The 57397-nt window shown below is 71.8% G+C and carries 51 protein-coding genes (2 of these 51 running past the window's edge); 24 read left to right on the forward strand and 27 right to left on the reverse strand.

The window, feature by feature from the left end:
- The 3 genes from ACWGR4_RS27320 to ACWGR4_RS27330 form a co-directional block, all read right to left on the reverse strand.
- A protein-coding gene (locus tag ACWGR4_RS27320) for a hypothetical protein (protein WP_452130069.1) crosses the window boundary here: on the reverse strand, positions 1–1741 show its 5' portion. 47 nt of this gene lie to the left of the window's left edge; the window shows 1741 of its 1788 coding nt (coding positions 1–1741); it begins with the start codon at positions 1739–1741; its stop codon lies beyond the left edge, outside the window.
- Positions 1742–1865: 124 nt separating this feature from the next.
- Positions 1866–3128 carry a formamidase gene (fmdA, locus tag ACWGR4_RS27325; protein WP_452130070.1) on the reverse strand — a complete coding sequence of 421 codons (1263 nt, stop codon included), beginning with the start codon at positions 3126–3128 and terminating at the stop codon, positions 1866–1868.
- Between the two features lie 200 nt (positions 3129–3328).
- Entirely contained in the window at positions 3329–3610 is a 282-nt protein-coding gene (locus ACWGR4_RS27330; protein WP_379994859.1) for an FmdB family zinc ribbon protein, read from the reverse strand.
- A 162-nt stretch (positions 3611–3772) separates the two neighbouring features.
- Between ACWGR4_RS27330 and ACWGR4_RS27335 the strand changes: the two genes are divergently transcribed.
- The 4 genes from ACWGR4_RS27335 (at position 3773) to ACWGR4_RS27350 (ending at position 8063) form a co-directional block, all read left to right on the forward strand.
- The gene (locus tag ACWGR4_RS27335; protein WP_452130071.1) at positions 3773–4516 is read left to right on the forward strand and encodes an SDR family NAD(P)-dependent oxidoreductase; all 744 of its coding nucleotides are present in this window, start codon (positions 3773–3775) and stop codon (positions 4514–4516) included.
- Positions 4513–5268, forward strand: a complete 756-nt coding sequence (locus ACWGR4_RS27340; protein ID WP_379994855.1) for an SDR family NAD(P)-dependent oxidoreductase — start codon at positions 4513–4515, stop codon at positions 5266–5268. Before ACWGR4_RS27335 ends, ACWGR4_RS27340 begins: the two co-directional genes overlap by 4 nt.
- Before the next feature lie 156 nt (positions 5269–5424).
- Positions 5425–6807 carry a hypothetical protein gene (locus tag ACWGR4_RS27345; protein WP_452130072.1) on the forward strand — a complete coding sequence of 461 codons (1383 nt, stop codon included), beginning with the start codon at positions 5425–5427 and terminating at the stop codon, positions 6805–6807.
- The gene (locus ACWGR4_RS27350; RefSeq protein ID WP_452130073.1) at positions 6804–8063 is read left to right on the forward strand and encodes an ABC transporter substrate-binding protein; all 1260 of its coding nucleotides are present in this window, start codon (positions 6804–6806) and stop codon (positions 8061–8063) included. Before ACWGR4_RS27345 ends, ACWGR4_RS27350 begins: the two co-directional genes overlap by 4 nt.
- A gap of 226 nt (positions 8064–8289) precedes the next feature.
- On the opposite strand, the gene ACWGR4_RS27355 is transcribed toward ACWGR4_RS27350, so the two are convergent.
- The 3 genes from ACWGR4_RS27355 to ACWGR4_RS27365 all read right to left on the reverse strand — a co-directional run bounded on the left by ACWGR4_RS27355 (position 8290) and on the right by ACWGR4_RS27365 (position 11185).
- Positions 8290–9360, reverse strand: coding sequence for a phosphotransferase family protein (locus tag ACWGR4_RS27355; protein ID WP_452130074.1), 1071 nt, complete (start codon positions 9358–9360; stop codon positions 8290–8292).
- Positions 9357–10649, reverse strand: coding sequence for an acyl-CoA dehydrogenase family protein (locus tag ACWGR4_RS27360; protein WP_379994847.1), 1293 nt, complete (start codon positions 10647–10649; stop codon positions 9357–9359). Before ACWGR4_RS27360 ends, ACWGR4_RS27355 begins: the two co-directional genes overlap by 4 nt.
- A gap of 77 nt (positions 10650–10726) precedes the next feature.
- The gene (locus ACWGR4_RS27365) at positions 10727–11185 is read right to left on the reverse strand and encodes a MarR family winged helix-turn-helix transcriptional regulator (RefSeq protein WP_379994845.1); all 459 of its coding nucleotides are present in this window, start codon (positions 11183–11185) and stop codon (positions 10727–10729) included.
- A 127-nt stretch (positions 11186–11312) separates the two neighbouring features.
- Here ACWGR4_RS27365 and ACWGR4_RS27370 point away from each other — a divergent pair, with 127 nt between their 5' ends.
- Positions 11313–11885 (forward strand): hypothetical protein, encoded by a 573-nt coding sequence (locus tag ACWGR4_RS27370; protein ID WP_452130075.1) that lies wholly within the window; start codon positions 11313–11315, stop codon positions 11883–11885.
- A gap of 28 nt (positions 11886–11913) precedes the next feature.
- Here ACWGR4_RS27370 and ACWGR4_RS27375 read toward each other — a convergent pair whose 3' ends face one another.
- The 9 genes from ACWGR4_RS27375 to ACWGR4_RS27415 all read right to left on the reverse strand — a co-directional run bounded on the left by ACWGR4_RS27375 (position 11914) and on the right by ACWGR4_RS27415 (position 21883).
- Positions 11914–13176 (reverse strand): ABC transporter substrate-binding protein, encoded by a 1263-nt coding sequence (locus ACWGR4_RS27375; RefSeq protein ID WP_452130076.1) that lies wholly within the window; start codon positions 13174–13176, stop codon positions 11914–11916.
- 4 nt (positions 13177–13180) lie between these two features.
- Positions 13181–14362: a branched-chain amino acid ABC transporter permease gene (locus tag ACWGR4_RS27380; RefSeq protein WP_452130080.1), complete on the reverse strand. Its 1182-nt coding sequence runs from the start codon at positions 14360–14362 to the stop codon at positions 13181–13183.
- 37 nt (positions 14363–14399) lie between these two features.
- Positions 14400–15290, reverse strand: coding sequence for a branched-chain amino acid ABC transporter permease (locus ACWGR4_RS27385; RefSeq protein ID WP_379994839.1), 891 nt, complete (start codon positions 15288–15290; stop codon positions 14400–14402).
- Positions 15287–16141, reverse strand: a complete 855-nt coding sequence (locus tag ACWGR4_RS27390) for an ABC transporter ATP-binding protein (RefSeq protein ID WP_379994837.1) — start codon at positions 16139–16141, stop codon at positions 15287–15289. Before ACWGR4_RS27390 ends, ACWGR4_RS27385 begins: the two co-directional genes overlap by 4 nt.
- A complete protein-coding gene (locus tag ACWGR4_RS27395; RefSeq protein ID WP_379994835.1) occupies positions 16138–16947 on the reverse strand; it encodes an ABC transporter ATP-binding protein in 810 nt (269 codons plus the stop codon). The genes ACWGR4_RS27390 and ACWGR4_RS27395 overlap by 4 nt, the downstream gene beginning before the upstream one ends.
- A 162-nt stretch (positions 16948–17109) precedes the next feature.
- A complete protein-coding gene (locus ACWGR4_RS27400) occupies positions 17110–18309 on the reverse strand; it encodes a PucR family transcriptional regulator (protein ID WP_379994833.1) in 1200 nt (399 codons plus the stop codon).
- 144 nt (positions 18310–18453) lie between these two features.
- Complete coding sequence (locus tag ACWGR4_RS27405) at positions 18454–19272, reverse strand: enoyl-CoA hydratase/isomerase family protein (RefSeq protein WP_379997238.1); 819 nt, start codon at positions 19270–19272, stop codon at positions 18454–18456.
- Between the two features lie 63 nt (positions 19273–19335).
- On the reverse strand, positions 19336–20874 hold the full coding sequence (locus ACWGR4_RS27410; protein WP_379994831.1) for an MFS transporter: 1539 nt from the start codon (positions 20872–20874) through the stop codon (positions 19336–19338).
- 109 nt (positions 20875–20983) lie between these two features.
- Entirely contained in the window at positions 20984–21883 is a 900-nt protein-coding gene (locus ACWGR4_RS27415; protein ID WP_452130077.1) for a phosphatase PAP2 family protein, read from the reverse strand.
- 306 nt (positions 21884–22189) lie between these two features.
- On the opposite strand from ACWGR4_RS27415, the gene ACWGR4_RS27420 reads away from it, so the two are divergent.
- From ACWGR4_RS27420 to ACWGR4_RS27435, 4 genes are all read left to right on the forward strand, one after another.
- Entirely contained in the window at positions 22190–22900 is a 711-nt protein-coding gene (locus ACWGR4_RS27420) for a response regulator transcription factor (RefSeq protein ID WP_379994827.1), read from the forward strand.
- 20 nt (positions 22901–22920) lie between these two features.
- Positions 22921–23958: a HAMP domain-containing sensor histidine kinase gene (locus ACWGR4_RS27425; protein ID WP_452130078.1), complete on the forward strand. Its 1038-nt coding sequence runs from the start codon at positions 22921–22923 to the stop codon at positions 23956–23958.
- Positions 23959–24197: 239 nt separating this feature from the next.
- Complete coding sequence (locus tag ACWGR4_RS27430; RefSeq protein WP_379994823.1) at positions 24198–28016, forward strand: multifunctional oxoglutarate decarboxylase/oxoglutarate dehydrogenase thiamine pyrophosphate-binding subunit/dihydrolipoyllysine-residue succinyltransferase subunit; 3819 nt, start codon at positions 24198–24200, stop codon at positions 28014–28016.
- A gap of 111 nt (positions 28017–28127) precedes the next feature.
- Complete coding sequence (locus tag ACWGR4_RS27435; RefSeq protein ID WP_078979233.1) at positions 28128–28310, forward strand: DUF6104 family protein; 183 nt, start codon at positions 28128–28130, stop codon at positions 28308–28310.
- Between the two features lie 9 nt (positions 28311–28319).
- Here ACWGR4_RS27435 and ACWGR4_RS27440 read toward each other — a convergent pair whose 3' ends face one another.
- Positions 28320–29207, reverse strand: a complete 888-nt coding sequence (locus ACWGR4_RS27440) for a DUF4184 family protein (protein WP_379994821.1) — start codon at positions 29205–29207, stop codon at positions 28320–28322.
- 219 nt (positions 29208–29426) lie between these two features.
- Here ACWGR4_RS27440 and ACWGR4_RS27445 point away from each other — a divergent pair, with 219 nt between their 5' ends.
- Positions 29427–30293: a DUF4097 family beta strand repeat-containing protein gene (locus tag ACWGR4_RS27445; RefSeq protein ID WP_379994819.1), complete on the forward strand. Its 867-nt coding sequence runs from the start codon at positions 29427–29429 to the stop codon at positions 30291–30293.
- Positions 30290–31132: a PadR family transcriptional regulator gene (locus tag ACWGR4_RS27450; RefSeq protein WP_452133995.1), complete on the forward strand. Its 843-nt coding sequence runs from the start codon at positions 30290–30292 to the stop codon at positions 31130–31132. Before ACWGR4_RS27445 ends, ACWGR4_RS27450 begins: the two co-directional genes overlap by 4 nt.
- A 344-nt stretch (positions 31133–31476) precedes the next feature.
- On the opposite strand, the gene ACWGR4_RS27455 is transcribed toward ACWGR4_RS27450, so the two are convergent.
- The 3 genes from ACWGR4_RS27455 to ACWGR4_RS27465 all read right to left on the reverse strand — a co-directional run bounded on the left by ACWGR4_RS27455 (position 31477) and on the right by ACWGR4_RS27465 (position 35437).
- Entirely contained in the window at positions 31477–33075 is a 1599-nt protein-coding gene (locus tag ACWGR4_RS27455) for an ABC transporter substrate-binding protein (RefSeq protein WP_452133994.1), read from the reverse strand.
- Between the two features lie 90 nt (positions 33076–33165).
- The gene (locus ACWGR4_RS27460) at positions 33166–34128 is read right to left on the reverse strand and encodes a zinc-binding dehydrogenase (protein WP_379994813.1); all 963 of its coding nucleotides are present in this window, start codon (positions 34126–34128) and stop codon (positions 33166–33168) included.
- 145 nt (positions 34129–34273) lie between these two features.
- Complete coding sequence (locus ACWGR4_RS27465) at positions 34274–35437, reverse strand: NAD(P)-dependent malic enzyme (RefSeq protein ID WP_452134086.1); 1164 nt, start codon at positions 35435–35437, stop codon at positions 34274–34276.
- A gap of 379 nt (positions 35438–35816) precedes the next feature.
- Here ACWGR4_RS27465 and ACWGR4_RS27470 point away from each other — a divergent pair, with 379 nt between their 5' ends.
- From ACWGR4_RS27470 to ACWGR4_RS27480, 3 genes are all read left to right on the forward strand, one after another.
- Entirely contained in the window at positions 35817–36383 is a 567-nt protein-coding gene (locus ACWGR4_RS27470) for a CGNR zinc finger domain-containing protein (protein ID WP_452134085.1), read from the forward strand.
- Between the two features lie 258 nt (positions 36384–36641).
- A complete protein-coding gene (locus tag ACWGR4_RS27475) occupies positions 36642–37085 on the forward strand; it encodes an ATP-binding protein (protein ID WP_379994809.1) in 444 nt (147 codons plus the stop codon).
- Positions 37086–37177: 92 nt separating this feature from the next.
- Positions 37178–38062 carry an RNA polymerase sigma factor SigF gene (locus ACWGR4_RS27480; RefSeq protein WP_078975490.1) on the forward strand — a complete coding sequence of 295 codons (885 nt, stop codon included), beginning with the start codon at positions 37178–37180 and terminating at the stop codon, positions 38060–38062.
- 108 nt (positions 38063–38170) lie between these two features.
- Here ACWGR4_RS27480 and ACWGR4_RS27485 read toward each other — a convergent pair whose 3' ends face one another.
- The gene (locus ACWGR4_RS27485) at positions 38171–38605 is read right to left on the reverse strand and encodes a hypothetical protein (protein ID WP_379994807.1); all 435 of its coding nucleotides are present in this window, start codon (positions 38603–38605) and stop codon (positions 38171–38173) included.
- Between the two features lie 73 nt (positions 38606–38678).
- Between ACWGR4_RS27485 and ACWGR4_RS27490 the strand changes: the two genes are divergently transcribed.
- Positions 38679–39608: a diacylglycerol/lipid kinase family protein gene (locus ACWGR4_RS27490; protein WP_379994805.1), complete on the forward strand. Its 930-nt coding sequence runs from the start codon at positions 38679–38681 to the stop codon at positions 39606–39608.
- A 315-nt stretch (positions 39609–39923) separates the two neighbouring features.
- A complete protein-coding gene (locus tag ACWGR4_RS27495) occupies positions 39924–40178 on the forward strand; it encodes a WhiB family transcriptional regulator (RefSeq protein WP_020557388.1) in 255 nt (84 codons plus the stop codon).
- A 173-nt stretch (positions 40179–40351) separates the two neighbouring features.
- Here the strand turns inward: ACWGR4_RS27495 and ACWGR4_RS27500 are convergent, their stop codons facing one another.
- The gene (locus ACWGR4_RS27500) at positions 40352–41821 is read right to left on the reverse strand and encodes a histidine kinase N-terminal domain-containing protein (RefSeq protein WP_379994803.1); all 1470 of its coding nucleotides are present in this window, start codon (positions 41819–41821) and stop codon (positions 40352–40354) included.
- Positions 41822–41899: 78 nt separating this feature from the next.
- Here ACWGR4_RS27500 and ACWGR4_RS27505 point away from each other — a divergent pair, with 78 nt between their 5' ends.
- On the forward strand, positions 41900–43078 hold the full coding sequence (locus tag ACWGR4_RS27505) for an 8-amino-7-oxononanoate synthase (RefSeq protein ID WP_452133976.1): 1179 nt from the start codon (positions 41900–41902) through the stop codon (positions 43076–43078).
- 179 nt (positions 43079–43257) lie between these two features.
- Positions 43258–44388, forward strand: a complete 1131-nt coding sequence (gene nagA / locus ACWGR4_RS27510; protein ID WP_452133975.1) for an N-acetylglucosamine-6-phosphate deacetylase — start codon at positions 43258–43260, stop codon at positions 44386–44388.
- Positions 44389–44534: 146 nt separating this feature from the next.
- Here the strand turns inward: nagA and ACWGR4_RS27515 are convergent, their stop codons facing one another.
- The 5 genes from ACWGR4_RS27515 to ACWGR4_RS27535 form a co-directional block, all read right to left on the reverse strand.
- A complete protein-coding gene (locus ACWGR4_RS27515; RefSeq protein WP_379994799.1) occupies positions 44535–45605 on the reverse strand; it encodes an SIS domain-containing protein in 1071 nt (356 codons plus the stop codon).
- A 199-nt stretch (positions 45606–45804) separates the two neighbouring features.
- The gene (locus ACWGR4_RS27520) at positions 45805–47271 is read right to left on the reverse strand and encodes a glycoside hydrolase family 3 protein (protein ID WP_379994797.1); all 1467 of its coding nucleotides are present in this window, start codon (positions 47269–47271) and stop codon (positions 45805–45807) included.
- A 6-nt stretch (positions 47272–47277) separates the two neighbouring features.
- Positions 47278–48111, reverse strand: a complete 834-nt coding sequence (locus tag ACWGR4_RS27525) for a carbohydrate ABC transporter permease (RefSeq protein WP_379994795.1) — start codon at positions 48109–48111, stop codon at positions 47278–47280.
- Positions 48108–49112: a carbohydrate ABC transporter permease gene (locus ACWGR4_RS27530; RefSeq protein WP_452132141.1), complete on the reverse strand. Its 1005-nt coding sequence runs from the start codon at positions 49110–49112 to the stop codon at positions 48108–48110. Before ACWGR4_RS27530 ends, ACWGR4_RS27525 begins: the two co-directional genes overlap by 4 nt.
- A gap of 220 nt (positions 49113–49332) precedes the next feature.
- Complete coding sequence (locus ACWGR4_RS27535; RefSeq protein WP_452132142.1) at positions 49333–50634, reverse strand: extracellular solute-binding protein; 1302 nt, start codon at positions 50632–50634, stop codon at positions 49333–49335.
- A gap of 367 nt (positions 50635–51001) precedes the next feature.
- Between ACWGR4_RS27535 and ACWGR4_RS27540 the strand changes: the two genes are divergently transcribed.
- From ACWGR4_RS27540 to bsaP, 6 genes are all read left to right on the forward strand, one after another.
- Positions 51002–51745 (forward strand): GntR family transcriptional regulator, encoded by a 744-nt coding sequence (locus ACWGR4_RS27540; protein WP_126637595.1) that lies wholly within the window; start codon positions 51002–51004, stop codon positions 51743–51745.
- A gap of 266 nt (positions 51746–52011) precedes the next feature.
- Positions 52012–52737, forward strand: a complete 726-nt coding sequence (gene bioD, locus ACWGR4_RS27545; protein ID WP_379994788.1) for a dethiobiotin synthase — start codon at positions 52012–52014, stop codon at positions 52735–52737.
- A gap of 5 nt (positions 52738–52742) precedes the next feature.
- A complete protein-coding gene (gene bioB, locus ACWGR4_RS27550) occupies positions 52743–53786 on the forward strand; it encodes a biotin synthase BioB (RefSeq protein ID WP_452132143.1) in 1044 nt (347 codons plus the stop codon).
- Between the two features lie 137 nt (positions 53787–53923).
- On the forward strand, positions 53924–55615 hold the full coding sequence (locus tag ACWGR4_RS27555) for an acetolactate synthase (protein ID WP_452132144.1): 1692 nt from the start codon (positions 53924–53926) through the stop codon (positions 55613–55615).
- 23 nt (positions 55616–55638) lie between these two features.
- Complete coding sequence (locus ACWGR4_RS27560) at positions 55639–56202, forward strand: GNAT family N-acetyltransferase (protein WP_452132145.1); 564 nt, start codon at positions 55639–55641, stop codon at positions 56200–56202.
- Between the two features lie 67 nt (positions 56203–56269).
- Complete coding sequence (gene bsaP, locus ACWGR4_RS27565; protein WP_379994780.1) at positions 56270–56464, forward strand: biotin synthase auxiliary protein BsaP; 195 nt, start codon at positions 56270–56272, stop codon at positions 56462–56464.
- A 414-nt stretch (positions 56465–56878) separates the two neighbouring features.
- Here the strand turns inward: bsaP and ACWGR4_RS27570 are convergent, their stop codons facing one another.
- Positions 56879–57397: the 3' end of an HD-GYP domain-containing protein gene (locus ACWGR4_RS27570; RefSeq protein WP_452132146.1), read on the reverse strand. It continues 834 nt past the right edge of the window; the window shows 519 of its 1353 coding nt (coding positions 835–1353); its start codon lies beyond the right edge, outside the window — the gene reads right to left on this strand; it ends in the stop codon at positions 56879–56881.

Here is a 57397-nt window from a genome sequence, read left to right on the forward strand (position 1 = left end):
TGCCCTCGAAGTCCGGCAACAGCCGCAGCGCGACCACGGCGAACGGCACGCGGTCCGCCGGAGCGACCTGACCCGCTATCAGGGCCCGCAAGCGCTCTCGGAGTTCGCGAGCGGCGGGCGCGTCGGGGGCGATCGCCTCGCAGCGGCCGAGGAGTTCGGCGGCGGTCACCGCGCGCGGCCGGGTCAGCACCTCGGCGAGCGGCACCCGCCCGGTCGCCAACGCGGTCGCGGTGGTCTGCTCCTCGGGGGTGCGCCAGTGCACGCCGCGCGGATCGGTCCAGGTCACCGGCGTCGGCCAACGACCGGGGCGCGGGCGGTACGGGGAACGCGGCACCGCCTCGGCGGCGCGGCGCAGTTCGGTCGGGCACCCGTCCTGGTCGAGCAGCAGCGCCAACGCCCGGTCGCCGAACGGGTTGCGCCGGTGCGCCCGGCGGATCTCGGCCCAGTCCACGACGGGTGTCTCGATCATCGGCCAGCCGACCGTCGGCAGGTGGCCGCGCAGCCGCCGCGCGAGTCGGCGGGTGCCGCCGGCGGCGGCGACCTCGGCCCGCAGCCGGTCGAGCGCGTCCGGTTCGGCGAGCAGTTCGCGGCAGCGGGCGGCCAGGGGTTCCGGCAGGCCCAGGTCGGCGACCAGGTCCAGGGCGGCGCGCGGTCCGGATCGTTCGCCCAGTCGCAGCAGGGTGATCAGCAGCACCAGCCGGTAGCGCGGGGCCCGGAACGGCTGCGCCTGCCGCCCGGTCGGCATCGGCGCCACGTGGTGGGTATACGGGCGCAGCCCCTCCACGCCGCGTTCCTGCCAGATCGCCAGGCACTCGGCCAGGGGCAGCCCCAACGCGCCGCGCCGCAGCAGGGCGGAGCGGACCAGGAGCGGGTCGCCGGACCACAGCGCGGGCAGCCGGATCGTGATCGCCCAGTCACGGCAAACCCGTTCCGCCACGGTCGGGTGCAGCGGGGTCGCCGACGCCATGATCCGGGCTCGGATCGCCGGGCCGGTGCGCGGGTTGAGGTAGACCGCCGCGTTCAGCGCCGAATCGCCCAGCTCGATCAGCGCGCCGGCCACCTCGGGGCGGGCCCGCCGGGCCCGGGCCAGCGCGAGCCGCTGGGCCGGCGTCGCCCGGGCGATCAGCTCGGTCAGGACGGCCGGCGGCACCTCGGCGCCGAACCGCAGCAGGTCGCGCACGGTGTGCGGGCGCAGCGCGGGCAAAAGTTCGGCCAACACCTCCGCGGGCGCGAGCAGCAACAACTGGCGGAATTCGGCGCGTAGATCCGCCGGGACGCGCAGGTCGGCCGCCGCCTCGCCGGCCCCCGTCACCGCCTCGCCCGCCCCCGCCGCCTCGATCGCCGCGCCCAGGGAGGTCGTACAGGTCGGCAACGCGGCCAGCAGTCGGTCCCAGGCGGCGGTCGAGCAGCCGAGGTGACGCTCGATCAACTCGCCTAGTCCGCGCGTGACTTCGGTGTAGGCGCGAGGATTCTTCGGGGCCAGTGCCCGCAGCGCGCGCAGCGCCGGCAGGGCCGGTCCGGTGTACAACTCGGCGAGCGCGCCGCGCGGCAGCCCCAGGTTGCCGGCGATCGCGAACAGCGCGGCCTCGTCCGCGCGGCGCAGCGCGTCGCGCACCAGGGCCGGCGGCAGCGTCTCGGTCTCCCGGAGCGCCGCCGGCATCTCCTCCCGCATCCGTGCGAAGATCGTTCCGTCGACATCGTTCAATTCGGCCAGCAGCGCGATGATGGCGGTCTTCGACACTCGTGCACCCTCCGTGGCGTCCTCACCAGGAAGTTACGGGGTCCGGCCGACAACAACTCGGCCGAGGTGCACCCCGGCGCCGAAGCGCGCGGAGTGCCCTCCCCTTCGGTTCGCCGGCCCCGGTTCAGTCGCTCGTCGTGGCGCACTGCCCACGGTCGACGCGCACCGGTCCGGCCGCCGACGGGCGGATGTCGACGTCGAAGATCTCCGTCGGCAGATACAGCGTCGCGCAGGCGTTCGGGATGTCCACCACGCCGGAGAACCGGCCCTCGATCGGCGCCGCGCCCAGGATCAGATACGCCTGCTCGGGGGTGTAGCCGAACTTGGTCAGATAGGTGATCGCGTTCAGGCAGGCCCGCCGATACGCCAACGTCGAGTCCAGGTAGCGCTGTTCGCCGTCCTCGGTGACCGAGAACCCGGTGAAGGTCAGGTATTCGCTGTACTGCGGCGCCGACCTTCCGGGCATGAAGATCGGGTTGGTGGTCACCCCGTAGGTCTCCATGCCGCCCTTGATCACGTCCACGCGCAGGTCGATGAAGCCGCCCATCTCGATCGCGCCGCAGAAGGTGATCTCGCCGTCGCCCTGGCAGAAGTGCAGGTCGCCCACGGAGAGTTTGGCTCCGTCGACGAATACGGGGTAGAAGATCCGAGAGCCCGCGGTGAGGTTTTTGATGTCCTGGTTTCCGCCGTTCTCGCGCGGCGGTGCGGTGCGCGCGGCCTCCCGGACGGCCTCGGCGGCGCGTGCGGCGTCCATCGAGCCGAGCACGGCGGCGATCGGCTCGGGCGGCAGCGCGAGCGGCGGCACCCGGTTCGGGTCGGTTGCGCGCAGCGCGCCCTCACGGGCGTTCCACTCGGCGAGCAGTCGGGCCGAGGGGGCGGTGCCCATCAGGCCGGGGTGGATCATGCCGGTCAGTTCGACCCCGGGGACGTGCCGGGAGGTGGCGCGTTGCCCGTGGAAGTCCCAGACCGCCTTGTACGCGCCGGGGAAGCGGTCGGTGAGGAAGCCGCCACCGTTCTCCTTCGCGAACAGGCCGGTGTAGCCCCAGCCCTGGCCGGCCACCGGGCCGGTCACCGCGAAGGTGTCGTCCTGCGGGCAGGCACCGACGTCGAGGATGTCCACGATCAGCAGGTCGCCCGGCCGCGCGCCCTCGACCCCGATCGGCCCGCTGAGCTGGTGCACCATGGTCAGGTCCGCGTCGCGCACGTCGTCGGCGCTGTCGTTGTTGCCGATCGTGCCGTCGAACCACTCGCGACACTCGATCCGGAACTCGGCGCCGGGCTTGACCACGGTCACCGGCGGCACGTCCGGGTGCCATCGGTTGTGGCCCGGCGTCTTCTGCTCCCGGAAGGGGCGGGACTGGTCGACACCGAACACGATCTCGGGCATGTGACTCCTCGAAGCCTCTTGGTGACGGCGGCCGGTGACGAAGCGTCAGGGCCGGGACGGGTCTTGAACCCCCCGTCGCTCCGCGGCGTCCGGTGCCGTGCATCGGCGTGCCGGCGGAGCACCTGCATAGTGGTTCTATTCGGGTGGTTCGCCGGGGCGGCGAGGTGCGGTGCCGGGCGTCGTGGTGCTCGGCGGGGGGTTCAAGACCCGCCCCGGGGTAGTCGGGCGTGCCGGGGGTCGCCGGGCGCGCGTACTCCGGGTCGCGGTGGTGGGCCCGAGGTCACGGTGGGGGCGTGGGCCGAGCGCTCCTCGGCAGCGGCCGCGCGCATCCGGACGCCGTTGCCGGCCAGTCGCGGTGCGGTCCACACCCGCCGACCGGGCTCCGCACAGGCGGGACATCGTTCGCTCGGGCCGGCCTCGCCCAGCGGTCGGGTCAGCTCGAAGTCACCGCAGTCCGCGCATCGGTACACGTAGGTCGCCACGATCGCCTCCTCACCTGGTCACCGGGTCTGCCGGAAGCACAACACAGCGCCGGGCAAAAGGAAACGGACGACACGCGGATCGCACCTGACGCATGGTCAATTCGCCTGCTCCGTGGTTCCATCGCTGTCGATCACCAGCCGGTCCCCATCTTCGGAGGTCCCGTGGCGGAACAAGTCGCCCTCGTCGTGGGTGCGACCGGCCTCGGCGAGGCCGTCGCGCACCGGCTCGTCGCGGACGGCCGCGACCTGATCCTGTGCGACCGGGAGGTGGCGCGGGCGTCGGGTCGACTCGCCGAGACCGCTGCCGCCACGGGTGCGCGCGTGGTCACCACCGAGGTCTGCCTGGACACCCCGGACGCCTTCCGCGACGCCCTCCCCGACCTGCTGCGGCAGGCCGGCCACGACGCGGTCGACGCGCTCGTGTACACCCTGTTGCCCGACGAAGCGTTCACCCCGCGTCCGCTCGCCGCGCTGACCGACGAGCAGTGGCGGCGGCTGGCCGAGGACCCGGTCCGGCACGGCCTGACCGTGCTCCAGGCGGCCCGCGAACTGCTGGCCCCGCGCCGGGGCCGCCTCGTCCTGGTGGTGCCCGCGGTCGCCCTGGAAGGCGCCGCCGACCTGGTCCCGCTCGCCACCGCCGCCGAGACGCTGCGCGCGTTGGCCAAGTCGGCCGCGCGCCGCTGGGCGGCCGACGGGATCACCGTCAACCTCGTCACCCCCGACGTGTTCGCCTACGGGGCCGAGCACCTGCGCGGCACCGACGTGGACCGGGGCGAGGCGGTACTGCCCGGCCCGACCACGCCGGCCGACGTCGCGGACGCCGTGGCACTGCTGCTCGACCCGGCCGCGGCCCGGCTGACCGGCACCACCCTGATCGTCGACGGAGGAGCGCTGATGACGCCGTGACCGAACACGTGGCCCTGGTGACGGGTGCGGCGGCGGGCCTCGGCAGGGGCATTGCCCTGGCCCTGGCGGCGGCCGGCTCCACCGTCGTGGTGACCGCGCGCCGTCTCGCGGCCGGTGCCGAGGTGGTGGACGAGATCGCCGCGCGCGGCGGCACCGCGTGGGCGACCACGTGCGACGTCACCTCGGCGGAGTCGGTTCGGGCCGCGATCGAGGCGACCGCGGCCCGCTTCGGCCGACTGGACGCGGTGGTGCACAACGCCACGTCGCGGCGCTCCAGCGAACCGGTGGACCTGGAGCACGCGGACCCGGCGCTGTGGCGCGAGCACGCCGACGTCTCGCTTACCGGCTCGTTCACCGTCGCCCGCGCCGCGTACCCGCATCTGCGCGCCACCGAGGGCGCGTTGTTGCTGCTGACCTCCCCGGCCGGGATGCGCGGCAGCGCGAACCTGTCCTTCTACGCGGGGGTCAAGGGCGCCCAGCGGGGCTTCGTCAAGGCGCTGGCCCGCGAGTGGGGTCCCACCGGTGTCCGGGTCAACGGGCTGGCGCCACTGGCCGTGACACCCGCGCTTGCGGCGGCGTTCGAGGCGGATCCGACCATGGAGGGGCGGATCGCGGACAAGGTGCCGATGCGCCGGGTCGGCGATCCGGAGACCGACATCGGGGCACCCGCGGTGTTCCTGTGCGGGCCCGCCTCCCGATACGTGACCGGCCAGACCCTGATCGTCAACGGGGGCCGGGACACGTTCCTGTGAACCGCGCCGGGCGGTGACTCCGACCAAATCCCCTCAAGCAGCCCGTACTTAGCACACGGCACCCTTTTCCGACAAGGGCGAACACCGTGTGGTAACCGGCCGATCACGCGTCTAACCTGACCGGGTTGCCGAGCGGAACGAGGGGGCGCCCGTTCCATGTCCAGCACCACAGCAGGCTCGATCGCACACCGTCCGTCGCGGGTCCGGCCCCGGCCGCCCGCCTCCACGCCGAGCCGATTGGTCGCGCTGGCAGTGCTGTTGGTGCTCGCGCTGATCCCGGTATGCACGCTGTCCGTACTGATAGCGGACCGCTCCCGGGCGACCACGGCGGAGTTGCGCGACCGGCGCATCCCGGCGGCGCTGGCCCTCGACCAGGCCGCCGCCGCGCTGACCGAGGCCGACCGGGCGACGGCGACGAGCCTGGTGTCGGGCGCGTTCTCGTTGACCGGCCCGGGGCAGGACTACCAGGACGCGGTCAAGCGGGCCAACCAGTACCTCACCGTGGCCGCCGACCTGCACCGCGACGATCCTGGCGCCCGCGCGCGGCTGACCGGGGTCAACGCGCTGATGGTCGAGTACACGATCATGGTCGGCCTGGCCCAGACCGGCGGCGACGGGCCGCTGTCCCTGGCCAACGTGTTCTACGCGTCCGATCTGCGGCGGTCGATCGTCACCGGGCTCTACGACCAGCGGCGGGCCGACCTGGAGGACATCCGGGCGGTCCGCTCGACCTGGTGGGTCGGTACATACGTGGCGGTGCCGTTCGGCGCGACCGCGTTCCTGGCCCTGCTGCTCCTGCTGTTCGCGCACAGGTACCTGCGCCGCCGCTTCCGCCGCCGCACCAGTCCGCCGCTGCTGCTGGGCGCCGCCGCGCTGGCCGCGCTGATCGCCTGGACCGTGCTGCACGCGCAGACCACCCACGATCGGCTGGCCGAGGCGGCCGGGCGCGGGCTCACCGGCCAGTCCGCGCTGTGGCAGGCGCGTACCGCGGTCCACGAGGTGGTCGGCAGCACCGCCCTGGACCTCGCCTCGGGCGGGGTGCCGCGCACGAGCGACGTCAAGGCCGGACTCACCCTGCGGGACCTGGCCGAACCGCTGCCGTCGGTGGACGACATCGACGCGGTGCGCACCGGCGCCGACCCCAGGTTCGGCGGCCTGATCGCCACCGCGCTGGCCCAGGACCGATCGGTGCCGCTGCGGGCGGCGGGCGCGCGGGCGCTGACCGCGCTCGGCGCGCTGCGCCAGGCGGGCGAGCGGGCCCGGGCGGAGGCGCCGCGCGGGGGCACCCGGGACGGCGGCGCCGGGGCGGCCACGGTGACCGGCCGGTCCGAGGGGCTCATGTCGGGCGCGGCGGACGACGCCGAGGCGGCGTTGACCGACGCGCTGATCGCCGGCCGCCGGGAGGCCGATGCGGCGCTGGCCGAGGCGGCCGACGACGGCGGGCTGACCGTGGGTGGCCCGGTGGTGTGCACGGCCGTGCTGGTCCTCGCCCTGGCGGGGGTGCTGGTGCGCCGATTCGAATACGGGAGGCTTCGGTGATCACTGTCGGCGGGTCGCGAGCGGCCCTCGGTGCCCTGCTCTTGGTCGGTGCGGCGCTGACCCCGGTGGCGTGCACCACCGTGTCGCCGACGCGGGTCGTGAATGTGCTGGGCACCTGGGAGGAGGCCGAGAAGAAGGCGTTCTACGACGTGGTGGCGCCGTTCGAGCGGGAGACCGGGATCGACGTGCGCTTGGAGGGAACCCGGGACGTGGCGGCGGTGGTGGCCGCTCGGGTGGAGGAGGGGGATCCGCCGGAGATCGCGGTGCTCAGTTCGCCGGGCGATCTGCTGCACTACGACAAAATGAACAAGCTCGTGCCACTGGACGAGATCCACCCGGATTACGCGCCCGAGTGGCTGGCGCCGGGGCGGGTGAACGGCCGTCAGGTGGCGGTGGTGATCAAGGCCGCGCTCAAGAGCACCATCTGGTACAACCGGGCCAAATTGGCTTCGGTCCACGAACCGCCGCCCACCTCCTGGGCGCAACTGAAGGACACCACAGCCAAGTTGCGGGCCGCGGGCACGACTCCGTGGTGCATGGGGCTGGCCTCCAGCACCACCTCGGGCTGGCCCGGCACCGACTGGGTCGAGGATCTGGTGCTGGCCCGCTCCGGGCCGGACATCTACGACTCCTGGGTACGCGGACAACTGTCCTGGGAGGCACCGGAGATCAGGGCGGCCTGGCAGAGCTGGGGAGAGCTGGTGACCAACCAGGACAGCGTCCGGGGCGGGCCGATCAACGTCCTGCTGAGCGGCTTCGACAAGTCGGAGCAGGTGCTCGATGCCCGCGGCGGGTGCGTGTTCGACCACCAGGGCTCGTTCGTGGCCGGCACCTACGCGGCGCGCACCCCGCCCGGCACGGCCCCCGGCTACGACACGTTCGCCTTCCCCGGGTTCGACACACCGCCCGCACGCGAGGTCGCGGGCGACGTCGCGGCGATGTTCCACCCGACGTCGGCGGCCCGAGAGCTGCTCAACTATCTGACGAGTACCCGGGCGCAGGCGTTGTGGGTCAAGACGGGCACCGCGCTGTCCCCGGACCGCAACGTGCCGCCGGACGCTTATCGGGACGAGGTGACCAGGCGGCTCGGCACCGAGCTGGCCGGGGCGCGGTCGATCCGCTTCGACGGGTCGGATCTGATGCCCACCACGATGCGCAGCGCGTTCCAACGGGCGGTATCGGCCTACGTATCGGATCCGTCGGCCCTGGACCGCATCCTCGACGACCTCGAACGGGTGCGGGCCACCGCGTACTGATCGGGTCGGAGATCGTTCGGTTCCGGGAGGGACGCGGCGGGCCCGCCCCGGCCGGGCCCGCCTCGTCTCGAAGTGTTCGCCACGCTCCCTGGCGAACACCTGCAATCTTGGCCCCTCGACCGGCTACTCATGCGTATCCGAGGCGAAGTTCTTGAGAATTTTACTTTTCTCCGCACAACCATCGAGGGATTTGCCCCGATTCTCGGGGTTCGTTCCAGGCGTAACCTCACTCCTCCAGCGTGTCCCGGGCAATGGCCGTCAAACCGGTCACGAGGGACTCGATCCGCTGCCGACGCTCACCCGACGGATCCGCCGCGCGACCGAGCGCACCCGCGCACACGATCGCAAGCTTGATCACCGCGAAGGCTTCCCAGAACAGGATATGACGGATGTTCAGCTCATCCCGGGCGTCGCGGTCGGCGCCGGCGGCAGCGCGCTCGGCGGCAGCGCGCTCGGCGAGGTACGCGGCGAGCAACCCGTCCGCCGTGGGCAACCCAGGATGGGCATCCGGCGCGTGCCCGCCCCGCCCGGCCGCCAACAGCCGTCCCGCCGGCCCCCAGTAGGCGAGCAGTTGACCGACGTCGGCCGCCGCCGGGCCGAGCGCGGCCAGTTCCCAGTCGAGCACCGCGAGCACCCGCTCCGGGCGGTCCCGTTCGTACATCACGTTGGCCAGGTTGTAGTCGCCGTGCACGATCCGGTCCGGGCCCACCTCCGGCACCCGGGCGGCCAGCACGACCAACACCTCGTCGACCGCCGGCACCGACCCGGCGGCGGAGGCCGCCCATTGCCGCCGCCACCGCCGCAACTGGCGTACCGAATAGGGCTCGGGCCGTGCGTAGTCGGCGAGCCCCGCCGTCACCGGATCCACCGCGTGCAACCGGGCCAGGGTGCGCGCCAGTTCGCCGCCGACCGCCGCCGCCGTGTCCGCGGGCAACCCCCGCACCGACTCGGCCCGGCCGTACACGACCCCGTCCAAGCGACCCATCAGGTAGAACGGCACCCCGATCACGGCCGGATCCGGACACAGCGCGACCATCGGCGCGACCGGGACCGCGCCGCCCGCGAGCGCCGCCTGGAACCGGTACTCCCGGTCCATGTCGTGCGCGGTGGGCAGCCCGCCGCGCCGAGGCGGCGTACGCAACACCAGGTCGACACCGCCGCCGCGCACCCGGTAGGTGGGATTGGACGAGCCGCCCGCCAACGCCTGGACCCGCAACTCCGTCCCCCGCGCAAGCAGGCCCCGCCCGGCCATCCAGTCGGCGAGCGCCCGCGCGTCCACCGCCCCCGGCGCGCTCACGGCAGGTCCAGCAGCGTCGCGAAGCGCGCCTCGGCCGCCGCTCGGCGGGTCGGGATGTGCTCGCTCGGCCACCCCTCGACCGCCCGCCGGCCGCGCAGCGCGAGTTTGGCCACCTGCGCGACGTGCACCTCGTCCGCGCCGTCCGACAGCCGGAAGTTGCGGGCCAGCCGGTACATCTCCTCCAGCGGCAGGTCGGCCGAGTAGCCCAGCGCGCCGTGCACCTGGATCGCCCGATCGACCACCTCGTGCAGGATCCGCGCGCCCCGATACTTGACCTCCGACACCGCCTGGCGGGCCGCCGCCGGTCCCTGGTGGTCCCAGATCCAGGCGGCTTCGAGGGTCATCAGCCGCAACGCCCGGATGTCGATCGCGGATTCGGTCACCATCGCCTGCACCAGTTGGTGCTCGGCGAGCGGCCGGCCGTGCGAATGCCGGGACAGGGCCCGCTCGCAGAGCATGTCGAAGGCCCGCCGGCACTGGCCGATCCAGCGCATCGTGTGCTGGATCCGACCGCCGTTCAGCCGCTTCTGGGCCAGTACGAACGCATCCCCGGGCGCGCCGATCAGGTTCTCGTGCGGCACCCGGCAACCCTCGAAGAGCAGTTCCGCGTGGCCGCCGAGGTGATGGGTCGCGGCGCCGTCGTACGGGTGGTGCATGGTGGGCACGTCGCGCACCACGCGCATCCCGGGCGTCCCCCGCTCGACCACGAACATCGAGGCCCGCCGGTGGCGTTCGGCATCGGGGTCGGTGACCGCGAAGACCAGCACGAAGTCGGCCCGGCGCGCGTTCGAGGCGAACCACTTGTGCCCGTCGATCACCCAGTCCGCGCCGTCGCGCACCGCCCGGGTCCGGATCCCGGTCGGATCGGAGCCGGCCGTGTGCGGTTCGGTCAACGAGAACGAACTGGTCAGCCGGCCGTCCAGCAGCGGCCACAACCAGCGCTCCTTCTGCGCCTTCGACGCACCCACGGCGAGCAGTTCGCCGTTGCCCGAGTCGGGCGCCTGATTGCCGAAGACGGCCGGCGCCGACGGCGTACGCCCCAGGATCTCGTGCATCAACGCGAGCCGGACCTGGCCGAACCCGCCGCCGCCCAGGGCCGGGTCCAGGTGCGCGGCCCAGAGCCCCCGGTCCTTGACCGCCTGCTTGAGCGGGTCGGTGGCGGCGCGCCAGTTGTCCGCGCTCATCCGGTGTTTCACCAGGTCGAGCGGCTCGATCTCGTCGACCACCATCCGCCGGATCCACGCCAGTTCGGCGGCGACCTTTGGATCGGTACTGAAATCCCATGCCATGGCGGGACGTTAACTCTGTTAATTAACAGAGTCAATCATCTCGCGCGACGCCGATCACCGGCGCCCGGCCGCACCGCTCACTCCTCGTCCAGCGGCCCGCGCAGGTCGGCCACCAACCGCTGCATACGATCGGCCAGGTCGTTCAGCTCCTCCGCCGTCCACCCGGACAACTGCCGCGCCAACATCGCGTCGTTGGCGGCCACGAACAGCCGGTACGCCTCGCGTCCGCGCGCGGTCGCCTCCAGGAGCGCCACCCGACCGTCCTCGGGAGCGGTGACCCGAACCGAGTAGCCGCCCTCCTCCAGGATGCGGATCTGGCGACTCAACGCGGCCGGTTGGATGTCGGCCCGCTCCGCCAACTCCGTCGGCCGAATCGGCCCGAAGTCGATGATGCGATGCAACACCCCGATCGCGACCAGGCTCAACGGCACCCCGGACCGCTCCATGTGCAGCGCGTCCAGCCGCCGACTGCTCATCAGCCTGCGGACCGAGCTGATCGCCTCGTTGATCCTGCGTCGGCTCGCCTCGTCGGTCATGGCGTCAGCGTACGGGGGCCGACGGGAGCCGCGGCGGCCACCCGGCGGCGGCCCTTCGCCCACTCCTTCGAGCCAATCGGCCCCGTACCCCTGTCCCCACCGACGTTCGTCCCCAAGACTGATCTTCGTGCATGCCGAGGTGGTCGTCGAAGGCCCGAAAAACGATTCCGCAGAACGCGCGTTCGCGCTCGCCACGCCCGAGGCCGGGGTCGTGGTGGCCGCCGCGTCGACCGAGCCCGTGGGCGGGTGCGGGCACGGCATGGGGTGGTTCCTGCGGCGGCTGGGGGTGCACCTGCTCGCCCGGCTGACCGATCGGCCGGAGCGCGGCATCGCCGACTGTCTGGCCGACACGATCGCCGAGACCGCCGCGCTGCACGGGGCCCGCTGCGACCTCGGGCACGAGGCGACCCCGGCCGCCACGGTGGTCGCCTGTCGGGTGCTGGACCACGAGGTGCAATACCTGGTGCTCGGCCCCGGTGTGGTCCACCTGCACCACGACCGGGGCCCGAGCAGCCGGATGACCGGCCCCGACGGCCCGTTGGCCGCCGCCCGGGCCCGCCCGGGCATCGCCGCCTACGCCGGCGTCGGCACCGCCCGCCTGTACAGCCTCAGCGGCGCCTCCCTGGCCGCCGACGGCACCGCCCGACCGCCGGCCGGGATCACCCTGACCTTCGGCTCGCCCGCACCGGCCACCCGGTAGGGCGGGCCGTCGAGTCCCGGGCGAGCCGCTACCCGGCCGCCGGCAACTTGTACTCCCGCGCCGCCGGCACCTCGTACGCGTCCTTGGCCACCACCAGGTTGCCCGGCGCGGTCTTGCTCGGCTTGAGGATGTACGACTTGTAGGTGGCCGGCTTGGTCACGTCGGAGAAGTCCTCGGGCGTGCCGAGGCCGGTGTCCATCTGCTTCTGCTGCCGATGCGCGGCGATGATCCCGGCGTGCGACAGGTCCTTCGCCGCGCACGCCGCCTTCAGGTCCTCGCCGAAGATCTTCATCGCGTTGTACCCGGAGATCACCCCCTGGTCCAGGGTCCCGTCCGGATACTTGGCCTTGTAGTCGGCGGCGAGCTTCTTCACCGCCGGGATGTCCGCGCCGATCGCCGGCGCCGCGCTCACCACGTACAACAGTTGCTCCAGCGCCCCCGCCGCCGCGCTCGCCATCACCTGCGGGTGGAAGCCCGGCGCGCTGGTGAGCACCGGCACCCGCAGCCCGGCCACCGCGCCGAAGCCGACCAGGGTCGCGGTCTGCGTCGGCCCGGCGCTGATCAGGATCGCCTTGACGCCCGCGCCGCGCAGTGCGGCGATCTGCGCGGTCAGGTCGGTGTCGGTGGCCTTGATCTTCTGCTCGACGATCTGCACGCCGAGCTTCCCGGCCGCGAACTTCGCGCCCGCCAGCGCGTTTTCGCCGTACTCGCCCTCGAAGTAGACGTGCCCGACCTTGTCCCCGGACTTCAGCTGCGCCGCCTGGGCCAGGAAGTCCATCCCGTTGATCATGTCGATGTCGTAGGTGGTGCCGACGATCTGGATCTCCGACCGGTTCAGCAGGGTCGCCGGCCACGCCTGCGGGAAGGTCAGGATCCGGTCCTGTTTCAGGCTGTCCTGCAACGCGGTGACCACGGCCGAGCCGATCACCTGTGGAAAGCCCGCGACGCCGCCCTTGATCTCGGTGTAGGCGGCCACCGCCTTCTGCACGTCGTAGCCGTGGTCGCGCACGGTGATCGCCAACTTGCGTCCGCAGATCCCGCCCTGCGCGTTGATCTCGTCCACGTACAACTGCTGGGCGTTGACAATGCTCTTGCCCAACGGCGCGTAGGGACCGGACAGATCGGTCAGTGCGCCGAGCGTGATCGTCGTATCGGTGACCCCGGGGCCGGACTTGACCCCGCCCGACTGCTTGTCCTTCTTGTCGTCGTCGCCCTTGGTGCTGCACGCCGTCGCCGCCAGCACGAGCGCCGCGAGCGCCGCCCCCACACGCACGCCGTTCCGAAGCCTCACGGTGCTACTCCTTGGAGCCGATACGGATGGAGCCCTGGGTACGTCCGAGTCGTCCGAGTCGTCCGAGTCCTTCGCCGCGCCCGCCGGGGCCACCGCCCGCTCGACCGCGCAGCAGGCCGACCAGGCCGCCCGGGGCGAACAGCAGGACCAGCACGATCGCCGCGCCGTACAGGTAGCGCGCGGCCTCGCCCGGCCCCACCCCCGACTCCGGGCTGCCGGGCGCCACCACGAGCGGCAGCGTGTCCGCGTACTTGCTCAGCACCTGCGGCAACATCGTCACGAACGCCGCGCCGACCACGGCGCCGGTGACCGAACCGAGGCCGCCGATCACGATCATCGCGAGGTAGTCGATGGACAGCGCGAGGCCGAAGTAGTCCGGCACCACCCGGTTGAAGATCAGCGCGATCAGCGCGCCCGCGAGACCCGCGTACATCGACGACACCACGAACGCGGCGGAGCGGTACCGGGCCGGCGCGACGCCCATCACCGCGGCCGCGATCTCGCTGTCCCGGACCGCGCCCAGCGCCCGTCCGGGCCGCCCGCGCACCAGGTTGCGCGCGGTCAGCGCGGCGACCAGGACCAGGATCAGCGCGAAGTACCACAGCCGTTCGAGCCGACCGAAAGGAATGCCGAGCACCTCCAGGCCGTCCGGCCGGCCGTCGGTGAGGGTGAAGTCGCCGACCCCCATCGAGGGCACCGAACGCCCGTTGAAGCCGCCGGTCACCGACGTCGCGTTGAGCATCACGTGGTGTCCGATGAACACCAGGGCCAGCGTGGCGACGCCGAGGTACATTCCGCGCAGCCGCCCGGAGATCGGGCTGAACAGGCCGCCCACCACACCGGTCAGCAGCACCGCCAGGACCAGCGCGAGCAGCGGCGGCAGGCCCGCGCCGCTCAGGTGGTGCACCCCCACCCGACCCGAGTCGCCCGCGAGCCAGACGTAGCCGTAGGCGCCGAAGGCCAGGAAAAAGGCGTGCCCGAGGGAGAGTTGGCCGGTGGTGCCGGACAGCAGGTTGAGCCCGATCGCACCGATCGCGGCGGCCATCGCGAACAGGCCGGTCTGCAACCAGAACGCGGTCACGTAGAACGGCAGCACCAGCAGCACCCCGACGACCACGACCACCGCGCCGGGCCGAACCCACCGGCGCGGCCCCGGGCGGGCCGCCGCGGCGTGTCGGGCCGGAATCGATTCTGCGGCCCGGCTCTCCGGCGCGGACAGGCGCTCAGACACGGGCACGCTCCTTCGAGCCGAGCAGGCCGGTCGGCCGCCAGATCAACACGAGCAACATCACGACGTACGGGGCGACATCGCCGAGGTTGGCGCCGAGCCAACTCAGATCGCTCTGGTAGCCCGCGGTCAGCGCCGAGGTCAGCCCCACCAACAGGCTGCCGAGCAGGGCTCCGGCGGCCGAGTCCATGCCGCCCAGGATCGCCGCCGGGAACGCGGCGAGCGCGATCTGCCCGGTGGACCGGTCCAGGCCCGCGGACGGGAACGCGGCCAGGAACACCGCCGCGACCGCAGCCAGCGCCCCCGCCACACACCAGGCGATCAACTGCACGCGACCGAGCCGCACCCCCATCAGCGCCGCCGCCTCCCGGTCCTCGGCCGCCGCGCGCATCGACAACCCCCAGGCGGTGAAGCGGAACGCCGCGAAGAACGCGCCGATCAGCAGCACGGCCACCACGACGCAGGCGATCCGCGCGTCGGCGATGTGCACACCGCCCCAGTCCCGCACGCCCGCCTGCCACGGATCGCCCAGGCTCAGCACGTCGGAGCCGATCCGGCGGGTGAGCTCGGTGGTCAGCAGGATGTCCACGCCGATGGTGAGGATGGTCAGGGTGTGCACCTCGGTGCGGCCCAGGCCGCGGATGAACACCATCTCGACCAGGCCCGCCACCGCGGCCGTCACCACCACCGCGACGAGCAGCGCGAGCGTGAAGCCGAGGTCGTCGTGCAGCTTGGCCACGGTGAACCCGCCGAGCAGCAGCAGCGACGCGTGCGCGAAGTTGATCACGCCCGACGCCTTGAAGATCACCACGAAGCCGAGCGCGATCAGCGCGTAGACCGATCCGAGCGCGAAGCCGTTGAGGACGATCTCGGCGAGTTTGGTCATCGGGACTCCTCGTGACTCTCGCTCCGGCCGCCGTCGCCACTCGGGTCGTGCTCGCCGTCTTCGCCCTCGTCGCCCGCGCCGAGGTAGGCGCGGATCACCGCGGGGTCGCGTCGCACCTCGGCCGGTGTACCGCTCGCGATCCGCCGGCCGAAGTCGAGCACGGTCACCGCGTCGGCGATCCGCATCACCAGCCCCATGTCGTGCTCGACCAGCACGATCGAGATGCCGAGCGAGTCCCGGATCGAGGCGATCGTGTCCGAGGTCTGCGCCCGCTCCTCGGCGTTCATCCCGGCCACCGGTTCGTCGAGCAGCAATACCCCGGGTTCCATGCACAACGCGCGGGCCATCTCCACCCGCTTGCGCATGCCGTACGGCAACAGCGCGACGGAGGTGTCGAAGACCGCGCCCAGCTGCATGAACTCGGCGATCTCCCGGGCCCGTTCGCGATGCCTGCGCTGCTCGCGGACCACCCTCGGCAGGCGCAGTGCGGTGGCCGCGAAGCCGGAGCGGGTCAGCACGTGCCGGCCGAGCATCAGGTTGTCCGCGACCGTGCCCCGGGTGAGCACGATGTTCTGGAACGTACGGGCGAGTCCGAGACCGGCGATCCTGTGCGGGGGCAGCCGGGTCAGGTCGTGCGCGCCGAGCCGCACGCTGCCGCGTTCGGCCCGGTACACGCCGGAAAGCACGTTGAAGCAGGTCGACTTGCCCGCGCCGTTCGGGCCGATGACCGCGTGGATCGTGCCCGGCGCGACGGTGAAGCCGACCGCGTCCAGCGCGAGCAGGCCGGCGAAGCGTACGGTGACCGCGCGCAGCGTCAGCTCGGGCACCTCCGGTGTCGCCGCGCCGCTCATCCGGTCCACCGTCCGAGCGCCCGACGCGAAGTGGTCCGGACCGGCGCGGGTGTGCCCTCCGCTTCGACCGCCTCGCCCAGGTACAACCGGCGCACCTCGTCGGTACGGGCGAGGTCGGCCGACGCACCGGCCAGCCGCACCTCGCCGACGTCGAGCACGTACGCCTTCTCGGCCAGGTCGAGGGCGATCGTCGCGTTCTGCTCGACCAGCAGCACGGCCGTACCCCGGGCGGCGATCTCCCGGATCACCCCTGCGATCCGACCCACCATGCGCGGCGCGAGGCCGAGCGAGGGCTCGTCCAGGAGCAGCAGGCGCGGCGCGGCCATCAGCGCCCGACCGATCGCCAACATCTGCTGTTCGCCGCCGGAGAGCAGGCCGGCGCGCTGCTCGCGCCGCTCGGCGAGGACCGGGAACAGGTCGAGCACCCGGTCGTGTTCGGCGCGGATCTCCGCCGCCCGCCCGCGCCGGCCCAGCGTGCCCGCGCGCAGGTTCTCGGCCACCGTCAGATGGGCGAACACCCGCCGCCCCTCCGGGACCTGCACCACCCCGGCGCGCACGATCGCGGCCGGGTCGCGGCCGCCGAGCCGGACGCCGTCGTAGCGGATGGAGCCGCCGGCGATCGTGCCCCGATGCAGGGACAGCGTGCCCGACACGGCCCGCAGGAGGGTGCTCTTGCCCGCCCCGTTCGCGCCGAGCACGGCCACCACGCCGTTGCCGGGCACGTCGAGGCAGACGCCGCGCAGGGCCCGGACGGACCGGCCGTAGACGACCTCCAGGCCCTCGACGAGGAGCGCTCCCGGTTCCATCGCACCCCTCCCCCGCTGTTGGAGTGACCGCGATCACAGCACGGGGGGTGCACGGAGTCCAGATCCGCCCGCGAGGTCGGGGCAGCCGACCAACGCAGCGGCGTGCGTCTTGTGCAGCGGCACAGCCCGTACCGCGCGGCAGGCCGTGTCTCGGGCCCCTCCTCAGGCGCTCAGTCGATGCGCGTCCAGGGCCAACGCCAACTCCACCAGGTCGCGCGGCAGGCCCAGTTCGCGCCCGGTCAGCTGTTCCATCCGACGCAGCCGGTTGAGCACGGTGTTGCGATGGCAGAACAACCGCCGGCCCGCGCGCACCGCCGAGCCGCCCGAGTCGAGCCAGGCGCCGAACGTACCGAGCAGCAGGTCCCGGTCCACCGCGTCCAAGGCCAGAATCGGCCCGAGCACCCGGGCCGCCAGATCCCGCGCCAGATCGGGCTGCGAGGCCACCAGAGCGGCGGGCAACCGCTCGTCCAAGCGCGCGCATTCACCGTCGGCGGTACACGTGCGCAGCGCGATCTCGGCGAGCCGCCGGGCCCGACCCAGCGCGGCCAACCCGTCCACGATCGGGCTGATCCCGGTCCGCGACCCGGCCACCGGGCCGAACGTTTCGGCAATCTCGTCCAGCCCCGAGGTGCCGAGCAGGACCACCGCGAACTCCCCTTCCGCGCGCGCCCGCCAGACCACCCGCACCCCGTTCGGCGCGGCCCGCCGAGGCGCGTCGTGCACACCGGTACCGGGCAGCGGATGGCGCACCGCGACCACGGCGTAGCGGCCCCGCTCGGGCAGGTCCAACACCCCCGCCGCCGCGGCGAGGTCCGCCTCCGGCGCCCGGCCGTCCAAGAGCGTGTCCAACAGGGCGTGCACCCGCTCGTCGTGACGGTTGGTCAGCTCCGTCTGGACCCGCCGATACTCGTCGGCGATCGCGCTCGCGTGCCGGTCGACGAAGTTCCACACGTCGGTGGCCACGTGCACCAACAGCCGTACCTCGTCCGGCTCCTGCTCCGCCGCGACCTCGACCAACGTCTGCCACAACATCACCCCGCCGAGCCGGTAGGCGTGCAGCAGCGCCTCCAGCGGCACCCCCTGCTCGGCCCGCCGCCGGGCCAGCCGCCCCGACGCCCAGCGGCTGCCTTCCAGTTCGCGCGGCCACACCGCGAGCGCGCCCACCGCGACCCGAAGCGCCTCGTGCGTGCTCTGCCACAACTCGTCCGGCGGCACCCCGCCCGCCACATAGGCGGGTTCGAGATCCTGCAACTCCGCCACGAGCCGATCGGTCAGCTCCGGCAACCGCCCGGGCAGGGCCCGTGCCGCCCGCCGCAGCAGCGCGCTGTGTTTCGGCCCGTCGGACCCCTCCGCATCGACCATGGAACCCCACCCCACAAGGTCAAGGACGCCGTCCGGGGCAACAGTGGCAGATCGAAACGCCCGGCAGGCAGGGGACGAACGGGCCGCCGCCGAGCTGTGATGTGCCGGCGGCGGCCCGGTGCGTGTCGGACGAGGGCCCGGGCCTCAGCCGTTCCAGGCGAAGCGCGGCGCGCGGCGCTCGGTGAAGGCCGCCAACCCCTCGCGGACGTCGGCCGAGCCGCGCGACTCCCGCTCCCACCGCTCGCGCCAGACCTCGACCGGGTCGCCGTCGACCCCCGGATCCGCGCCCGGGACACCGGAAAGGTCCATCGCCAACAGGTCCTTGGCGGCACGTACCGTCAGCTGCGAGCGCGAGGCGATCGTCCGGGCGAGGTCGTACACGCTTCTGTGCGCCTCCTCCGGCCCGAACACCCCGTCCACCAGGCCCACCCGCAGCGCGTGCGCCGCGTCGATCAACTCGGCGGAGAACAACAGGTACTTGGCCGTGGACACGCCCACCAGCCGGGCCAGCCGCGCGGTCGACCCCGCGTCGTAAACAATGCCGAGCTTGGCGGGCGTCACCCCGAACCGGGCCGTGGTGTCCGCGAAGCGCAGGTCGCAGGCGGCGGCAAGCTGGCACCCGCCGCCCACGCACGGGCCCTGGACGAAGGCGATCGTCGGCTTCCCGAAACCGGCCAGCGCCCGCTCGGCGGCCGCGTTCAGCGCGTGGTAGGCGTCCGCCGACTCGGCCGTGGCGTAGTGCCCGCGCAGCTCGCGGATGTCGGCGCCCGCCGAGAACACCCCGCCGCTGCCGGTCAGCACCAGCACACTCACCTCGGGGTCGGCGTCGAGCGCGGCCAGGATGCCCGGCAGCGCCGCCCACATCGCCGCGGTCAGCGCCCCGCGCGCGTGCGGGCGATCGATCCGCAGCGTGGCGATCGGGCCCTCCGCCTCGACCACGAGCCCGTCGACCCCGGTGTCCATGGTGCCCATCCCGCCGCCTCTCCCGCGCCGAACCGCGCCGCCGACCCGCGTCGCGAGGCCACGCTACGGTGCCGGCCGCTCCCGCCCCGGCGCGCCCCCCGGTACCCGCTCGTGCCCCGGATCCAGCGGCGGCCCCGCCATGTCGCAGCCGACCCGCACACACGGCGCGGCGCGCCCGCCCGGGACGTCCGGCTCGGTCGTGGCCAGCGCCCCGCTCGGTACGGTGAACCAGGCCACCGCCGAGCCGACCACAAGGAGCGCCGCGCAGATCCACAACGCGCGATCGAAGCCGGTGTCCACCACACCCGGGTCCCGGTAGCCGTCACCGGACAACCCGACCAGCGCCGGCAGACCGGCCACCGCGAGCAGTCCCGCCGCCCGGGCCGCCGCGTTGTTGACCCCGCTCGCGATGCCCGCCCGAGCGACGTCGACCGAGGCCAGCACGGTCGCGGTCAGCGGCGCGACCAGGATCGCCAGGCCCAGACCGAACACCACCACCCCGGGCAGCACGTCGGTGGCGTAGGACGCGTGCGGACCGACCCGCTGCAGCGTCAGCAGCCCGCCCGCGCACACCAGCGGCCCCACGGACAACTGCCACCGCGGCCCGATCCGCCGGGCCAGATCGCCCGACCTGGCGGACAGGAACAGCATCACCACGGTGACCGGCAACAGCGCCAGACCGGCCTCCTGCGCCGAATAGCCCGCCACCGTCTGCAATTCGAGCACCAGGAGCAGCATGAACGCGCCCAGCGCGCCGTAGACGAACAGCGTCACCACGTTGACCGAGGTGAACAGCCGGATCCGGAAGATGTCCAGCGGCAACATCGGCTCGCGCGAGCGCTTCTCCACCAGGACGAACGCCACACCCGTCACCACCCCGGCCGCGGCCGCGAGCGCCGCCGAGGTCGGGTTGGTCTGCGCCTCCACCAGGGCCCACGTCACCCCCGCCAGGGCCAGCGCGGCGAGCGCCGCACCGGTCACGTCGAACCGGCCGCGCGGTTGCGGATCGAAGGTCTCCGGGACGGTGCGCAGCGCCACCACGATGGTCACCACCGCCAACGGCAGATTGATCAGGAAGACCCATCGCCAACTGACCGCGTCCACCAGCCAGCCGCCCAGAAACGGCCCGATCGCGCTCGCCACGCCGCCGAGCCCCGACCAGGTGCCCACCGCCCGGGCCCGGTCGTCGGCGTGGAACGTGGCCTGGATGATCGCCAGCGAGCCGGGGGTCAGCAGCGCGCCGCCGATGCCCTGGAGCGCGCGGGCGGCGATCAGCGTCTCGACGTTCGGCGCGATCCCGCACAGCAGCGAGGCCAGCGCGAACCAGGCCACCCCGATCACGAACACCCGGCGCCGCCCGTAGCGATCGCCGAGCGCGCCGCCGAGCAGGATCAGCCCGGCCAGGGTGAGGGTGTACGCATTGACCGTCCACTGCAGCGCCGCGAGCGAGGCGTCGAAGGAGCGTCCGATGCTCGGCAGCGCCACATTGACGACGGTCGAGTCGAGCATCGCCATGCCGGAGCCGAGCACGGTGGCGAGCAGCACCCATCGACCGGCGGGAGTCTTGGCGCGGATGCCCCCGGAGGGGAGGGAGACGGACACCCGAGCATCATGCCCCTCGACGCTCCGCCGAAAGCCACCGCACGCGGGTCCTGCGCCGAACGGCCGATCGACCCCCGGCCACCGACGCCGCACCCACGGGCGGTACGAGCTAGCGGGCTATCCGCGGCGCCGGGATCCCGCGCGTCGTTTCGCGCCGCGGCTGACGATCCGGTCCGGGCAGTACGGCCATCGCGAAGATCATCAGCAGCACCGCGACCACCGCGTCCATCCAGTAGTGGTTCGCGGTCACCACGACCACGAGCAGCGTGATCGCCGGATGCAGCCACATCGCCCAGCTCGCGATCTTGCGACCGGTCCCGGCCGCGCGCCAGACCGAGGCCACCCCGAGCGCGACCACCACCGCCCAGCCCACGTGCAGCGACGGCATCGCGGCGAACTGGTTGGCGATCTTGGCGCCGGCGCCGGCGTACGGCGAGTCGCCCGCGTCCATCCCCGTGTCGGTGAAGCCCGGCATCTTCCGCGGCGGCGCCAGCGGCACCAGGATGTGGATGATCAGCGCGGCGCCGGTCATCATCGCCAGGATGTTGCGCACCCACTTGTAGTGCTCGCGATGGCGGATCCACAACCACAGCAGAAACCCGACGGTCGCCGGGAAGTGCACGTAGGCGTAGTACTTGTTGCAGAACGTGATGGCCGCGTGCGACTGCATGAACCAGTGCTGGATCGACGCCTCGTCGGGCAGTCGCAGGTCCTGCTGCATGGTCAGCAGCTGCTTCGCGTTCGAGAAGGCGGTGGACGTCTCGCCCGAGGCCAGCCCGCGACCGAGCTTGTACACCCCGAACAGCAGCGCGACCAGAAGCAGCTCGCGGGCCGCGTCCTTGATCGTGCGCATCCGGCGGGCCTTGGCCGCGGCCGCCTCGTCCGAAGCCCTCGCCGCCTCGCCGGCCTTCGTCACCGACCCCGCCTGCGTGGTCGGCGGCGACTGCTCGCGCCCCTCGACCTCGTGGGAGGGATCCTCCGTGACGTTGCCCTTCACCACGTCCCCCATGCTGTCGGTTGAGCCGTCGGTCGGCCGATTCGATCCGATCCGTCACCACCCGGGTCGTGGACCACTCCCCGGATCCGCGCGGCGGATCGAGGGGTGCGTTGTCCGGCGGCAACGCTTCAGCCAGGGTAGACGGATCAGGTTAGACCGATCCTCCCCCTGAAGTACCAATCGGGGCCGGCTCGCAGGGGGTACCTCGGTACCTTGTTCCGGCCCCTTCTCCTCTGGACGTCGTAGGGGGTCTCCCCGGTTCGGGCGAGCCTGGCCAACTCGCGCACACCGCCCGCCGACGGTACGTAGGCTGCGGGTATGACCGACGCGACGGGGGAAAAGCGGCTCGTACTCGTGGTCGAGGACGAGCCCATGATCGCCGACGCGGTGGCCGCCCGGCTCCGGGCGGAGGGGTTCGGCGCGATCACCGCGCCCGACGGTCCCTCGGCGCTGGCCACGGCCGCCGGCACCCGTCCCGATCTGGTCGTGCTCGACGTGATGTTGCCCGGGCTCGACGGCCTGGAGGTGTGTCGTCGGCTCCAGGCGCTGCACCCGGGGCTGCCGGTGCTCATGCTGACCGCGCGTGACGACGAGACCGATCTGCTCGTCGGCCTGGCGGTGGGCGCCGACGACTACATGACCAAGCCGTTCTCGATGCGCGAGCTGGTGGCCCGGGTGCACGTGCTGCTGCGCCGGCTGGAGCGGGCCGAGGCGGCGGCCCGGGCGGTCTCCCCCGAGGCCGCGCTCCAGTTGGGCGTGTTGCGAATCGACCGCACCCAGCGCCGGGTCCGGCTCGGCGTCGACGAGGTGCACCTGACCCCGACCGAGTTCGACCTGCTGGTCTGCCTCGCCTCGCGACCGCGGGCGGTGCTCTCGCGCGAGCAGTTGTTGGCCGAGGTGTGGGACTGGGTGGACGCGTCCGGGACGCGCACAGTGGACAGCCATGTGAAGGCGTTGCGCCGTAAACTCGGCGCCGAGTGGATCCGCACCGTCCACGGTGTGGGCTACGCGCTGGAGGCACCGTCCTGAACACCGCCGACCTCCGCCCCGTGCGGTCGCGCCGCCTGCGGCTCGGCCGCGGCAACCCGCGCCCGCTGGATCGACTGCGTTCGATCAAGGCCAAGCTGGGCGTGCTGGTGATCGCGTCCGTCTTCGTCTCGACGCTGCTGATCATCCTGGGGCTGCGGGCCGAGGTGCGGTTTCGGTACATGCTCGTGTTCACCTCGCTGGCCTGCCTGGCGGTCACCCTCGTGCTCGCGCACGGGATGACCTCGCCGCTGCGCGAAATGACCGCCGCCGCGCAGGCGATGGCGCGCGGCGACTACTCGCGTCGGGTGCGCGCCACCTCGCGCGACGAGGTGGGCCGCCTCGCCGGTGCGTTCAACCACATGGCGGCCGACCTGGAAGCGGTGGACCGACATCGCCGCGAGCTGGTCGCCAACGTCTCGCACGAGTTGCGCACACCCATCTCCGCGCTGCACGCGGTGCTGGAGAACCTCGTGGACGGCGTGCAGAAACCCGATCCCGACACGCTGGGCCTCGCGCTCACCCAGACCGCGCGATTGGGCCGACTCGTGTCACAACTTCTCGACCTTTCCCGACTGGATTCGGGGGCGATGCCGCTGCAGGCGCGCGAATTCGCCGTACGGCCCTTCCTGGTCGCGCTCACCCAGGAGACCGGGGCACTGGGCGGCGACGTTCGCTTCGAGGTCGACGTCCAGCCCGCGGAGCTGACCGCACGGGCCGACCCCGAGCGGCTGCATCAGGTTGTTACCAATCTGGTGGCCAACGCCTGCCGGCACAGCCCGTTCGGTGGCACGGTGAGTCTGCACGCACGACGCGACGACGGCATCGGCAGCCTGCGCCTGGAAGTCCTGGACGAGGGTCCGGGAATTCCGTCCGCCGAGCGCGGCCGGGTGTTCGAACGTTTCACCCGCGGCGGCGGAAGTTCGTCCACCGACGGGGGAACCGGACTCGGGCTGGCGATCGCCCGCTGGGCCGTGGATCTGCATGGGGGTGATATTTCCGTAGCCGAATCGAGCCATGGGTGCCGAATCCGAGTGCTCCTGCCCGGTGACCCGACGTAATCGGGTGATCGGCCACTAACTGCACGGGACGATCCCGACATGACGTTCCGTGACCACCAATACGGCGGGAAGCAACAAACGCGACTAAACAGTCAACCGTTTGTGATCTACGCGACGCGGAGGCCGAGGGGCCTGCGCGACACCGGTCAAAGGGCGTAGCCTTGTTTCCCGCTGTCCACCACCCCAGGAAGCGGAAGAGGGCGGTTGCCGCCGTGTCGTCACAGTCCCCTAGCAACCCGATGGCCAGCTTCGGCCCCAACGAGTGGCTCGTCGACGAGATTTACCAGCAATATTTGCAAGATCCCAACTCGGTGGATCGTGCTTGGTGGGACTTCTTCGCCGATTACAAGCCCAGCGAGCCGTCGACGCCGTCGACGTCCGCCGGTCCAGCCACCGTGGCAAGCCCGAGCGGCCCCACACCAGTGAGCGGTACCACGAACAACTCTGGAAACATCCCCGCGCCGAGCACGGCGCAACCCCCGGTGTCGGCGGCGATTTCGTCGACCGCGACGGGGACGACGACTCCGGCCCCGGCCCCGAGCCACCCGATGATGACGACCGGTGTACAGGACGCGGCGCCTTCGTCGACTCCGATCCCGGCCGGCACTCCGGCCCCGCCCGCGCCCGCGAAGTCCGCCCCCGCGGCGCCGGCCAAGCCGCCGGCCGCCAAGGCGCCCGCCGCGCCGAAGCAGCCCGCCGCCTCCCCCGACGCCGTCCAGCTCAAGGGCCCGGCGGCACGTGTCGCGATCAACATGGACTCGTCGCTCACTATTCCGACCGCGACCAGCGTGCGGGCCGTACCGGCCAAGCTGCTGATCGACAACCGGATCGTGATCAACAACCACCTCAAGCGTGCTCGCGGTGGCAAGGTCTCGTTCACCCACCTCATCGGCTACGCGCTGGTCCAGGCGGCGAAGTCGATGCCGTCGATGAACCACGCGTACGAAGAGCGTGACGGCAAGCCGTTCCTGGTCAAGCCGGCCCACGTCAACCTCGGTCTCGCGATCGACCTGACGAAGGCCAACGGTGACCGCCAGCTCGTGGTGGCGGCCATCAAGAAGGCCGACGAGATGGACTTCTTCGCCTTCTGGCAGGCGTACGAGGACATCGTCCGGCGGGCCCGGTCGAACAAGCTCACGGTGGACGACTTCGCCGGAGTGACGATCTCGCTGACCAACCCGGGCGGCATCGGCACCGTGCACTCGGTGCCGCGCCTGATGCCCGGTCAGGGCACGATCGTCGGCGTGGGCGCGATGGACTACCCGGCGGAGTTCGCGGGGGCGTCCGCGGACACCCTCTCCCGCCTCGCGGTCAGCAAGACACTCACGCTGACCAGCACCTACGACCACCGCATCATCCAGGGCGCCCAGTCGGGCGAGTTCCTGCGTCGGATGAATCAGCTGCTGCTCGGCGAGGACTGCTTCTTCGAGGAGATCTTCCGTTCGCTGCGCATCCCGTACGAACCCGTGCGCTGGGTGCAGGACATCTCCGCGACACACGAGGACGACGTCAACAAGACGGCACGTGTGCAGGAGCTGATCCACTCCTACCGGGTCCGCGGTCACCTGATGGCCGACACCGACCCGCTGGAATACAAGCAGCGCCGGCACCCGGACCTCGACGTGGTCGAGCACGGGCTGACGTTGTGGGACCTGGAGCGCGAGTTCGCGGTCGGCGGCTTCGCGGGGCAGTCGCTGATGACGCTGCGCGACGTGCTGGGCGTGCTGCGGGACACCTACTGCCGCACCGTCGGCATCGAATACATGCACATCCAGGACCCGGACCAGCGCCGCTGGATCCAGGAGCGGGTGGAGGTGCCGCACGCCAAGCCGGACCGCGAGGACCAGCTGCGCATCCTGCGCCGGCTGAACGCGGCGGAGGCGTTCGAGACCTTCCTGGCCACCAAGTACGTCGGCCAGAAGCGCTTCTCCCTGGAGGGCGGCGAGACCACCATCCCGCTGCTCGACGCGATCATCTCGGCGGCGGCCGAGGACGGCCTGGACGAGGTCGCGATCGGCATGGCGCACCGCGGCCGGCTGAACGTGCTGACCAACATCGTCGGCAAGTCCTACGCGCAGGTCTTCCGCGAGTTCGAGGGCAACATCGACCCCAAGTCGATGCACGGCTCGGGCGACGTGAAGTACCACCTCGGCGCCGAGGGCACGTTCTCCTCCGAGGACGGCGCCCAGGTCAAGGTCTCGCTGGTGGCGAACCCCTCGCACCTGGAGGCGGTCGACCCGGTCCTGGAGGGCGTCGTGCGCGCCAAGCAGGACATCATCGACATGGAGGGCGCCGACTTCCCGGTCCTGCCGCTCCTGCTACACGGCGACGCCGCGTTCGCGGGCCAGGGCGTGGTCGCCGAGACGCTCAACATGTCGCAGCTGCGCGGCTACCGCACCGGCGGCACGATCCACGTGGTGATCAACAACCAGGTCGGCTTCACCGCCTCCCCGGCCGCGTCCCGCTCGTCCATCTACGCGACCGACGTCGCGCGGATGATCGAGGCGCCGATCTTCCACGTCAACGGTGACGACCCCGAGCAGTGCGTGCGGATCGCGCAGCTCGCGTTCGAGTACCGGCAGACGTTCCACAAGGACGTGGTGATCGACCTCATCTGCTACCGGCGCCGGGGTCACAACGAGGCCGACAACCCGTCGTTCACCCAGCCGCTGATGTACGACCTGATCGACAAGAAGCGTTCGGTGCGCAAGCTCTACACCGAGGCCCTGATCGGTCGTGGCGACATCACGGTGGAGGAGGCCGAGCAGGCGCTCAAGGACTACCAGGACCAGCTGGAGAAGGTCTTCTCCGAGGTCCGGCAGGCCACCGCGCCGCAGGCCCCGCAGGTGGCCCCGGCCGCCCCCGCGGCCGACATCGCCTTCCCGCGGATCGACCCGACCGGCATCGCGCACGAGACGGTCAAGCGGATCGTCGAGTCGCAGGTCTCGCTGCCCGAGGACTTCGCCGTACACCCGCGCCTGCAGCCGCAGTTGCAGCGTCGGGCGGCGATGGTCGAGGACGGCACGATCGACTGGGCGATGGGCGAGACGCTGGCGTTCGGTTCGCTCCTGATGGAGGGTCGCCCGGTGCGCCTCGCCGGTCAGGACAGCCGGCGCGGCACCTTCGGCCAGCGGCACTCGGTCCTGGTGGACCGCACCTCGGGCGCCGAGTACACCCCGCTCGCGCACCTGTCCGAGGACCAGGCCAAGTTCACCGTGTACGACTCGCTGCTCAGCGAGTTCGCCGCGATGGGCTTCGAGTACGGCTACTCGCTGGCCCGGCCGCAGTCGCTGGTGTTGTGGGAGGCGCAGTTCGGCGACTTCGCCAACGGCGCGCAGTCGATCATGGACGAGTTCATCTCCTCCGCCGAGCAGAAGTGGCACCAGCACTCCGGTGTGGTCCTGCTGCTTCCGCACGGCTACGAGGGCCAGGGCCCGGACCACTCGTCCGCGCGCATCGAGCGCTACCTGCAGATGTGCGCGCAGAACAACATGACGGTGGCCGCGCCGACCCTGCCGAGCAACTACTTCCACCTGTTGCGCTGGCAGGCGCTCAACCCGCACCACAAGCCGCTCGTGGTGTTCACCCCGAAGTCGATGCTGCGCCTGAAGGCCGCCGCGTCGAAGATCGAGGAGTTCACCACCGGTCAGTTCCGGCCGGTGATCGGGGACACCACGGTGGACCCGGCCAAGGTCAAGCGGGTGGTCATGTCGTCCGGCAAGTTCCACTACGACCTGGCCGCGGGCCGGGCCAAGGCGGGCCGCGACGACGTCGCGCTGGTCCGCGTGGAGCGGCTCTACCCGCTGCCGGTGGCCGAGCTGAAGGCGGAGCTGGAGCGCTACGGCCTCGACCGCTACGGCAAGGACCTGGAGCTGGTCTGGGCCCAGGAGGAGCCGACCAACCAGGGCGCGTGGCCGTTCATCGCGCTCAACCTGGTCGAGTACGGCCTCCCGGCGCCGCGGCGGATCGCGCGTCCGTCGTCCTCGTCGCCGGCGGTCGGTTCGGCCAAGCGGCACGAGGCCGAGCAGCAGGGCCTGGTCGAGGAAGCGATGAGCTGATCCACGGCTCGTAGGTCGATTCACCGGCTCCGCCCCGGCGCACGTACGATGCGCGCCGGGGCGGAGCCGCGTTCGGCGGTGGATCCCACACACATACCGGAGTCGGAGAACATGTACTTCACGGACCGTGGCATCGAGGAGCTGGAGAAGCGGCGCGGCGAGGAGGAGGTGTCCCTGGCCTGGCTCGCCGAGCAGCTGCGCACGTTCGTGGACCTCAACCCCGAGTTCGAGACGCCCGTCGAGCGGTTGGCGACCTGGCTGGCGCGGCTGGACGACGAGGACGACGACGAGTAGCGGGCTCGGTCAGGTCCCGGTGTCGGCTCGGCGCGGCGCGCGGGTGTGCCATACGGCCCAGCCGAGGGCGTAGAGCACCATCCCGACGGCGAGGCCGCGGCCGAATCCGGTCGCGGCGTCGAAGCCGAGCACCTCGAAGGCCGGTACCCGCCCGTCGGGGAACGGCAGCAGCGCCCTGGCCGCCCCGATCGTGCCGACCAGCACCAGGGCGCCCAGCACCGCCCAGCGCCCCGCCACGGGCATGCGCGGGCCCGTGACGGGGCGTTGCGGCAGTCGGCCGATCCAGCGCCACGTCCACACCGAGCAGGCGACGAACCCGACCACCGTGCTGATGTGCTGGAGCAGCACATAGCCCGGACGCAGGCCCAGGAACTCCCGGCGCAGCTCGGGCAGTACGTGTGCCACCCCGGGGTCGTCGTGGTGCGTCCAGGCGTCCCAGGCCAGGTGTGAGAGCCCGCCCAGCACGGCGGAGACCACGAACCACGCGCACACCACGAGCATTTCCCGCAGGAAGGGCCGTCGGGCCCGCGCGGCGGTGTACCACCGGCCCGGCAGGCGCGGGCGCAGCGGCTCCTCCAGGGCCGCCCGGATCCGGTCCGGCAGCAGTACGAGCAGCGGCCTGGCGAGCAGGTGGAACGCGAGCACGAGCAGCGCGGTGAGCACGATGTTCAGGCCCAGCACCCCCGGCCACAGCTCGTGGGTGGCCCGGCGGTCGGCGCGCATCGGCAGGAAGTCCAGGTTCACGAACAGGATCACGTCCGGGGCCATCGCGCCGAAGGCGAGCGCGGAGGCGATCAGCGGGCCGTGTCGGCCCGCCCCGGCGCCGACCGTGGTGCCGGTGCGGGTCGCCCCCTGCAGCGGCAGCACCGCGGCGATGTGGCTGAGCGTGAATGGCATGCGTGGCGCCCCCGGGTGCGATGCGGGCCCGCCGCGCGCGGGCCGCGCGGCGGGGCAAGGTCCGTCGGCATCCAAAAACGCCGGAAGCAGACCGGATGGTTCCCTTGACCTCCGCCACACGCGATATATCGTGAGTAGCAGAGCTTCGCGATATATCGCGTCCGGCACACATCTGCCCGACGCATCGCGTCCGGCACACCGACCCCAAGGGGAGGGTCCATGTCCCGATGGATGATCGAGGGACCGCAAGACCTCACACTCGACACCGTGCGGGTGCTGCGGGTGCGCACCATCGGCGGGCTGGTCGACGTCGTGGGCACCGACGGCCCGCCGCGCCTGGAGGTGCACGCCGTCGAGGGTCCGCCGCTGCAGGTGACCCACGACGAGGTGAGCGGCGAACTCGTCGTCTCCTACCCGGACCTGACGGCCAAGCACCTGATGGACCGGTTCCAGAACGCCGGCAAACGCTCCGACCTGCGCGCGTTCATGGCCGACGGGCGCGCGATCGGGCGGCGGCACGCCGAGGTCTCGCTGGCCGTGCCGTGGGACTGCACGGTCGAGATCGGCGTGGTGTCCGCGCACGCGACCGTGTCCGGGATGCACGGCACCACCACGGTGCGCAGCATCGGCGGCGACGTGACCCTGGTCGGGCTGACCGGCACGGTCGACGCGAACACGATCTCCGGATCGGTCGACGCCGAGTCGCTGGCCGGCGACCTCGGGGTGGTGACGGTGGCCGGCTCGCTCACCGTGATCGAGGGCACCGGCGGCCGGGTGCGGGCCAACTCGGTCTCCGGGTCGATGACCCTGGACCTGGACGAGGTCGGCCGCAGCCACGTGCAACTGACCACGGTATCCGGCGAGTTGACCGTGCGCCTGCCGCACCGCGGGGATATGCGCGTGGACGTGCGCACCGCGGCCGGCTCCGTCGACTCGGTCTTCGACGAGCTGACCACGAGCGCCAAATTCGGCGCGAGCCACGTGACGGGCAAGCTCGGCGAGGGCTCGGGCCGGCTGCGGATCAACTCGGTATCGGGCGACGTGACGCTGCTGCGCCGCGCGCCGGAGGGAAAGGTGAGCGCATGAACCCCGTCTTCGGCCACGGCCGGCTACGGCTCTACCTGCTGAAGCTGCTCGACGAGAGCCCCCGTCACGGCTACGAGGTCATCCGCCTGCTCCACGACCGCTTCCTGGGCCTCTACTCGCCCTCCGCGGGCACCGTCTACCCGCGCCTGGCCAAGCTGGAGCAGGAGGGCCTGGTCGAGCACGACGTCGAGGGCGGCCGGAAGGTGTACCGGATCACCGACGCCGGCCGCGCCGAACTGGCGGCCCGCCAGGAGGAGTTGACCCAGCTGGAGGCGCAGATCCGCGAGTCGGTCTACGAGCGGGCCCGGGAGATCCGGGACGAGGTGCGCACGTCGGCGCAAAACCTGCGGGAGGAACTGGGCCGCGCGGCCCGCGAGGTCCGCAAGTCCCCGCGCCCGGCCGTCGAGGAGGAGCAACGCCCGGACACCGACGACTGGTCCGACCCCAAGGCCGCCGGCCGCCGGTCCTGGGAACCGATGTTCTCCCAGCGCATGGCCGACCTCGCCGAGGGCTTGGCCCACAACCTGGTCGACCTGGCCGCCAAACCCGGCCTGTTCGACCTGGAACGCGAACTCCGCCGCCGCTTCGGCACCGACCCGGAACCCACCTCCGCCCGAGCCCGAGCCACCGACGCCTGGTCAAAGGAAACCGACCGCCCGACCCGCGACCAGGATTCCCTGGACCTGGAGTCGATCATCGACTCCATCCGCACAGAGGTAACCCCCTGGGCCCACCGAGCCGGCGTAACCCAGGACCAACTGACCGAAGCCCGCAACATCATCAAAACGGCGATCAAGGACCTGAAAGCCATCTTCGACCCAAACCCCCCACCCCAATAACCCCCCCGGCACGGGATACGACCACAGCAAGGCCATATCCCGTGCCACCCCCACACCCAGCCCACCACCGACCGGCGAATCCCACCGCCCCAACCCCCAAACAACCAAGCCGAGCCAAATCACCCCAGCCAGGCGCGCGAAGCGAACCACCCCGGCCGGCGCATGAGGCGAACCAACCCCGCCGGCGCAAGGGACCAATTCAGCCCCGCCAGCGCATGAGGCCCGGCGCATGAGGCCACAGGGGCGCCACGTGGCGTCGGCCGCACGGCCAAGGCACGCCAACCCCACCGGCCGCACAGCCAAGTGCACCGCCAACCACACGGGCCGACCCGGCCCGAACCCGCCTACCCCCGTCGATGCAGCCGCGCCAGCGACAACCGTCCCGTCGCCAACGCCCGCGTGTTCACCGACTCGACCCGCCCCGTCCGCCCCACCACGACCTTCGGATACACCGGAGGAAGCACCACCGCGTCCCGCGCGACGATCTCCCCCGCCACCCGCGTGAGCCGCGCCCGCCGCGCGTTGTCCGGCGTCGCAGCCGCCTCCTCGACCAACCGATCCAGCTCCGGGTTCGCATACCCCGTGCTCTCGCCCCCGGTCGACACCGCCGGCGCCAACGCCGCGAAGCCCGTGCGCCCCACCGCGTACCCCGACCCGCGCCGATCCACCAGCGCCGCGTCGAAGTCACCGACCCGCCGCCGCGCCGCCCACGTCGCCGCGTCCACCGGCTCGACCACGACGGTGAACCCGACCCGATTCCACCCCTCGGCCAACACCCGTGCCACGTCCGGCAGTTCCCCGGCCTCTCCGACCACCGCCAGCAGCGTGAACCGCACGCCGCCCCGCGGCAACGGCACCGGCGCCTCGCCCAACATCGCGGTGACCCGCTCCGGCTCCACCGTCGGCCCCGCCGTCGCGCTCGGACTCGGCTTCGGCGACACGGTCGGGCTGACCCCCCGCCCGTACGGGGTGTACTCCGGGTCCCACCCCTCGTTGCCCGGCCCCAGCGGCCCCTGCCCGATCACCGCGTCGCCCCGGTACACGTCCCGCAGCACCCGGGTGCGATCCATCCCGAACCCCAGCGCCCGTCGCACCGCGACGTCGTCGAACGGCGGCCGGCGCAGATTCGGCAGCACCACCAGGTCGGCCGGCCCGCTCGCGGTCTGCACGTACGTGTCGTCCGCCTTGCGCAACCGCCGCACCTGTTCGGGCGTCGGGTGCGGGTACACCGCGAGCCGGTGCGCCTTCAGATCGGCCACCGGATCGGCCGACGCGCGGAACTCCAACGCGTCCGCCGGCGCGGCCTTGTCCCGATACCCCGCGTCCCGGCGCAACACGACCGCACCGCCGTCCGCGCTCGCCAGCCGAAACGGCCCGGTGCCCAGCAGCGCCCGAGGATCCCCCAGGCTCGCCTGATGCGGGATCGGCAGACAGGCCAAGAACGCCCGGAGCGCCCCGAACGCCCGCGGCAGCTCGATCCGTACCGTCCGCGCGTCCGGCGCCTCGATCGCCCCGAACCGCCCCGCCAGCCACGGCGCCCAGTCCCCCGCCGTCGCCGGATCGTTCACCCGACGCAGACATGCCGCCACATGCTCGGCGGTGAACGGATCCCCGTTGTGGAAGCGCACATCCGCCCGCAGCCGTACGGTCCAACTCAGCCCGTCCGGCGCGATCTGCGGATCGGCCGCGGCCAATACCGGCCCGATCGTGGTGTCGTCCCGGTAGGTGTACAGCGCCTCGACCACCGGGTCGGCGATCCACCGGGTCGCCTCGGCCGTCGAATGCACCGGATTGAGCACGTCGGGCAGCCGCGGCAGGCCCACCACGAGCGTGCCCCCCGACCGCGACTCGCGCCCGCCACAGCCGGCGAGCAGGCCCGCGGACACCGCGACCACCCCCGTACCGGCCCCCAGGGCAAGCACACGGCGACGGGACAACGGCATCGAAGGTCCTTCCGAAAACCCACGCAACCAACTACCAACTACCGGCAACCGGCAACCGGCAACCGGCAACCAAAAGCCGAATCAACCGAATCAAACAGCGAAAACGATCTTCCCGAACAACTCACCCTCCGCCAACCGCCGAAACCCCTCCACCGCCTCGCGCAACGGCAGCACGGAGTCGATCACCGGCCGCACCCCACCGTGCGCGCACAGCCGAAGCAGCCCCGCGAGTTCGTCCTTGTCGCCCATCGTCGAACCGACGACGCGCAGTTCGTTGAAGAAGATCCGGGTCAACTCGGCGGCCGGCGGCCGATCGCCCGAGGTGGCACCGGAGATCACGATCGTGCCGCCCGGCTTCAGGCTCTTGATCGAGTGCGACCAGGTGGCCGCGCCGACCGTCTCCATCACCGCGTCCACCCGCTCGGGCAACCGCGCGCCCGAGCCGAACGCCGCGTCCGCGCCCAGCTCCACCGCCCGCGCGCCCTTGGCCTCGTCCCGACTGGTCACCCACACGCGGTACCCGGCCGCCTTCCCGAGCACCACCAGCGCGGTGGCCACCCCGCCGCCGGCGCCCTGGACCAGGATCGTGCCGCCCGGCCGCACCCCCGAGTTGGTGAACAACATCCGATACGCCGTCAGCCACGCCGTAGGCAGGCAGCACGCCTGCTCGAAGCTCAGTTCGGCCGGCTTGGGCAGGAGGTTCCAGCGGGGTACGGCAACCTTCTCGGCGAAGGTGCCGTCGTAGCGCTCGGTCAGGATCGACCGGGGCTCGTCGGTCCCGAGCCCGCCGATCACCGAGTGCACGACGACCTCGTTGCCGTCCTCGTCGATCCCGGCCGCGTCACAGCCCAGGATCATCGGCAACTGCTTCTCGGTGATGCCCACACCCTTGAGGGACCACAGGTCGTGGTGGTTCAGCGAGGCGGCCTTGACCGTGACGGTCGTCCACCCCGGCGGCAGCGCCCCGTCCGCGCCGGGCTCGGGTCGTTCCCCGAGCCGGAGACCGGACAGCGGGTCCTGGGCATCGATGCGCACGGCACTCACGGCAAACATGCAGGCACCCTACTGACGCCGGCGACGAGCCGAGGGCCCCACCCGCCCGGGTGGGGCCCTCGGCTCTCGGCAGCCGTGGCCGCGCGTCGATCGTCGAACGGTCGGCGAGGAGCCGTCGGACGATCACCGATCCACGGACCGCGGCTCAGATGCGCGCCACACCGTCCCGGCGCGCGGCCTCGGCCACCGCCTTGGTCACCGCCGGCGCGACCCGCTCGTCGAACGGCGACGGAATCACCCGGTCGGGCGCCAGCTCGTCGGCGACGACCGCAGCCAGCGCCTCGGCGGCGGCCACCTTCATCCCCTCGGTGATCCGCTTGGCGCGCACCGACAGCGCGCCGGCGAACACCCCCGGGAAGGCCAGCACGTTGTTGATCTGGTTCGGGTAGTCGCTGCGCCCGGTGGCGACCACGGCCGCGTACTTGTGCGCGAGGTCCGGGTCGATCTCCGGGTTCGGGTTGGCCATCGCGAAGATGATCGCCTCGGGCGCCATCGTCGCCACGACCTCCTCGGGCACCTTGCCCGCGGAGACCCCGAGGAAGACGTCGGCGCCCTTCATCGCGACCTCGATGCCGCCGCGCAGCCCGGCCTTGTTGGTCAGCTCGGCGATCATCCGCTTGATCGGCGTCAGGTCGTCGCGTCCCTCGTGCACGATGCCCCGGCTGTCCACCACGCACAGGTCGCCGATGCCCGCCTCGATCAGGATCTTGGCGATCGCGATGCCCGCCGCGCCCGCGCCCGAGATGACCGCGCGCAGGTCGCCGAGGCCGCGCCCGGTCACCGTGGCCGCGTTGCGCAGCGCGGCCAGCGCGACGATCGCGGTGCCGTGCTGGTCGTCGTGGAAGACCGGGATGGACACCCGCTCCTGGAGCCGGCGCTCGACCTCGAAGCAGCGCGGGGCGCTGATGTCCTCCAGGTTGATCCCGCCGAACGAGGGCGCGAGCCGGGCGATGGTGTCCACCAGCTCGTCCACGTCGGTGCAGTCGAGCGCGATCGGCACCGCGTCGACGCCGCCGAACTGCTTGAACAGGATCGCCTTGCCCTCCATCACCGGCAGGGAGGCGGCCGGACCGATGTCGCCCAGGCCGAGCACGGCGGTGCCGTCGGTGACGACGGCAACCGTGTTGGACACCCACGTGTAGTCGTGGACCAGCTCCGGGTTCTGCGCGATGGCCGTGCAGACACGTGCCACACCGGGCGTGTAGGCCAGGGACAGGTCGTCGCGGTTGCGCACCGGGACGGTCGAGCGAACTTCCATTTTCCCGCCCCGGTGCAGGGCGAAGACCGGATCGAGTTCGTCCGTCGCCATGCTGTCCGTCGGGATGATCTCCGCTGCCACAGTGACCCCTCTTATCGACTTCATCGACATTGCTCAGTGGAAGTGCAGCTCTCGGAGCGCGAGCGCCGGCTGCTTACCTCAGCGGCATCGGCGCTTCGTGCAGCGCACATGATCCGGCTGAGGGTACGGGGGTCACCCGTGACGCCGATTTTGGCACACCCCCCGAACGGGGGTACGCCGGGGCGATGAACCGATTACCACCTTTTTGTGATGGACCGTCAGACCCTGGTGCACCCGGCCCAGACGCTAGTGCCACGGGCGGTACGCTGACAGTAACCGCCGCCACATCCGTCAGGTCGTTCCGGGCGAATCGCGCGCCGATCGTCCTCCGTGCGAAGAAGGGCAGCCGTTGGACCTCTCCGCGTATGCCGAGCACGCGGTCCGCCTGGTCAACACCGAACAGCCGGCCCGCGGCGAGGACCTGCTGCGCTGCCCCGACGACGTGCCCGCGCTGATCGCACCCGTTCGGCGGATCCCGTCCCGGGTGACCGACGGTGACGTGGCCCGGTTGCGCTCGGTCCGCACCCGCCTGCGCGCGGTCTTCACGGCCGCCGCGGCCGGACGCGAGGCGGACGCGGTGGCGACGCTGAACGGACTGCTCGCCGAATTCCCCGTACATCCGCGCCTGACCGGCCACGACGCCAGCCCGTGGCATCTACACCTGGCGGGCGACGCGGTCGGCGCGGCCGAGGGCTTCGCCGCCATCGCCGGCATGGGCCTGGCCGTGCAGTTGACTACGCACGGTATCGACCGACTCGGCGTCTGCCAGGCCCTCCCGTGCCGAAACGTGTTCCTGGACCTGTCCGCAAATCGCTCCCGCCGGCACTGTTCGGACCGGTGCGCCTCGCGCGCCAACGTGGCCCTGTACCGGGCCAGACGCCGGGCCCGGGAGCCGCAGCCCGACCGACATACCTGACATTTGCGGGTTGGCGCGCGGTCGACTGTGGCACATGTACATGGACGGCTTGATCTCCCGGTGCGAAATTACCGAAGTCGGGTACACTACGTACTCGTCAAATCACATATCGTGACGTAGCGTCGGGTGGACGGCTCCCCGGTCGTTCCCGCCCACGTTCGCGCATCGATGACGACAGTTGTCGGCCGGCGCGGTAGCGTCGCTGGGGTTCCCCGACATCGGTGGTGACCGCCTCCGGCGGCCACCCACAGCAGCACCTTGGAGGTGAGGGTGTCCCAGCGATCCGCACACACCGCGGACGAAGCCGGCACCGGGCAGCGTGACTTCGTCGAGGTCCGACTGCCTGCCGAAGGTGCCTATCTCTCCGTCCTGCGCACCGCCACGGCGGGCCTCGCGGCCCGCCTCGACTTCACCCTGGACGAGATCGAGGATCTGCGCATCGCGGTGGACGAGGCGTGCGCGATGTTGCTCGATCAGGCGGTGGCCGGCGGGATCCTCTCCTGCGTGTTCAACCTGGTGGGCGACGCGTTGCACGTGACCGTGTCCGCGCCGACCACGGACGGTCGAACACCCGCGCGCGACACGTTCGCCTGGACCGTCCTGTCGGCGCTGGCCGGCGAGGTGGACGCCACGGTGAGCGATGACAAGGTGGTCGCCATCAGCCTGCACAAGAAGCGCGGTGGCGGGCCGGAGCAGACGTGAGCAGTGGTGTTGAAGGCGCGGCCAACGAACCGCAGCCGAGCGCGGCCTCACCCGACGAGGCCGCCGGGCGCGGCCGAGGGGAGGGTGAGGGCATGGTGAGCGACGCGAGCATGACGATGGACGGTGGCGTCGAGGCGACGGGGTCGGCGCAGCCTGCCGGAGCCGCCGGGCCCACGGGTCCCGCGGTGCCGAATCGGCGGCGGGCCGGTTCCGAACGCCACGCCCACGACCGCGAGGTCGCGCGGGGGCTGTTCGCGCGGTTGGCGGAGCTGGAATCGGATCCGCCGGCCCGGGCCGCGGTGCGCGATCGACTGGTGGAGATGCATCTGCCGCTGGTCGAGCACCTGGCCCGCCGGTTCCGCAATCGCGGCGAGCCGCTCGACGACCTGATCCAGGTGGCCACCATCGGCCTGATCAAGTCGGTGGACCGGTTCGACTCGGATCGCGGGGTCGAGTTCTCGACCTACGCGACGCCGACCATCGTCGGCGAGATCAAGCGGCACTTCCGGGACAAGGGCTGGGCGGTGCGGGTGCCGCGCCGACTCCAGGAGCTGCGGCTCGCGCTGACCTCGGCCACCGCCGAGCTGTCCCAGCGCAACGGCAGGTCCCCCACGGTCGCCGAACTCGCCGTGCAGTTGGGGATCTCCGAGGAGGAGGTGCTCGAGGGCCTCGAATCGGCCAACGCCTACAGCACGCTGTCGCTCGACGTGCCGGACACCGACGACGATTCACCGGCCGTCGCCGACACGTTGGGCGCCGAGGACGACGCGCTGGAGGGGGTCGAGTATCGCGAGTCGCTCAAGCCGCTCCTGGAGCAGTTGCCGCCGCGCGAGAAGAAGATCCTGCTGCTTCGCTTCTTCGGCAACATGACCCAGTCCCAGATCGCGCAGGAGGTCGGCATCTCCCAGATGCACGTCTCGCGGCTGTTGGCGCGCACGCTCGCGCAGTTGCGCGAGCGCCTGCTGGTCGAGGAGTAGCACCGGAGCGGCACCGGTACACCGGGTGCGCGCGGGTGTGGAAGTGCGGCGGCCCCGGACCGATGTCGGTCCGGGGCCGCCCGCTTCGCCGAGCCGGTGTCCGCGCGCTCAGGCCCGCCGGGCCTGGTGCCGCGTTTCGAGCGCCTTGTACATCCCGGGGGTGGCGAGCGTGCCGATGGTGGCTGCGCCCACGATCATCGTCAGGATCCCGATCGCCATCTGATCCGCCTTGATCAGATACCAACCCATGCCGACCACGATCAGATTGGCGGTGATCGCCGGCGATCGGCTCCAGCGCCGGCCGCGCACCATGCCGACGAAGGCGGCGACTATCCCGGCGGCGAGGATCAGCAGGTAGATGCCGATCGCCACGCCCTCCGAGGAGTTGGTCGGATGGCCGAACTCGCTGCGGAAGGTCAGGTAGAGGGCGTAGCCGAGGAGCGCGAACGCCTCGACACCGACCACCGCGGTACAGATGCGCCAGGTGAGCGGGAGGGCCCCGGCGGGGTCCGGCTGGTCCTGGGCGGAAGGGCTCTCGGTCACCCCAAGACTGTAACCTCGGGCCGGTGTGCTCCGGGCCGGGGGCGCCCTACCCGCCGGTAGATACCCTGTCGTCATGCGTGCCCTTCTCGTCGTGAACCCCAAGGCCACGACCACCAGTGAGCGGACCCGCGACGTGCTGGCACACGCGCTCGCCGGCGACCTCAAGCTCGACGTGGTGAACACCGAGCACCGGGGCCATGCCGCGGAGCTGGCCCGGCAGGCGGCCGACGACGGCATCGACCTGGTGATCGCGCTCGGCGGCGACGGCACGGTCAACGAGGTGGCCAACGGCCTCCTGGCGGCGGGCCCGGCCCCCTCGCTACCGGCGGTGGCGGTGGTCCCGGGCGGCAGTACCAACGTCTTCGCCCGCTCGCTCGGACTGCCCAACGACCCGGTCGAGGCGACCGGCCTGCTGCTCGACGCGTTGCGCGCGGGCCGCAGTCGGGAGATCGGCCTGGGCCTGGCCGACGAGCGCTGGTTCCTGTTCTGCGCCGGACTCGGCTTCGACGCCGAGGTGGTCGGACGGGTGGAGCACCGCCGGGCCGGCGGCCGGCGGGCCACCCCCGGGTTGTACGTACGCTCCGCGATGCACCACTTCCTCGGCGGTCGAAACGCCCACAGGCGCGGGCCGCTCACGCTGGAGGTCCCGGGCATGGACCCGATCGGGGGAATCTGCCTCGGCATAGTCCAGAACACGGTCCCGTGGACGTTTTTGCGCAATCGGCCGTTGAATCCCTGTCCGCAAGCGTCATATGACACCGGATTGGACCTCTTCGCGCTCACCCGGATGACAACACTGCCCACATTGCGCCATCTGGCCCAGATGCTGGGCTCCACGGGTAATGCTCCACACGGGCGTCACGTCGTGTCCCTGCACGACTGCGATGCGTTCACTCTTCGGGCTGAAGAACCTGTTTCCCTTCAGGTCGACGGGGACCATCTGGGAGAACATCGGAGTGTGACCTTCAGGGGGGTTCCCCGTGCACTGCGTGTGATTGTGTGAGTGGAAGGGCCTTTTGGCCTTTCACTCGAACGCGAATACCCCGTTCATCCCTTCGATGTAGTGGTGTGACCTAGTCGACACCGATGATTTAAAAAATCCTGGCCCAAGGGGGTTGTATCGGCGGCCGAGGTTTGTAAGGCTCTACGAGGCGGCAGGGACGTGGCCGAAAGGTCATCTTCACCGCCCGAATCCACTGCCAAACCTGGGGACCGACTCCGTCGGCCCCATGCTTGTCGGGGGGTTCGTGAAAGCGTTCACATTCACAAGCCACAGCGGGGCCGGAAGCCCTTGCTGACCCACGAGGAGTTGGACCGCATGGACTGGCGCCACGTTGCTGCCTGCCGTGACGAAGACCCGGAGCTGTTCTTCCCGATCGGCAACACCGGTCCCGCTCTGCTTCAGATCGAGGAGGCGAAGGCGGTCTGCCGCCGTTGCCCCGTGATGGAGCAGTGCCTGGGCTGGGCTCTCGAGTCCGGTCAGGACGCGGGTGTGTGGGGCGGTCTGAGCGAGGACGAGCGTCGCGCTCTCAAGCGCCGCGCCGCCCGCAACCGCGCCCGCGCCTCCGCCTGATCACCACGACGGGCTGAACTCTCCGGAGACTTGGATCGCCGGAAAACAAAAGAGCTTTACCGCAGTTGCCCCGCCGGGGTCCGATCGGACCGAGGCGGGGCAACTGCTTTTTCTCGTGTGGGTGTTCGTCGCGTACGCCGGATCCGAACCGATCCGCAATTCGGCGGCGGCGCTCAGCGGCGCTGCCTCAGGTGTACGTCCAGCCTGACGATCGTGCCGCCGGCCGGATTCGGCACCATGTCGAAACGGCCCGCGAGTTCGCTGCCCACGAGGGTGCGCACGATCTGCAGACCGAGATTGCCGGACGTCTGCGGATCGAAGCCGTCGGGCAGGCCGATCCCGTCGTCGGTGACGGTGATCAGCAGTCGTTCCGCCCACCGTTCCGCGTGCACCTCCAGGGTGTTGGCCCGATCCGCGTACGCCGGGTCCTCGAACGCGTGCTCCAGGGCGTTTTGCAGCAGCTCGGTCAACACCATCGCCAGCGGTGTGGCGGTCTCCGCGATCAGCTCGCCGAAGTTGCCGTGCCGGGCGGTGCGCACCCGCAGCGAGGACGCGGCGACCTCGGTGACCATGGACAACACCCGGTCGGCGATCTCGTCGAAGTCCACCCGCTCGTCCAGCGTCTGGGACAACGTCTCGTGCACGATCGCGATCGAGCCGACCCGGCGTACCGCCTCCTCCAGCGCGGCGCGGGCCTGCGGCGCGTCCATCCGGCGGGCCTGGAGGCGCAGCAGCGCGGCCACCGTCTGGAGGTTGTTCTTCACCCGGTGGTGGATCTCCCGGATGGTCGCGTCCTTGGTGATCAGCTCGCGTTCGCGACGGCGCAATTCGGTCACGTCGCGCAGCAGCATGATCGCGCCGATCCGCTGACCACGCGGCTTGAGCGGGATCGCCCGCAACTGCACCACCGCGGCGGGTGTCTCGACCTCGGTCTCGCGCGGCGCCCAACCGCTGGCGACGGCGGAGATCGCCTCGTCGACCGGTCCCTCGTGCGGGGCCAGTTCGGCGGTGATCCGGCCGAGGTGGCAGCCGACCAGGTCGGTGGTCAGGCCGAGTCGGTGGTAGGCGGAGAGCGCGTTGGGGCTGGCGTACTGCACGATGCCGTCGGCGTCGAGCCGGATCAGGCCGTCGCCCACGCGCGGCGAGGCGTCCATGTCGAGCAGTTCGCCCGCGTGCGGAAACGTCCCTGCGGCGATCATCTGCGCCAGGTCCGCGGCGCTTTGCAGATAGGTCAGTTCCAGCCGGCTGGGGGTGCGCGCGGTGAGCAGGTTGGTGTTGCGCGCGATCACCCCGATCACCCGACCCTCGCGGGAGACGGGGATCGCCTCGACCCGCACGGGCACGTCGTCGCGCCACTCCGGGTCGCCCTCGCGCACGATCCGCCCCTCGTCGAGGGCGGCGTCCAGCATCGGCCGCCGGCCGCGCGGGACGAAGTCGCCGACCAGGTCGTCCTGGTGCGAGGTGGCTCCGGTGTTGGGCCGCATCTGCGCCACCGCCACGTACTGCCCGTCGTCGGTGGGCACCCACAGCACCAGGTCGGCGAACGACAGATCCGCGAGCAGTTGCCACTCGGACACCAGCAGGTGCAGCCACTCCAGGTCGGCGGCGGACAGCGCGCCGTGGCGGCGGACGAGATCGTTCATGGAGGGCACATGCGCAGCGTACTTTCCACCCGGCCTGCGATCCTGGCCGCCCCACTCCGCCGCACCCGTGAGGTATGGATGTCCACCGAATCGCCCACGCCCGGCCGGCCCCTCCCCGGCGGCGGTCATCCGCTCGACTGGCTGGACCTGCGGGAGAAGGAACGGGAGGAGGCGGGGCTGCGGCGCCGGCTGCGCCCGCGCGAGGCGACGGTCGACGGGCTGGATCTGGCCGGAAACGACTACCTGGGGCTGACCCGCGACGCACGAGTGATCGAGGCGGGCGTACGCGCCCTGCGCACCTGGGGCGGCGGGTCGACCGGGTCGCGCCTGGTGACCGGGTCCACGACGCTGCACGCCGCGTTGGAGGCGGAGCTGGCCGCGCACATGGGAGCCGAGGCGGCGCTGGTGTTCTCCTCCGGCTACCTGGCCAACCTCGGGGTGATCTGTGGCCTGATCGGCAAGGGCGGACTGGTCGTCTCGGACGCGATCAACCACGCCTCGATCGTGGACGCGTGCCGGCTGTCCCGGGCCCGGGTGGCGATCACTGCGCACTGCGACGTCGAGGCGGTGGCCCGGGTGCTGGCGGAACGGCCCGAGGAACGGGCCCTGGTGGTCGTGGACGCGGTTTTCTCGGTCGACGGGGACATCGCCCCCCTCGCGGAGCTGGCGGCCGTCACACGGCGATATGGCGCCGTCCTGCTCGTGGACGAGGCGCACGGGCTCGGTGTGGTCGGCACGGGCGGCCGGGGCGCGGTGCACGCGGCCGGGCTCGCGGGGGCCGACGACGTGGTGCTGACCGCGACGTTGTCCAAGGCGCTCGGCGCGCAGGGCGGCGCGGTGCTGGGTCCGCGCCGGGTGGTCGAGCACCTGGTCGACGCGGCCCGGTCGTTCATCTTCGACACCGGGCTGGCCCCGGCGAGCGTCGCGGCGGCCCTGGAGGCGCTGCGGATCCTGCGCGCGGAGCCGGACCTGGCCGCGCGGGTACGGGCGAACGCACGCGCGCTCGCGGCCGGCGCCCGGGAGGCGGGGCTGCGCGCGACCGCGCCCGAGGGCGCGGTGACGTCGGTGCTCGTCGGCGAGGCGCAGCTCGCGTTCGACACCGCCGCGCGCTGCGCGGAGGCCGGGGTCCGGGTCGGCTGCTTCCGTCCGCCGTCGGTGCCCGACGGCATCTCCCGACTGCGTCTCGCGGCCCGCGCGGACCTGACGCCGGCCGATCTGGAGCGGGCCCTGACGGCACTGCGATACGCCACTTCGTGACCCGATAACCACCGGTATACGTGTCATGTCCCTCGACATTGGTCTAGACAACTGGGATTGGTCTGAACCAAAATGGTCGGCGGCCTCCCGGCCCGCACCGGGAGGCCGCCGAACGTTCGGCCGCGTAGCGGTCCCGCAGGGAAGGAAGGGCACGCGTGGCCGGCATAGGGGCACCTCGCGTGCTTGTGGACGGGAAGCTCGTGGGCCCGGCCGAGGTGGGGGTCGAGCAGGGCCGGATCACCGGCGTCACCGAGGGACCCGGCCGCCCCGACACATTCCGGCTGCCACACGGCGTGCTCACGCCCGGCCTGATCGACGTGCAGCTCAACGGCGCGTTCGGGCACGACTTCGTGGCCGCGGACGCGACCGCCTGGCGTGAGGTCGCCGCCCGGCTCCCGTCGACAGGGGTCACCGCCTTTTGCCCGACCTTCATCACCGGCGACCTGGACATCCTCACCGCGGCCCTCGTGCGGGCCGCGGAGCTGCGCGCCAAGCTCGCCACGGAGCCCATCGCGCGCGACCTGGGCGTGCACCTGGAGGGGCCGTTCCTGTCCCCCGCCCGGGTCGGCACCCACCCGCCGGAGTACCTGCGCGAGCCCACTCCCGAACTGATCGACCGGCTGCTCCTGGACGACGCCGTCCGCGAGGCGCTGACGCTGGTCACCCTGGCCCCCGAACTTCCCGGTGCGCTCGAGGCCATTCGACGCATCGTCGCCGCGGGGATCCGAGTCTCGGCCGGACACACGGACGCGACCGCCGCCGAGATGTCCGCCGCCGCGGACGCGGGCGCGACCATGGTCACCCACCTGTTCAACGCCCAGCGCGGCCTGGGCCACCGCGAGCCGGGCGTGGTCGGCGCGGCGCTGAGCGACCCGCGCCTTACCCCCGGCCTGATCGCCGACCTGCACCACGTGGTGGGCCCGGTCTGCTCGCTGGTGCTGCGCGTGGCGGGCGAGCGCACCGCACTGGTCACCGACGCGATGGCGGCCGCGGGCATGCCGCCCGGCCGCTACCGGCTCGGCGACGTGGACGTGACCCTGGTCGAGGGCGACGTGCCGCGCAACCTGGACGGCACCATCGCCGGCTCGGCGCTGACCCTGGACCTGGCCGTGCGCAACCTGATCGGCCTGGGCAACCCGCCGGCGCGGGTGCTCACCTCCGCGACCCGGGTCCCGGCCGACGCCCTGGGCCGCACCGACCTCGGCCGCATCGCCCCCGGCGCCACGGCCGACCTGGTCTGGTGGAGCGACGAGTGGACGATCCTCAAGACCTGGATCGGCGGAGTGGTCGCCTACGAGGCCACCGCCTGACCATCCCCACCCCGCGATGCGCGAAAGCCCCCGACCCGGTCCGGGTCGGGGGCTTTCGCGCGTTCGGACCGCGCTTTCCGGCCCCGGGTCGGTCCCGGGACGCGCCCTCGCCGCGCGCGTCCCGGGACCGCTCCCGGTCGTCGGCGTCAGCGCGTCTCGGTCACCTTCGCCAGCGCCCGAGGGGCGTCCGGGTCGAGACCGCGGGCCATGGTGACCTCGTACGCCAGCAGCTGCAGCGGAATGATCTCCAGGATCGGCTGCACCTCCTCGGCCACACCCTCCGGCAGCACGAAGCCCGCCGAGGCCCGACCGACCTGGTCCGCGTTGCCGATCACCATCAGGTCCGCACCGCGCCCGCGCAGCCGCTCCAGGACCGGCTGGAGGGCGTCGCCGCCCTTGCCGTCCGGCACCACGGCGATCACCGGGCTGACGTTGTCGACCATGGCCAGCGGCCCGTGCAGCAGGTCCGCCCCGGAGAACGGCTGGGCCGGGATGTAGCTGGTCTCCATGATCTTCAGCGCGGCCTCGCGCGCCGTCGGGTAGCCGTAGCCGCGCGAGGTGATCACCAGACGCTGCGCGAAGCGGTAGCGCTGCGCCAGCTCGGCGACCTCCTCCCGGCGGTCCAGCACGTCCTGCGCCAGCGCCGGCAGCGAGTCGGCCGGCGAGGTGTCGCCGCCGCGCAGGCCCTCGACGAACAGGTACAGCGCGAGCAGTTCCGCGGTGTACGTCTTGGTCGCGGGCAGCGCCTTCTCCGGACCGGCCAGCACGTCGATGTGGAACTCGGAGACCGCGGCCAGCGCCGAGTCGGCGTTGTTGGTCACCGCGAGGGTGATCGCGCCGGCCTTGCGGGCCGCCTCGGTGGACGCCACCAGGTCGGGCGAGCCGCCCGACTGGGAGACGGTGATCACCAGGCAGTCGGTCAGGTCCGGCTCCGCGCCGTACGCCGTGGTCGTGGACATCGAGGTGAGCCCGGCGGGCTTGCCGAGCAGCACCTCGATCAGGTACTTCGCGTACAACGCGGCGTTGTCGCTGGTGCCCCGCGCGGTCAGCAGCACGAACCGCGGGTTGCGCGCGGCGATCTCGGCCGCGACGGCGCGGATCGAGGGCGCGCCCTCGGCCAGGATCCGGCGCAGCACGGCAGGCTGCTCCGCCATCTCGGCGGACATGATGGTGCCCCGGTTCGGTGCCAGGACGTCACGGTCGTCGGTGGCGGACATGGTGCGGCCTTCCGTTGATTCCAGGTGCTGATTCGGTTTCCACATACGGATGCGGAGGTCGGGCGGATCCGCGGGCCGGGGCCCGGGAACGCCCGCCTCCCCAGTGTCCGGTTTCCCGGTGTCGGGCGGGTTCACAGGGGCCGGACGCTCGGTGTCGAACGAATACCGGGCTTCCGGCCCCCCTTGTCGAGGGATGCCGTCAGGCGAGCCGACGGCCGGTCAGGATCTCGGCGGCGGCGATCCCGCACACGGTGGCGGCGCCGTGCGTGGCGAGATGGGCGGCGCCCGGAGTGGCAGCTCCGGGGATGCCCATCTCGACCACGACGGCGTCCGGCCGCGCGGCGAGCAGGCCCGCCACGATCTCGGTCGCCCAGACGTGGTGCTCCAGGTTGCGCACCACGAGTACCAGGGGACGGTCCGCCCCCGCGCGCAGCACCTCGTCGATCAGCTGCGGCTCGGCGGCCCGGGCCCGGGTCACCGTGGTCCCGGGCAGCGCCTCGGCCAGCACCGGCGCCAGGCCCCACGGGGTCTGCTCGCCGACCGCGATGTTGGCAGTGGGCGACAGCTCCACCACGTGTGCGGGCCGATCGATCGGCGTCACCGTACCGGTCACCCGGACCGCGCGGCGGGCCGCGTCGAGCCCGAGCGCGTAGTCGACCGGCTCGGCCGCGCCGACCTTGGCCCACGCGGCCAGCGCGTGCACCCGCCCGGCCGCGTCGACCAGCCGCTCCTCGGCGAGCCGGCCCTCGCGCACCGCGTCCACCAGCGCGTCGCGCAGGTGCAGCACGGTGTCCTCGTCGCACAGCCCACCACCCACGCACACCGCGTCGACGCCGGCCGCGATCGCGCGGACGGTGCCGTCGGCTATGCCGTAGGTGTCGGCGATCGCGCCCATCTCGATGGCGTCGGTGACGATCAGGCCGGTGTAGCCCAGTTCCTCGCGCAGCAGCCCGGTCATGATCTTCCGGGACAACGTCGCGGGCAGTTCGGTGTCGTACGCGGGCAGCAGGATGTGCGCGCTCATGATCGCCTTGGTGCCGGCCGCGATGCTCGCGTGGAACGGCACCAGTTCCCGGGCGGCCAGCGTCTCGCGCGAGACGTCCACCAGCGGCATGCCGTGGTGCGAGTCGATCGCGGTGTCGCCGTGCCCGGGGAAGTGTTTGACGCACGCGGCCACGCCGGCCGCCTGGAGCCCGGTGACGTACGCGGCGGTGTGCCGCGCGACCAGATCGGGTTCGGCGCCGAAGGCCCGCACGCCGATGATCGGGTTGTCCGGGTTGGAGTTGACGTCGGCCGACGGGGCCCAGTTGAGGTTGACGCCGCACGCGGCCAGCTCGCGCCCGAGCCCGCGCGCGACCGCCTCGGTGGTCGCGGTGTCGTCCACCACGCCCAGCGCCAGGTTGCCCGGCCAGCGGCTGCCGGTGTTCACGTGTATCCGGGTGACGTCGCCGCCCTCCTCGTCGATCGCGACGATGAGATCGGGGTTCTCCCGGCGCAGCTCCTCGGTCAGGGCGGTGACCTGTTCGGGGGTCGCGACGTTGCGACCGAACAGGCCCACCGAGCCCAACCCGCCGGCGATCCGGTGGCGCAGCCATCCGGGCGCGGTCAGGCCGTCGAAACCGGGCTGCAGGACGGCGAGCGCCAGGCGCTCGAGACGTTCGGACATGGTTGATCAGCCCTTTACCGCGCCGGAGGTGAGCCCGCCGGTGACCTTGCCCTGCAGGACCAGGAAGATCGCAAGCACCGGAAGCATGAAGAGGGTGGAGGCGGCCATGATGGCGCCCCAGTCGATGGTGAGCCCGTTGCTGAAGGAGTTGAGCCAGGTCGGCAGCGTGCGCTGCTCCGGCTTGTTCAGCAGCAGCGCGTTGGCGAACGCGAACTCGTTCCACGCGGTGATGAAGCCGAACAGCGAGGTGGAGAGCAGACCCGGGGCCAGCAGCGGGAAGACGACCTTGCGGAACGCCGTGAAGCGCGAACAGCCGTCCACCCGGGCGGCCTCCTCCAGCTCCACCGGGATGCCCCCGAGGAAGCCGCGCAGGGTCACGATCGAGAACGGCAGCGTCATCACGAAGTAGATCGCGGTGAGCATCGGCAGCGAGTCGAGCAGGTCGTTGTCGCGCGCGATCAGGTACATCGGGATCATCAGCGCCTCCCACGGCGCCATCTGCGCGATGAACACCATGAGGATGAAGGGCGCCCGACCCTTCCACTGCATACGCGCCACCGCGAACGCGGCGAAGCACGCCACGACCAGCGCCAGGAGCACGCCGCAGCCCGCGACCAGCAGGCTGTTGCGCCAGTAGTCCCAGAAGTGCGGCGTGTTGACCGCGGTGTCGAAGTTGTGGAACGAGATCGAACTCGGCAGGAACTTCGGCGTCGACGACTGGATGTCCTTGGCCGGCTTGAACGCGGTGAGGATCATCCAGTAGACGGGGAAGATCGACACGGCGAAGACCAGCAGCGCCGCGATGTTGAGCGGAATCCGCTTCAGGGTGCGCGCCTTCACTTGTCGGCCTCCCGCTCCTGCTTGAACATCTGACGGAAGTAGAAGACGAGCATCACCACGAGGATGAGCACGGTGATCGTGGAGATCGCGCCGGCCATGTCGAACAACTTGAGCGACATGCCCTGCTGGTACGCGTACACGGGCAGCGTGCGGACGTCGTTGATCGGCCCGTTCTCGCCCGCGATCGCCCAGATCTGGGCGAACGACTTGAAGATCCAGATCACTTCCAGCGAGGTCACCAGCGCAAAGATCGGGCGCAGGATCGGGAAGGTGATCGAGCTGAAGATCCGCACCGGACCGGCGCCGTCGAGTCGGGCCGACTCGTAGACGTCGGTCGACACGGTGGTCAGCCCGGCGTAGAGGGTCAGCGTCGCGAAGGGGATCGACTGCCACACGATGAGCAGGGTGACCACGGTCAGGGTGGAGGTTCCGTGCGCGAACCAGGTGTAGCCCTCGTAGTCGAAGCCGAGCTTGACCAGCGCCCAGTTGACCACACCGTTGTCGGAGCGGAAGAGCCACTTGAAGATCGTGGTGGCCGCGATCACCGGAGTCGCCCACGCGGCGACCAGGCCGATCAGCACCACGATGCGCATGGCCTTGCCGAGCTTCATCAGCATCAGCGCGCACAGCGTGGAGATCACCATGATCACCACGACGTTGATCGCGGTGAAATAGAAGGTCCGCCGGGTGACCTCCCAGAACTCGTCGTCCTTGAAGACGGCCTGGTAGTTCTCCCAGCCGACGTAGTCGGCCGACCGCGAGATCAGCTGCTTGAAGCGGTAATGCTGGAACGACAACATGACGTTCCGGACCACCGGATAGAACAGCAGGAAGGCGATCCCGAGAATCGCGGGCGCGACAAGAAGGTATGGGGTGACCGACTTGACGATCCCCGACGACTTGCGTGGGGGCTTCGATGCGCGTCTGGCACCCGATGGTGCCTGCTTGCGCGGGGGCTGCGTAGGTGTCGCGACCACCGCGTCTGCCTTGGAGGCTGACACAGCTGCCTTCCCGTGGTTCGGTGTCGGGGGTCTCCGGCCCGTCCGGCCCGGTGGCGGGACGTGGCGAGAGCGCGGAGCCGGCGACGGGGGACCGCCGGCGGGCCGCGCCGGGTGGGCCGGGCCGGTCCCGCCGCGGAGCGGTACCCCGCGGCGGGAGCCGACCGTTCGGCCGGACTGTTCATCACCCGATCCGCTCAGCGGTCCGGGCGGGTGGTGCGGGTCAGTTCTTGGTGTTCAGCGTCTTCTCGATCGACGCGTTGGCTTCCTTGCCGGCCGCGGCCGCGTCACCACCGGTCATCACCTTGGTGAGGTACGCCTTGATCGGGTTGTTCTCCTCGACGGAGGCCCAGTTCGGCGAGTTGGGGGTGGCGAAGCCGTTCTTCGCGCCCTCCATCATCGCCGCGCCGCCCGGGTCGGCGGTGACGGCGCTGGCGAGCGTGGTCTTGTTCGGGAGCTGCTTGGTCGCCTGCGCGAGCTTGCTCTGCCACTCGTCGCTGTTGATCAGCTTGATGACGTCGTAGGCCAGGTCCTGGTTCTTCGACGCCTCGGGGACCATCAGGTCGGAACCACCGGTGAGGGTGGCACCGGCCTTGCTCGCGTCCTTGCCCGGGATCGGGAAGAAGCCGAACTTGTCCTTCAGGGCCGGGTTCGACTTGATGATCGTCTCGGCCTCGCCCGGAACGGCGATGAACTGGGCGATCTTGCCGCCGTCGGCCGCGAGGACCTCGGGCTGGGTCTTCTCGTCGCCGTCCTTGGCGGCCTTGCCGAGCGCCTGGAGCTGCTTGTAGAAGCCGGCGGCGGCCACGGCCGGGGCGCCGTCGAGGTTGGCCTTCCACGCGCTGCCGGACTTGGTCGCGATGTCCGCGCCCTCGTCCTTGAGCAGACCCGAGTAGAAGTACCAGTTCTGACCGGGCAGGTAGATGCCCTGCTGGTCGCCGGTGTTGAGGCGGGTGGTGACGTCGAGCCACTCGGCGCGGGTCTTCGGCGGCGTGGTGATGCCGGCCTTCGCGAAGAGGTCCTTGTTGTAGATCACGACACGGTTGGCGGCGTAGAACGGGATGCCGTAGGTCTTGCCGTCGACCTTGCCCGGGTCGGACAGGCCGGTCAGCCAGTCCTTGCCACCGAGCTCGTTGACCTTGGAGCTGAGGTCCTTCAGACCGCCCGAGGCGCCGTACTGGGCGATCTGGGTGTTGCCCGCCTCGACGACGTCGGGGGCGTCGTTGCTGGCGAGGGCGCCGGTGATCTTCTGACCGATACCGTTCCACTGCTGGATCTGCACGTCCAGCTTGGCGCCCGGGTGGTCCGCCTCGAACTTGGTCTTCAGCGCGGCGATGTAGTCGTCGGGGGCGGAGCCCTTCATCAGCCAGACGCGAACGGTCTTGCCGTTGCCCGCGGCCGGCGCGCTCGCGCCCGGTGCCTTGGTTTCGTTCTTGTTGTCATCGCTGCCGCTGTCGGACCCACAGGCGGCAACACCGGTCAGCGCCGCCGCGACACCGGCCGCGACGAGAAGACGACGCTTCACTACATCCTCCTCAGGATGTCGGGCACCGCAGTTCGGTATGAAGTCGTCGATATTCGCCCGTCGGATCCGTGAGGTGCGCGGACCGACCGAGTCCCCCACTGGGGAGGGGACTCGAAATGGGAAAACACCGACGCCCCAGGGACGAGGGTTGCGCGGTGACCATCAATGGTTTAGACCATTTCGGAGGTTGGCATAGACCAATTGGGGTGTCAAGGTTCCGTAGACGGCGAAGGCACGCCGTTATCGGACCGACATCCGCGCTCCTGGTCCTGGGGGGATCGGTGGTCGTGCCACGATGGGGACCGAACGTGTCAGGAGGGCACCGGTGACGGCGGAACACGTGATCACGACCACGGCGGACAGTGCGATGGCGGGAGGCGACGCCGGCCTCGAGCCGAGCGCTCGCGTGCCCAAGTACTACCGCCTCAAGCGCCATCTTCAGGAGCTGACCAACACCCAGCCACCGGGCACGCCCGTGCCACCCGAGCGCACCCTCGCGGCGCAGTTCGACATCTCCCGCACCACGGTGCGCCAGGCGCTTCAGGAGCTGGTCATCGAGGGGCGCCTGGAGCGCGCCCAGGGCCGGGGCACCTTCGTCGCCAAGCCCAAGGTGGCGCAGAGCCTCCAGCTGACCTCGTACACCGAGGACATGCAGGCCCAGGGCCTGGAACCGACCTCGCGACTGATCGAGATCGGCTACATCACCTGCGACGACCACCTCGCGGAGCGGCTCGCCATCCGACCCGGCAACCGCGTGTTGCGGATCGAGCGACTGCGGCTGGCCAACTCCGAGCCGATGGCGATCGAGACCACCCACCTGTCCACCAAGCGCTTCCCCGGGTTGCGCAAGCACCTGGCCAAGCACAACTCGCTGTATCGGGCCCTGTCGGCCGGTTTCGACGTCCATCTCGCCGAGGCCGAGGAGACCATCGAAACCGCGATGGCCACCCCGCGCGAGGCCGGACTGCTCGGTACCGACGTGGGCCTGCCGCTGCTGCTGTTGTCCCGGCACAGCTTCGATACCGACGGCGAACCGGTCGAATGGGTGCGATCCGTCTACCGCGGCGACCGGTACAAGTTCGTCGCCCGCCTGCGCCGCCCCCAGGAATGAGCCGGTGAGCGCGCCGTGAACCCGCCGGCGCTCCCTTCGAGCACATGCGATCGGCCGGACGACCCGGGCCCACCCGGACCGTCCGGCCGATCGCCGGAGGATTGCCGTTCACTCCCACAGCCCGTGCAGAGGGCCGCCGGCGGTGTCACGCGCGGCCCCGCCGGACCATGCGCCCACCACCTCGATCATGCCTCGCCGGCGCGCCTGGCGACCGGGGCCACAGGTCCACAAACGGCGGGCCCAAGGTCCCCCTACTCTGGACCGTCATGAGCGTTCTCGTGGTGACCGGCACCGACACCGGGGTGGGCAAGACGATCGTCACGGCGGCCGTCGCCGCCATCGCCGCGGTGCGCGGCGGCTCCGTCGCGGTGGTCAAGCCCTCGCAGACGGGCGTGGCGCCCGACGAGCCGGGCGACCTCGCCGACGTGCGGCGCCTGGCCGGGGTGACCGACCTGCACGAATACTCCCGCTACCCCGACCCACTCTCCCCCGCCGCCGCCTCCCGGGTCTCCGGTCTGCCGCCGGTGGACCTCTACGGGGTCGCCGACCGGGTCCGCGCGCTGGCCAAGGAGACCGACCTCGTGGTGGTCGAGGGCGCGGGCGGCCTGCTCGTGCGCTTCGACGACGACGGCACCACGATCGCCGACCTCGCGCACGAGCTGAGGGCGGGCGTGCTCGTGGTGGCCCGACCCGACCTCGGCACCCTCAACCACACCGCGCTCACCCTGGAGTCGTTGGCCCACCGCGGGGTCGACCTGGTCGGCGTGGTGATCGGCTCCTGGCCGAACGAGCCCGACCTGGCAATGCGCTGCAACGTCCGGGATCTGGAGACGCTGGCCGCCCGACCACTGGCCGGCGTACTGCCCGCGGGCGCCGGTTCGCTGCACCCGGCCGACTTCCTGCTCACGGCCCGAGCGAGTCTGGCCCCCGCCCTGGGGGGTACCTTCGACCCGGCCGCGTTCCGCGCCGCACAGGATCCGACCGCAAGGTGAGCCACATGACGGAATCCCTCGACACCGCCCTCGACGACCGTACGCAGACCGGGACCGACGACATCCTGGCCGTGGCCCGAGACCAGGTCCTGGAGCAGGGTCGCGGCCTGAGCGCCGAGCAGGTGCTGGCCGTACTGACCCTGCCCGACGACCGGCTGGAGGATCTGCTCCAGCTCGCGCACGAGGTGCGGGTCCGGCACTGCGGGCCCGAGGTCGAGGTCGAGGGCATCGTCTCGGTCAAGACCGGCGGCTGCCCCGAGGACTGCCACTTCTGCTCGCAGTCCGGCCTGTTCCCCTCCCCCGTACGGGCCGCCTGGCTCGACATCCCCTCCCTCGTGGAAGCGGCGAAGGAGACCGCCGCGACCGGCGCCACCGAGTTCTGCATCGTGGCCGCGGTGCGCGGCCCGGACGCGCGCCTGATGAAGCAGATGCGCGAGGGCGTCGCGGCGATCCGCGAGGTCGTCGACATCAACATCGCCGCCTCCCTCGGCATGCTCACCCAAGAGCAGGTCGACGAGCTGGCCGACATGGGCATCCACCGCTACAACCACAACCTGGAGACGGCGAAGTCGTACTTCACCAACGTGGTCACCACCCACACGTGGGAGGAGCGCTGGGACACCCTGCGGATGGTGCGCGCGGCGGGCATGGAGGTGTGCTGCGGCGGCATCGTCGGCATGGGCGAGTCGGTCGAGCAGCGCGCCGAGTTCGCCGGCCAGCTGGCCGAGCTGGAGCCGGACGAGGTACCGCTGAACTTCCTCAACCCGCGCCCGGGCACCCCGTTCGCCGACCAGAAGGTGCTGGAGCCGCGCGAGGCGCTGCGGATCATCGGCGCCTTCCGGCTCGCGCTGCCCCGGACCATCCTGCGCTACGCGGGTGGCCGCGAGATCGCGCTCGGCGACCTCGGCACGCGCGACGGCCTGCTCGGCGGGATCAACGCGGTGATCGTCGGCAACTACCTCACCACCCTGGGCCGCACCGCCGACGCCGACCTGGCCCTGCTCGACGAACTGAGCATGCCGGTCAAGGCGCTCAACCAGACCCTGTAGCCCCATCGCCCCGCCCGCGGCCCCCGCTCCGACCCGGGGGCCGCCGGCGCCGGCCCCTCTACTGCCCGTCGGGCGCGCGCGGATAGGTTTCCCCCGGCATACGAGGGTGGCGGCGTCTACGGCGACGGAGGCCGGGCATGCGCGCACGACGAGGGGCCGGGGGCCGGGGACCCGCGAGCGGGACGGTCGAGGGGCACGGCGGGGCGCTTGCGGTCGCCGCCGCCCGGGCACACGGGATCGACACCATGTTCACCCTGTCGGGAGGCCACGTCTTCCCGCTCTACGACGGCGCGGTCGGCGCGGAGCCGGCGCTGCGGGTGATCGACGTACGACACGAGCAGACCGCCGTGTTCGCCGCCGAGGCGACCGCCAAGCTCACCCGCCGACCGGGCCTGGCCGTGCTCACCGCGGGCCCCGGCGTCACCAACGGGATCAGCGCGGTGGCCACCGCCTGGTTCAACGGCTCGCCGATGCTGGTCCTGGGCGGCAGGGCGCCCGCGTTCCGCTGGGGCTCGGGCGCGCTCCAGGAACTCGACCACCCCCCGCTGCTCGCGTCGATCACCAAACGCGCGGCCACCGTGCACGACACCGACCGGATCGCCACCGAGGTGGACGCCGCGCTGGTCCTGGCGAACAGCCCGCACCGCGGCCCGGTCTTCCTGGACGTGCCGATGGACGTGCTCTACGACCGGGCCGAGGTGACGCTGCCCGCCGCCGCGCGGCCCGCGCCCGTACTGCCCGACCCGGACCTGATCGCGGTGATCGCCGACCTGCTGGTGCGCGCCGCCCGCCCGGTCCTGGTGCTCGGCCAGGACGTGTGGATCGGCGGCGCCGAACACGCCGCCCGCCGGGCCGCCGAGACGATCGGCCTGCCGGTGGTGGCCAACGGCATGGGCCGGGGCGTATTGCCCGCCGGCCACCCGCTGCTCGCCGGTCGGGCCCGGGTCGGCGCGCTCGGCGGCGCCGACCTGGTCCTGGTGGCGGGCGCGCCGCTGGACTTCCGGCTGTCCTACGGCGGCTTCGGCGGGCAGGGCGGCGGGCCGCCCGCCCGGGTGGTGCACCTGGCCGACGCGCCGCCCGAGGCGACCTCGCACGGGCACTGCGCGGTACGCGCCTGCGGCGACCTGAGCGCCCTGTTCGACGCGCTCACCGCGGCGTGGGAGCGGGTCGGCCGGGTCGGCATGTACCGCGACTGGGCCGCCCACGTGCGCGCCGCGGCCCGTACCGCCGCGCAGTCCGACGCGCCGCTGCTGGGCAGCGCCGGCCGACCGATCCATCCCGCGCGCGTGCACGGCGAACTGCTGCGCCTGCTCGACGAGGACGCGGTGGTGATCGGCGACGGCGGCGACTTCGTGTCCTACGCGGGCAAGTACATCGAGCCCGCGCGTCCGGGCGGCTGGCTGGACGCGGGCCCATACGGCTGCCTGGGCACCGGCCTGGGCTACGCGCTCGGCGCCCGACTGGCCCGGCCCTCGGCGCAGGTGGTGCTGCTGCTCGGGGACGGCGCGGCGGGCTTTTCGCTGATGGACGTGGACACCCTGGTCCGGCATCGGCTGCCGGTGGTGCTGATCGTCGGCAACAACGGGTGCTGGGCCCTGGAGAAGCACCCGATGCGGATGCTCTACGGCCACCACGTGGCCGCCGACCTGGCGCCGAGCACCCGCTACGACGACGTGGTGCGGGCGCTGGGTGGCGCGGGCGAGACGGTCGCCCGGCCCGAGCAGATCGCCCCGGCACTGCGGCGCGCGTTCGCCTCCGGGGTGCCCTATCTGGTGAACGTGCTCACCGATCCGGAGGCGGTCTACCCACGCTCGACCATGGGTGTGTGATTCGCCGCGTAAACTGGACGGCTATGAATCCCCCTGGCTCCGCCGCCGCGGCCCGACCCCACGACCATCACCCCGCGCCGACCGGCGTCCGCATCCGCCAGGCCCGTCCGGAGGAGTACGAGGCGGTCGGCGAGGTGACCATCGCCGGCTACGCGGGCCTGGCCGCCTCCGACCAGGACTACGTCAACGACCTGCGCAAGGCCGCGCACCGCGCGGAGAACTCCGAACTGCTCGTGGCCGTGGACGAGCACACCGGCGAGATCCTGGGCACCGTCGCGTTCGTCCTGCCCGGCAGCCCCTACGCGGAGGTCTCCCGCGAGGGCGAGGGCGAGTTCCGGATGCTCGCGGTCACCCCGGCCGCGCGCGGGCGCGGCATCGGCGAGGCGCTCGTCGAGGCGTGCCTGGAACGCGCCCGCAAGTACCACTTCACCGCCGTGGCGATCTCCACCGTGTGGGACATGCGCGCCGCGCACCGGCTCTACGGCCGCATGGGCTTCCATCGCGCGCCCGAGCGGGACTGGTGGCCGGTGCCCGAGGTGGAGCTGATCTGCTACCTCAAGGACCTGCGCGAGACCCCGCAGGGCTGACCGCGGCCGGCCGTCACGGCCGGGGTGTCCGGTCGGGCCGCTGCGGCCCGGGCCGTAATCTACGGCCGTGACCACCATTGCAGCCTTCTGCGACCACTGCGGCGAGCAGCTTGCCGGCGCCGCGCACGACGACTGTGTGCGGCGCCGCGAACTCGAGCCGCCGCGCTACTGCGGACAGTGCCGGCGGCGGATGACCGTACAGGTGACCCCGCGCGGTTGGACCGCCAAGTGCGTCGAACACGGAGTACTCACCGCGATCTGACCAACCCATCACGACCCGACGGACGTCCGCCCCGATCCCACGGTGCGCACGTCGCACGCGGCACCCACCGCAGCCCAACCGGGACTCGCCCCGGTCCCACCGGTGCCCACCTCGGTCCGGCGGGTGCGCCTCGGTCCGTTGCCCGACGCCCATCGCGGCCCGGCCGGGACTCGTCTCGGTCCGACACGTGTCCGGCCCGTCCGGCAGTGCGCGCCTCGATCCGCCGCGCCCGTCGCGGTCCGAACGGCAGCCACTCGGTCCGACCGGTGTCCGGCCCGATCCGGCGGGTGCACCTCGATCCGACCGACGCACATCGCGGTTCGGCCAGGGCTCGTCTCGCTCCGGACGGGGCCATCGCGGCTCCGCTTGCGCACTCGGCCAAAGGCCCCGGCACTCGGCCGCAGGCCCCCGCGCTCAGCCGGCCCGTTCGAGTACCTGCGCCAGTGCCTCGACCACCCGCGGGTCGTAGGCCCCGGCGGCGTCCGCGCGCAGTCGGGCGAACACCTCGCGCCGCGTGCCGAGGTCGTCGGCGGACGCGAGCAGGTCGTCGTAGGCGTTGGCCACCTTGATGATCCGACTGGCCAGCGGCGGCGGCGCGGCGCTCTCGTCGCGGTACGGATCGGCCTGCGCGGCCACGATGGTCGCCACCCGGTCCAGGACGCCGCTCTCCCGGATCACCTCCGCGCCCAGCCGGGCGATCCGACGCTGTTCGGCCACGGGCAGGTCGAGCGTGGTCCCGCCGGGCACCGGGTCGGCCAGCGCCAACTGCCCGATGTCGTGCATCCGCGCCGCGTAGGCCAGTTCGCGCAGTTCCACCTCGCCCAACCCCAGGTCCACCCCGACCGCGTGGGCCAACTCGCCCACCCGGGCCGCGTGTCCGGGCGAGCCGCACCCCGCTGCCTCGGGCAGCCGGGACAGCGCGTCGACGGTCTG

It is taken from the genome of Embleya sp. NPDC055664 (genome assembly GCF_053618075.1).

Coding starts and splice junctions, on each gene's coding strand:
- fmdA (WP_452130070.1), bottom strand. CDS start 3,128: ATGCCCGAGATCGTGTTCGGTGTCGACCAGTCCCGCCCCTTCCGGGAG.
- ACWGR4_RS27345 (WP_452130072.1), top strand. CDS start 5,425: ATGTCCAGCACCACAGCAGGCTCGATCGCACACCGTCCGTCGCGGGTC.
- ACWGR4_RS27360 (WP_379994847.1), bottom strand. CDS start 10,649: ATGGCATGGGATTTCAGTACCGATCCAAAGGTCGCCGCCGAACTGGCG.
- ACWGR4_RS27365 (WP_379994845.1), bottom strand. CDS start 11,185: ATGACCGACGAGGCGAGCCGACGCAGGATCAACGAGGCGATCAGCTCG.
- ACWGR4_RS27385 (WP_379994839.1), bottom strand. CDS start 15,290: ATGACCAAACTCGCCGAGATCGTCCTCAACGGCTTCGCGCTCGGATCG.
- ACWGR4_RS27390 (WP_379994837.1), bottom strand. CDS start 16,141: ATGAGCGGCGCGGCGACACCGGAGGTGCCCGAGCTGACGCTGCGCGCG.
- ACWGR4_RS27395 (WP_379994835.1), bottom strand. CDS start 16,947: ATGGAACCGGGAGCGCTCCTCGTCGAGGGCCTGGAGGTCGTCTACGGC.
- ACWGR4_RS27400 (WP_379994833.1), bottom strand. CDS start 18,309: ATGGTCGATGCGGAGGGGTCCGACGGGCCGAAACACAGCGCGCTGCTG.
- ACWGR4_RS27405 (WP_379997238.1), bottom strand. CDS start 19,272: ATGGACACCGGGGTCGACGGGCTCGTGGTCGAGGCGGAGGGCCCGATC.
- ACWGR4_RS27415 (WP_452130077.1), bottom strand. CDS start 21,883: ATGGGGGACGTGGTGAAGGGCAACGTCACGGAGGATCCCTCCCACGAG.
- ACWGR4_RS27420 (WP_379994827.1), top strand. CDS start 22,190: ATGACCGACGCGACGGGGGAAAAGCGGCTCGTACTCGTGGTCGAGGAC.
- ACWGR4_RS27430 (WP_379994823.1), top strand. CDS start 24,198: ATGGCCAGCTTCGGCCCCAACGAGTGGCTCGTCGACGAGATTTACCAG.
- ACWGR4_RS27435 (WP_078979233.1), top strand. CDS start 28,128: ATGTACTTCACGGACCGTGGCATCGAGGAGCTGGAGAAGCGGCGCGGC.
- ACWGR4_RS27440 (WP_379994821.1), bottom strand. CDS start 29,207: ATGCCATTCACGCTCAGCCACATCGCCGCGGTGCTGCCGCTGCAGGGG.
- ACWGR4_RS27445 (WP_379994819.1), top strand. CDS start 29,427: ATGTCCCGATGGATGATCGAGGGACCGCAAGACCTCACACTCGACACC.
- ACWGR4_RS27450 (WP_452133995.1), top strand. CDS start 30,290: ATGAACCCCGTCTTCGGCCACGGCCGGCTACGGCTCTACCTGCTGAAG.
- ACWGR4_RS27455 (WP_452133994.1), bottom strand. CDS start 33,075: ATGCCGTTGTCCCGTCGCCGTGTGCTTGCCCTGGGGGCCGGTACGGGG.
- ACWGR4_RS27460 (WP_379994813.1), bottom strand. CDS start 34,128: ATGTTTGCCGTGAGTGCCGTGCGCATCGATGCCCAGGACCCGCTGTCC.
- ACWGR4_RS27465 (WP_452134086.1), bottom strand. CDS start 35,437: ATGGCGACGGACGAACTCGATCCGGTCTTCGCCCTGCACCGGGGCGGG.
- ACWGR4_RS27480 (WP_078975490.1), top strand. CDS start 37,178: ATGGTGAGCGACGCGAGCATGACGATGGACGGTGGCGTCGAGGCGACG.
- ACWGR4_RS27490 (WP_379994805.1), top strand. CDS start 38,679: ATGCGTGCCCTTCTCGTCGTGAACCCCAAGGCCACGACCACCAGTGAG.
- ACWGR4_RS27495 (WP_020557388.1), top strand. CDS start 39,924: ATGGACTGGCGCCACGTTGCTGCCTGCCGTGACGAAGACCCGGAGCTG.
- ACWGR4_RS27500 (WP_379994803.1), bottom strand. CDS start 41,821: ATGAACGATCTCGTCCGCCGCCACGGCGCGCTGTCCGCCGCCGACCTG.
- ACWGR4_RS27505 (WP_452133976.1), top strand. CDS start 41,900: ATGTCCACCGAATCGCCCACGCCCGGCCGGCCCCTCCCCGGCGGCGGT.
- ACWGR4_RS27515 (WP_379994799.1), bottom strand. CDS start 45,605: ATGTCCGCCACCGACGACCGTGACGTCCTGGCACCGAACCGGGGCACC.
- ACWGR4_RS27520 (WP_379994797.1), bottom strand. CDS start 47,271: ATGTCCGAACGTCTCGAGCGCCTGGCGCTCGCCGTCCTGCAGCCCGGT.
- ACWGR4_RS27540 (WP_126637595.1), top strand. CDS start 51,002: ATGGCGGGAGGCGACGCCGGCCTCGAGCCGAGCGCTCGCGTGCCCAAG.
- bioD (WP_379994788.1), top strand. CDS start 52,012: ATGAGCGTTCTCGTGGTGACCGGCACCGACACCGGGGTGGGCAAGACG.
- bioB (WP_452132143.1), top strand. CDS start 52,743: ATGACGGAATCCCTCGACACCGCCCTCGACGACCGTACGCAGACCGGG.
- ACWGR4_RS27555 (WP_452132144.1), top strand. CDS start 53,924: ATGCGCGCACGACGAGGGGCCGGGGGCCGGGGACCCGCGAGCGGGACG.
- ACWGR4_RS27560 (WP_452132145.1), top strand. CDS start 55,639: ATGAATCCCCCTGGCTCCGCCGCCGCGGCCCGACCCCACGACCATCAC.